Here is a 57,671-nt window from a genome sequence, read left to right as displayed (position 1 = left end):
GCTTTACGAAAAGACCGTCGTCAGGATCCGATGTTACTAGCAGATCGCGATCCAAGCTTTCTTCGGTGATCACAATCTGTCGGTACGTATATTGCCCGCAGCGGACCTCGCGCAATGTCCGCCTCTGCGCCGCTGTCGCGGGCTAAGCGCAAATCGCGTAATGAGTTCACGCCCTGGCTAGCTTGCCGCTAGAAAACGCTCAATCGCGTTTTCGAAGCTGCTTCCTCGGGGAGGGCTTGGTCCGCAAAAACCGGGCCGTGCAGCATGTGCTTTGATCGCGTTCAGCCATTCCGGCCCGTCGAGTGTATCGAGCAGAGACAAGCCCTTACTTGCCGATTCTTCGGTCGACAGTTCGGCAAAACTGGGGTTTCTGGCCGCAATAACGGGCAGGCCAGCGGAAAGCGCTTCCACCACAGGCAGTCCAAAGCCCTCCGAAATCGACGGCGCAAGCAGTGCGGCTGCGCCATCCATCAACCGCCTGAGCCCTGATGTCGTCAAGCCCGACACCTCGATCACATGCCTCGAAATCGCAGATGAACGCTCCAGCATGTCAATCGCCGCTTCCGCGTTCCATCCGCGCTTTCCCACGATGACGAGCGCGGGGACATCGTCGGAAGTCTCGGCCAGTTCGCACCAGAGCCGGAGTAGAAAGATGTGATTCTTGCGGGGCTCGATGGTACCGCAAACGACAAAATATGGCCTGCCGGCAAGGCGTGGATCCGTACGGCGCGGGGCCAGGAATGCATCCGATACCGGCAGGGGAGCGACGAGAATCGAGGCGGAATGGCCGTCCCGCTCATAGTATTGCCTGACCTGCCCGGCCACGAAGGATGACGCGACGATGATGCGGCCGCAGAGCTGCCTGATGCGCTTCAGCCGACGCGCATGCCGATCCGGTTCCGCGGGCCAGAAGTACTGGGGCGCGACGATTGGAAAGAGGTCATGAATGAAGAAGGCGGGCACGATGTCGCGCCGGCGCTGCAGCCATCGTAGGTGCGCATGATATTCGAGCGGAAAGTGGGTCGCGTTCAAATAGGCCGCTCCCAAGGGAGCGGCGCGCAGGGGCGACGTGCCGAGCCTCAGCCCGTACTTCCGAAGCGCTCCAATGAAGCGCCGCCGCGGGCGTGCCACAGCCTTTGTGATGGGACCACGACCGGAACCGGGGTTGGTCAGCCGATGAACGATCTCTTCGTATAATAGATCCTCAAAAGGCCCATCCCTGCCGGCCGCGCCTGGCTCCCGCCAATGCTCCTCGATGTCCAGAACGAGCTCCTGCGCGAGCGAGGCGGGAAACAGGCGGGGACCACCCGCGATCGTCCAGAGCAGGGCTTGTGTGTCCTGCGAGCGCTGAAAGGCGAAATGCCTGGCGAGTCTGAGATCGACACGGTCGATCCCGTTTGGCGTATCGTTCAGGAAGCGCGTCGCGAGCCGGGTGAAATCGTAGATCGTTGGCCGCGGGGATGTTGTATCCATGGTCGCCAGTAGAGATCCCAGTCCAGGGCGGCGCCTGGAGATTGTCTCGGCATCAATCGTGGTTGCCTGCTCTCGACAGCACCATGGCTACCATGGCACGGTCGAAGCCGATAAGGGCGTAATTGCGATCCATCACGACGTCAATGAAGCGAACTGATCCCGAGCTCGATCACCAACTGAGCGGCCTACTGGAGCTGCTTGGCCCGGATTCCCAGCCAAATTTGAACGCGTTGACCGGGCGGATGCGGGATCTCAACAATCTAGCGCTAACTGTGAAGTTCTTCGGCTATGAGCTCGCTCGCAAGCTTGCGTCGGATCTGCCAGCGCTCAAAGCGACGGAACCATTCCGCGTAGGCTTGAGCTCCAAGCCCTCGACGCAGGCCGACCTTGAAAGCGACTGGGCGGCGTATTGGCTTGCGCAACTCAAAATTCCGAGAATCTTTCACCGTAAGCTCTGGGAGTTTGCCTACCTTCTTCAGGGCTTGTGGGAGAAAGGCGTCCTAGCGCCGGGCAAGCGCGGCCTGGGATTTGGCTGCGGACAGGAGCCCATACCGAGCTACCTCGCAGCGCGCGGCCTTGATCTCACAGTTACCGATGTCGGGCCTCAGCAAGCCCAATCGAGCGGTTGGCTGGAGTCGGGCCAGCACAGCACCACGATCGATGCCCTATTCATGCCACACCTCGTCGACCGGGAAACCTTCGATCGCAATGTCCGGTTGCGTTACGTCGACATGAATGCCATCCCGAATGACTTGCAGGACTTCGACTTCTGCTGGTCGATCTGCGCGCTTGAGCATCTGGGGTCGATCGAGAAGGGCCTGGCGTTTATCCGCAACTCGCTTGGCCCGCTGCGTCCTGGAGGCGTTGCGATCCACACCACCGAGTTCAATTTTCTCGACGACAAGCGCACGATCGACAACTGGCCGACCGTCCTATTTCAGAGGCGGCATTTCAGCGATCTTGCCCGCGACCTTGTCGAAGCCGGTCATTCCGTCGCGCCGCTAGACTTCAGGGTTGGCGACAAGCCACTGGACAAGTTCATCGACGTTCCACCCTTCGCGCACGATTTTCCCGATCCGGTAAAGGCGGAGTGGGCTCCGTCGGCCGCGCATTTGAAGATCAGCATCGATGGATTTGCCTCGACCTGCTTCGGGCTGATCGCGGTGAAGGGCAATTAGCCTTGACCGTTGGCCTCGACGAAGGGGCCTTCAAGGATATGTTCCTAAGTGCCGAGTTTGGAGGCTTTCAAACTTTTCTCCGCAGTCCAGAAAATGCGCATCGCTTCGGTGACGTACTTTGTCTGATTGTGGGCGCGTTCTTCCGACATCAGATAGACGTTGCCGTGACGCGTGACCACGCCGGTCCTCGAGAACTCGTTGAGCTTGCGAATTACCGTCGAGCGCGGCAGGCCGACGTAATGCGAGATCTTCGTTGCATTCATAGGTCTGTTTTCTGCATGGCCCACCATGATTGCAGAGCCGATCAACAGCAATGAGTGCTCAGCAGGCTTCTTGCCGAACACAGAATCGACCATCACGCGGGTGAGCGCAATGTACGCCTTCGCCAATGCCAGCCGCTCCGAACGGTGCATAATCGGGTACGTCCCATGCATGGGCCCCTCCTTTTGATTGGCATCCGTAAGACTGACCGTGCCCGGCTTGGGCTTCAAGCGGCAGGCTGCGGTGTGCCTACGCAGCGCCTACGATGAGTGCTTTATCCGAGTTACTGCTCTGGTGCATCCAGCTATTTGATCGCCAGTTGTCCGGTCGTGATCTTCTTTTGATTTTTCGCCAACGCAAATCGAATAGTCAGCCAATAACCGGCGACGACAGCGCGACGAGATGAGTGTCCAAAATGGACGCTTTACTACAAGACCGTCGTCAGGATCCGATGTTACTAGCAGATCGCGATTCAAGCTTTCTTCAGGCGGTGATCACAATCGCAAGGCGGCAATCTCGGTATCGCATATTCAGCGGATCTTGCGCAATGTCCGCTTCTGCGCCGCTGTCGGGGGGCTACTCGACATCGCGGAATTTTGAGCACACGCCGTAGTTGGAGCTACTTTGGAAGCTTGGAGGGGGAATGCGAACTTGGCGACAGAATCGAAGCTACCTAGCGGTGGCTGAGCAATCCGCGATTAGTGCTATTCTACCGCTGATCCCGAGCAAGGTTTCACCCGATCATCTGACTTACCTTGGCTTCGCCGGCGCGATCGTGACCGGGTTCTCTCTCGCTGCGAGCTCGCTGTCGGCGGCCTTTCTCCCGCTGGCGGTTCTTGGCCTGCTCCTGAACTGGTTTGGCGATTCCTTTGACGGCTCGCTGGCAAGGTTTCGTTCGACCGAGCGCCCTCGCTACGGGTTCCTGCTGGATCATTCTATCGACCTAGTGGCGACGACCTTCATCCTGGTCGGGCTTGGCGTCTCGCCTTACATGCCGTTTGACTCCGCCTGCTTTGCCCTTCTGACCTACCTGCTTTTTTGTGGCTACGTGTATATCAAGGTCGCCGCCGACGGAGTTCATCGCCTGGACTTCTGCGGGTTTGGAGCAACCGAATTCCGCATCATGGTTGCCCTTTGGGTGCTCATGGTGCACGCCCTTGGTCTTGAGGCCTTTGTCAACCAGACGACCTCGCATCTCGGCCCGTATTTCACCGACGTCCCCGTCCTCGACATTGCAACAGGCCTGGCCTGCTGTGTCGCATGCCTCGGACTGTTTCGCGTCATCCTGCGCGACGCCGCGATGCTGCGGTCTGCCGAGCCGGTTCCGTTTGTGGCGGGCAAGGTGGTCGAACTGCTGAAAACTGAAAAGCGATCTGCCTAACGACACGATTGGCGCAGAACAAGCTCTAAACCGGTAATGGGACTGACGGAGCTTTGCCGCGGCAGGCCTTGGTGCTACCTGACTTTTGGCCTCGCAGCCTCTTGTGCCCGCTCCGCTCACTAGGCTTCGTAGGCGGGCCTTCCACGTCGTGGCGGAGAGTCGGAAGGCAGCCCACCCAATGAGGGTGGCAAGTCAGCAATCGGGTGCTGCCTTTGTTGCGCAACCACCAGCGGCCAGTGTGGAGACGATCTGGGACACGAGGGCGAGTCTAATTCCACGTTCACATTGCGCGGATGTGAACGTTCCGAACCCATCTTTCTAAAAACTGGGCTATGGGACTTTGCTCGATAATTCAGAATTCCAAGCTTGCAGAAGGTGAAACGTTGAGCAACCCTAGCGTGCTGATTGAGGCCTACAATCTTGGCCTGCATGGTGGAACCGGCATTGCGACGTACATCGCCAATTTATTGCGAGCGGTAAGAGCTAACGGGTATTCGGTCGACGGCCTACTTCACTCTTATGCTTCCTTGCAGCAAAAGGAAGCGATTGTGGACGAAGTCAGGTTTCACGACCTTCGCAATTCAAGGCCCTCAAAGTTCGTCACGCGCGTAGAGAGCAACTGGCGGCGCGGAATTGGGCTACCCCTCGGTATCCGCGCTCAGCAGTTGATGCGCTCTGGCATGATTGTCGATTCCGGCGCAGCCGGCCTGGCGGCGACTAGGATGTTCGATCACGCCTATGTCGGCCGCATGTTCATGGAGTTTTCCCGCTTCCACTTCAACAGGTACGGAGTGGCAGCCCGGTTAAGTATTCCCGGGCGCGTGCCGAATTTGTTCCATGCGACCCAGATGGTACCGTTGAGGGTGGTCGGCGCGGCGAACGTCTATACGATCCACGACCTCGTGCCGATTTTGCTGCCTTATACAACGCTCGATGACAAACGTTTCTTTCTTTCGGCTGTAAGGCATCTCTGCAAGAAGGCAGACCACATTGTAACCGTATCGGAAAAGTCGAAGGCCGACATCATCGCTCTGGCCGGCATCGAAGAGAAGAGAATTACCAACACCTTTCAGGCGATCTCTATCCCTGACAACCTTCTGGCGATAACTGACGATGAAGTTGCTCTGCGCGTACGAAATCTCTTCGGCCTGGAGTTCCAGGAGTATTTCCTGTTTTGTGGAGCTTTGGAGCCCAAGAAGAATGTATCTCGACTGATCAATGCGTATGCGGCTAGCGGCAGCAAGCATCCGCTAGTGATCGCTGGGCCGCTCGGCTGGGAGTATCAGGCCGATCTTGATAGAATCAACGATGATCGATTTACCAATTGGACAATGTCCAACAACACTATCTCGCGGCACAGAAAGGTAAGGCACCTGAATTATCTTCCGTATGCTCATCTGATCGTGTTGATGCGCGGAGCTCGTGCGCTGTTGTTCCCCTCCCTCTACGAAGGGTTTGGCCTGCCGGTGCTTGAAGCCATGACTCTGGGAACGCCGGTTATTACCTCGACTGCCGGTTCATTGCGCGAAGTGACGGGGGATGCCGGAATTCTTGTTGATCCACTGGATACGGATGCGCTTCAAAAAGCGATTGAGGATGTCGACGCCGATGAGGCGCTTAGAGCAGAACTGTCTCGTCGGGGACGAAATCAATCGAAGAAATTTTCTGCGGAAGCTTATCAACGGCGCGTGGCGGACCTCTACAAGAGTATCCTTGGCTAATCTATAGCTCTACTTCTTCAGTCCGAAGGAGAACATCTGATTCTTCTGGGGATCGATCATTAACCGGATCGTCGATTAGAGCCCGAAATCCCAGTTGGCTTTGAAGTAGCAATGGTCGTGCCACAGATTTGAGATAGCGCGACCGGTGAGATGGCGATGCTTGAGAGACGAAAGGCAACCGGTAGCGATTCACGTTGGCGAGTCTCCATTCAAAGGAGAGAGACGATGGTCAGCAAACCTATCGCGGCTAGTGCCCACGCCAAAGCATCCAGTGTCGATCACGTGTCATGGCGGTGCCTGCTTTGGATTTCTGATCATCCACAGCGGCCACGCCGGATAGCTTGGCCGAGTTGAGTTAGATCAATAGAAGATCAGCAGCAGGGCCGAGAAGGCCGCTACGGATAGCGCGCCGGCAGCAATTACCATCGACTGAAATAACCGGTCATTCCCCATGGGGGTACCGTGGCACACGTCGGGATCGGCCACCTATACAGTCGGCGCCAGAAAAAGATGAACGTCTGCGGCTGAAGGCCGCGTCATCTGGTACCGCAAGTGTACGGAAGCGAACAGATCAGCCAGCCCGAGTCGGCTTCGGTCAGTTGGTTTGGCTGACCCAAGGCCAAGCACCTCCAACGGCCCCGGCCCCACTCAGCCCCCTAACCCCTGGCCGGGGCCGTCTTCAAAGCCCCATAGTCGGGTTTAGGAGCCGAGGTCCCGCTCTTGTGCAGCTCGAGCCAGCCGCGCGCGACCGCTATCTTGATGCCAGCGCCGAACTCCTCGCTTGGAACCGTAGAATTCATGGCGGCATAGGACGACCTATCCAACTGAAGTGCGGCCGCACGTCGGTACCGCAAATGGTCAAGATGGTGCAAACAACGCGCGGCTCAAATATCAGACAACCGGACGCCATCGGACGGCGCTGAGGGTCACGGAATGGCTGCAATGGTGGTCTTTCCGCAAGAGACCAGGACGCCGCTAAGTTGGATGCGATAGACTAGGACGCCGTGCAGCCGGAGCTGCGCATGTCGCCGAACGTGGTTTTCTGGGGGCGCAGTAGCTTGCTGCGCAAAACCACGCGCAGTGTCACTGGTCGCTCCATGCGCTCTTCGGCGGCTGATAGCCGTTACTATTCCACCAACTCTGGGGCGGCTGGCGCCGTGCGGCGTCATTACTCCACCAGCTATTTGGCACTTGACTTGGACCGCTCTGCTGGATGGAAAGCCTCCGTTGCGCGGTAACTCCGGCCCTAGGTGGGCCACCGGCTCCGGCTCCCGGATTGATGCTGTCCGAGCCTCCGCCCATGCCGCCAACGCCTTGGGCATATGCGAAGCCCACCGGTGCGCCCGCCAACAAGGTGGCCGCCAGAAGTGAGAACATCATCCTCCGCATTTCAGCCTCCTCGTTTTGTGTCGCGCCAACCGAGCCTAGGTGTATCCCTAATTCACCCTCCGCGCCCTATCGGCGGAATTTACGAGTTAGCACTTGTAGCACATGCCTCCATTTCAGACGTCTATGGCGATCTAATACCGACAATCAACATTGAGTGTTGACAAATTACATAAATCCGAAATCTGTTTGACGCACGATTATTTCTAAGGTTCCGTACTCTCACGATCGATGGGGAAATGGGGCTTTGCATCACATGAAAGAGTAAGCGACTAGGTGTTTAGTCCCAAGAGAATGAAGGCAACTGGCTCCCCGCTCCGAACGGCCCGATCTACCTGGTCATGCGGTTGTACTGGAGTTATGTGCGTCAAGTTCAGCAAAATTAATCATAGGGTCCGGCCGAGCCATCCCCTCGGAGCCGCCGTCGCTCGCTCATCCCAGCGCGCAAGCGTTGGCGAGCGGCGGCGGCGGAGAGGGGTGGCGCCCATCCCACTGGTGGGCCTGAGCATCGGTCAGGCCGCCCGGCGTAGCGCCTCCTTGTGCTCTTTCAACATATCCATGTCGAGATAGCGGTGGTCCTCGAGCCAGGCCTTGTGGCGCTCGACCGTCAACGCACGGACGAGCCTTAAGCAGCTCTCAGCACTGGGGAATGCGCACCACATAGGTCGGCCGTCTGATCTCCTCATTGAGGCGCTCCAACATGTTGGTCGACTTCATGTGTTTGCGGTGCGCCAGCGGCAGGCGGAAGTAGGTCAGGTGAGCTTGGGGTACTTGCCGCGCCATTTGGCCAGATCGCGCCGCACCTCGCCAAGGTCGCGCCGGTCATTCATCCAGCGCGGCTCGAGCAGGCAATCGTCGTTAAAGGTGCCGCGAAAACGGGATCTCGGCAATGGTTCATCAATGATTGGGGAGCATCCTCAAACGGTCGCGGGAGGAGTCCTCAGCCTACCCCTTCTTACCCGTGGCCGGACATGAAAAGCCCGTCGGCGACAATGCCGGCGGGTTTTGCCTGTTAGCCAAGCGGGTTAACCTGGCTGCTTTATTTTGAGGACCCACCGAATGCCACCGACAATTGAATTGATCGTTTCCGCTTATGTTCGTTCGAAAACCGCGCTGGTAGAACACGGCGAGGGCGCCCGCATAGTCGGACCATTTCGGTCCCGCCCCATTTTGTTTCGACGCGCAGGTGGTACACATAGTCGTTGTGTTCGCCGGTCATCATTGTGGTGTCCCAGCTCTGCACGAAACTCGATGTTGCTGTTACGATCCTCCACCGCGCTACTGTCCGAGACCGCTCAGCTTACCCGTGCGGGACTCGCCGGGGTTATTTGCGAGAATTGGAGGTATGCGATTTTCCTGATTTTCCGTGCTCGCGGGAGATAGATTCCCTGTTCGCTAGCGAAAAAAGTCCCTGTTCCGATTTGGACGCGGCACGCCGCGACGCTAGGATTTCTAGGGATTCTCAGGTACTTCTCGCCAATCTTCTTTTGCGTAGGCGTCCTGCGACGGGGTGTTTTCCCTGTAAATTTCCCTGTTCGCAGGGAAATGCTTTAGTTGGCCCTTTTGATCAGGCCCTCACGGTGGGTTGGTTTTGGCTTTCCGAGTGGAGCGGGGGCGGCGCCCCAACGAGCTCACGGCCCTAATCGCGCGAAAGGCCGCGGTCATGGCGGGGGCTTACAGACGCCAGCGGCAACCTGACTTGGTAGGATCTGATCTGACTATGTTGGGCGCCGGAGCCCGGGAGAATTGATCCACTCATCGATGTGGGCGGCCGTGTCGGCTTGGCTAGCCTTCCTCTGAAGCTCTTCTCTCTCCTTGCCGGCAGGCATCGTCTTCGCCTGCTCACGGCTCTCTTGCGCGACTTTCGAGAGCTGATCCTGAAGAGAAACTGTCTGCCCAAAAGCGTATCGCATGACGCTGCTCCCGCGTTGGCGAAATCGCGATTTTCCAATTTACGGCTGACGTGATGCTGGTTGAGGAGAGTTTCTACCCTCTCGCTCTCGAACGCCAGTTCTTTTTTGACCGGCCTCAAAGAGATGGACTCAAGAATCAGTCAGAGGTGATGTCGCGATTTTCGATGTCCCGCTGAAGCCTGCCTTGAAATTGTTGGTCAATTGGCGCGGCCCGTCGCTTGGGTTCGTAGCGCTCCACCAACTTCAGAAGACGCCTTTTGATAAAGGGATCAGCTCGCTCGGCGAGATCTCGCAATATCTTCGCACGCTGCTTGTTAAATTCATCGTCCAACATCGTCGTCCCCGTACAAGAAAATGATATTGCAATCGGGGTAATATAGCGTGCCATCGCTCTTGAGGAAGTCCCCAAGCAGGAGTCTTGTTTGACGAGCTCGTGAAGGTGGGAATCAGTGGCCGGCTGCTCTGTCGAGAAACTCAAGCAGAGATGGCGCCACGTCGTCGAGTTCGACGAATCGCCGGCGAATCTCATCAGCGATGTCGGCAGTCACATCGCGCGACCATCCCTCCATCGGATTGAAGGCAACGATGCGGACGGGATGTTCGTATTGGCCCTCGACCAGGTGCCGCATCAGCGTGGTGCGATTTGCGTCCTCTTCGGCAGTCTCACACCAGGCACACCCGAGCCGGCCGCCGAAGTCTTCAAGCACAAGATAGACGTCATGGTTGACCGGCGCGTGCGGCACGATAGAGGGTGAGCGACTCATGGGGTCTCCGCCAGGAAATTTTGGCTTCGCTTGATGTCGAGAACTTTGAGCCTTTGGAGTGAGAAAGCGATGGATATAAAGGGTTAGTCGTGGCCGACGCCGCGCATTGCGCTGCAACAGATCGGATGTCGTTCGGGTGTCGAATGGCTTAGACGGACGACCGCAAAGTTGCGGCGCGGCCATCCAGACCTTTGGCGCGTGGCGACGACGGCTACTTCTTCAACAGTATTCCCACCGTCCGCGCCATCCGCCTCACCGAGCCGGCGTGACGGCCCAGTTCGGCGGCAATCTTCGATGCGCCAACTCCCTGCCGGGCGAGCCTGACCAATCGTCGGACTTCCTGCTCGGTCCATTGCTTTGGCTTCGGTGTTTTCATGGCGCTGCGCTCGACCGGCACCAGTTAACCAGTGAGCCCAGTGGCGAACACTTGGGAAATTTACGGGTAGCCTCCACGCGCGGACATCATCCTTCTGATGATGCAATCGAGGGAACGGCGCACGAGCCGGCCATTGCCAGGCGCAATGCCTGTTGCGCCCTAACCCTCGTATTGGTCCGGTCCCATCGTCCAGAGCGATTGATCGTGGCCGAACGCGTAGTTGCGGTTGGTCAGCGCCGGATTGCGATTGACCATCGGCCGCATGAACATCGGGTGGGTCGCGCTGCGCACCTCGTGCTCGACCGTGAAGAGATGCTTGCCGCTGTCGAGATCGACGATGTCGCAAAACCGATACTGGTATTGATTGTCCTCGCGGGAGATCAGATTGCGTGCCGATAGCCTACGGTAGGGGCCGGAGAAATCGGTGATGTACATCTGCACATGGTGGCCGTCATAGTCCGGCTGGGGCCGATCGGTCTCGCGGAACAATAGATGCTGGCCGCGGCCCGTCTTCACGGCGGCGACCTGGCCGTCGCCGTTCCTGAGCTCGGCGGGCATGCCCATGATCTCGGGATAGAAGGCGCAAATTCCAGGCCCAGATCCTGCCGGCACCTCGAATTCGACATAGGGAATGCCGAGTGCGATGCGCCCGAAGCGCGCGGCGTCCGGTTCATGGCAGCGCAGGCGATTGCCCCACGGACAGGTCGCCTCGACATAATCATTGTGCTCGGTGAACGCGAACGCCGTGCCCTCGAGCTTTTTGGCGACCGATGACAAGCGCTGTAGCAGCGCTTCACGGCCCGCGATGACCAGCCCGATATGACCGCGCAGTACCTGCGGCTTGCCGCTCGGCAGGTGAAACTGGCTCTGACCGGCATTGATCCACATGTTGGTGTCGGACACCATCAGATACGGATCGCGGGTGAGCCCGAGCCCCGCGACATAAAACAAGGTGGCGAGGCGCTGATCCGGGACCTGGACGTTGACGTGCTCGAGATGGATCGCGTTGCCGAGATCTTCAGTGGATCGATCAAATTGTTGAGGCATGGATGCGGCTCTGGGTACGATGACGGACTGACCATACTAGAACAGAATTTCCGTCAGCCGAAACCGTCAGCCGATCACATCTGCGGGCAAAGCACGACGCCCGTTGCCACCTTGCCGCGGCAGCCAGTCCCTGTAATCTGGCAAAAACATAGGGCAAAAGACGACACGGGAAGGCATCGATGGGGAGAGTTCTGGAGGGCGTGCGCGTTCTCGATTTCGGGCGCTATATCGCGGGGCCGTATTGCGCAACGCTGCTGGCCGAATTCGGCGCCGAGGTCATCCGTGTGGAAAAGCGCGACGGCAGCGAGGATCGCTTCGTGGCTCCGGTCGGCGAAGGCGGTGAAGGCGCGCTGTTTCTGCAGGTCAACCGCAACAAGAAATGCATCACGCTCGATCCGATGAAGCCGGAAGGGCAGGAGGTGATGCGCCGCCTGGTTGCGAGCGCGGACGTGGTCGTCGCCAACCTGCCTCCACAGACTCTGCGCGCGATGAAGCTCGACTATGACTCGTTGAAGGCGATCAAGCCCGACATCATCCTGACGACAGCAACTGCGTTCGGCGGGCCGGGACCCTGGTCCGACCGCGTCGGCTTCGACGGTGTCGGCCAGGTCATGTCGGGTTCGGTGTACATGACGGGCACCGGCGATCCGCCGTACCGGGCCGCGGTGAACTGGGTTGATTTCGGAACCGCGCTGCATTGCGCGTTCGGGACACTTGCCGCGCTGATCGAGCGCGGCAAATCCGGACGCGGGCAGATCGTCGAGGGCGCGTTGCTTGCAACCGCGCTGTCCTTCACCAATGCGACGCTGATCGAGCAGGCCGTGATATCAGTCAATCGCGTTCCGACCGGCAATCTCGGCCAGACCGCAGCTCCAGCCGACATCTACCGCACCAAGGACGGCTGGGTGCTGTGCCAGGTCACGGGTCATCCGCTATTCAAACGCTGGGCCAAGCTGATGGGTGAGGAGGAGCAATGGCTCGGCGATCCGCGCTTTGCCGATGATATCAGCCGCGGCAATAACGGCCCTGTCATCAGCGAGCGGATGGCGCGCTGGTGCGCCGAGCGCACCACGCAGGAGGCCGTCGACACGCTGGGACGTGCGATGATTCCGACCGGTCCCGTCCTGAGTCCGCAACAGGCGTTGGATCATCCGCACATCCGGGCCGCCGGATTCATGCAGGATGTCGACTATCCAGGCTTGCCGAAGCCCGCACCGGTGACACGCGCTGCGGTCCGGTTGTCGGAAACGCCGGGTGAAATTGCAGCGCGCCCGCCGACGCTCGGCGAGCATACCGATCTCGTGCTGGCCGAACTCGGCTACGATGAGGCTGCGATTGCAGCGCTTCGGCAAGGCGGCATCATTTAGCGGATACGGCCAGCGATCGATCGCTAATTCGAAGCCAGCGCCGTCTTGGCGACCTCGGCCATCCAGCTTGATGCCACCGGCAAGATCGCATCGTTGAAATCATAGCGCGGGCCGTGAAGCTCGGCGCCGTCGCGCAACGGCCCGTTGCCGATCCAGACGAAGGCGCCAGGGCAATGTTGCAGGTAGAAGGCGAAGTCCTCGCCGGCCATGCTGGGGGCGAGGTCGTGGCGCAGCGGCGCCCGCGCCTTCTCCGCGGCGATCCGCGCAAGACCAGCTTCCGCTGGCGTATTGACGACCGTGCCCACACCGAGGGTGATGTCGGGTGTGACCTTGACGCCAAAGCTCGTGGCAATGCCGGCGCAGGTCCGCTCGATGCCTTTGACGATGACATCGCGCACCGCGTCGCGATGATTGCGCAGCGTGCCGCGGATCACCACGCGTCCGGCGATCTGGTTCGCCGCCGTGCCGCCCTCGATCGTGCACAGCGACAACACGGCGGTGTCGAGCGGGTCGACATTGCGCGCGACGATCGATTGCAGCGCAACGATCAGGTGGCCGGCAGCAACAACTGGATCGCGCGTCAGATGCGGCATGCCGGCGTGGCCCGCGTGTCCCTCGATCGTGAGCGTGACGCGTCCGCCGGACGCCATGACAACGCCGTCGTGGACCGCGATGGTGCCGGCGTCCAGCCCCGGCCAGTTGTGGAAGCCGAAAATCCGCGTCATCGGAAAGCGCTCGAACAGACCGTCGGCGACCATCGCGCGCGAGCCGCCAAAACCCTCCTCGGCCGGCTGGAAGATGAAATCGACCGTGCCGCTCCAGCTTGTATCGGCCGCGAGCAGCGCCGCCGCGCCAAGCAGGGATGCGGTGTGGCCGTCATGTCCGCAGGCATGCATGACGCCTTGATGGCGCGAGGCGTAGGCAAGCCCCGTCTCCTCACGGATCGGCAGCGCATCCATGTCGGCGCGCAAGCCGACGCGGCCTCGCGCCGATCCGCGCGTCAGCGTCGCGACGATGCCGTGGCCGCCGATGCCGGCTTCGAAGGGAATGCCGAGCTCGGCAAGCCTGTCCTGCACGAAGGCCGACGTCGCCTTCTCCTGCAGGGACAGCTCGGGATGGGCATGCAGATGCTGGCGCCACGCGGTCAGTTTCTGGTGAAGCTCAGGTGTCAAGGCAGGTGTCTTTCGGATGGTGCCGGCACCGCCACCATAGCCGAATCTCTCATCTGCACATCCCCGCACGCCGGAATGCCTCGCGTGCAACAAAACGCTTTCCACTACGGCGAAAGCTGTGCCAGCCCCTTCCAGTCGAAGCCGATGCCGTGTCCGGGGCGCGCTGGCGCCAGCGCCATACCGCGGTCGAGCACCAGCGGGTGCTCGATATAGCGGTCGAGCCCGAAACCGTGCGCCTCGAGATAGGAGCGGTTCGGGCAGGCTGCGAGCAGGTGCACGGTGATGTCGTGCGCACCGTGGCTGGTGACGGGCAGGTTGAACGCCTCGGCGAGCCGCGCGATCTTCATGAAGGCGGTGACGCCGCCGCAATTGGTGACGTCGGGTTCGGGATAGGACACCGCGCCCGCGGCGATGTAGTTCTTGAACTCCCACAGCGAGCGCAGATTTTCGCCGGCCGCGATCGGCACGCCGCCGGACTTAAGGATGCGGGCATGGCCGGCGACGTCGTCGGGAATGATCGGCTCCTCCAGCCAGGTCAGATCGAACGGCTGCAATGCGCGGGCGGCGCGGATCGCCTCCTCGACGCTTCATTTCATGTTGGCATCTGCCATCAAGGGAAAGCCGTCGCCGAGATGTTCTCGCATCGCCGCGACGCGCGCGACGTCGGATTTGAGATCGGGCCGGCCGACCTTCATCTTGATGGCGCGATAGCCCTTGGCGAGATTATCGTCGGTCTGCTTGAGAAGCGCTTCGACGGAAAGATCAAGGTCGATGCCGCCGGCATAACAGGGCACGCTTGCATCGAAGCCGCCGAGCAGGCGGAACAGCGGCCGGTCCGCGCGGCGCGCCTTCAGGTCCCACAGCGCTATGTCGAGCGCGGAAAGCGCGAGCACCGCGGCGCCGCCGCGTCCGCCATAATGCAGGCCCCACCAGACGTGATGCCAGATCGCTTCGGTATCGTCGGCCTCAAAGCCTTCGATCAGCTCAGGGATTTCGCGTTTCAGGATATCGGTGATCGCGCCGCCATTGCGGCCGACCGTGTAGGTGTAGCCCGTTCCTTCCGCGCCATCGGCATCGCGCACGCGGCAGGTGATGAGCTCGAACGCCCTGATCTCGCCATGCGTGCTGTCGGAAAGGATGACGGGGAGGGGGATCCGGTAGAGTCCGGTCTCGGTCGTTGCGATGCGTGCCATGCTTCCATCCCGGCTTTTTCCTCGCAGGCTAGGCTGCCGGGCGCCGCCCGGCAATGCCGTCGTTGCAGGAATTCGCCGGAGCCCGAAAGGCAGCAGCGCGATGAGCTCGATGTTCCATCAGCTACGCAAGACGGGGGCGATCTCGCGCGCCGTAGGCTGCGGACGTCAGACCATCATTGGCGGGATCGATCGGACGCCGCGCGGGTCGATATTTGGGTTCGAGGCGACGTAGTCGATCTCCCCACGCGAAATGCCGATGTCGATCAACTCCCTGTCGCCCAGATCGGACAAGGCGGCCTGCAGTCGCGCGCGTTTGCGCCGCTCTTGAAACGCCTCCCAATATTTTTCGAGAAAGCGGACGACGCGCCGGGCAGAAGCGAGCCGCCTGTCCAACCGTGCTGCATTGTAGGTCGTGCTCATGGCGCAATCTCCGGATACCCAACTGCCGGCACGCGCATCATCGCCGCCGCATCGCTAGCGGGCCGTCTTCAAAATCGCCTGTGACCGCAACATGGTTGGCTTCAATTGAGAGCGCGCAGCCAACACTTCTATCTGGCGGAGGCAGGCGTAGCTGCTGCAACGGTCAGGTCGAAGGCAACCTCGATAGCTCCGATCCAGAACAGCTTCGTGATGGAAATCTCCTGCGCAGAAAATTTCGCAAGCCGACTTCCGTCAACGACTTTAGCTCGCTGCCGCGGGGTTCATTGTGAGCGAATTCACATGCAGCAGAGAATTTCGAACGCCCGCGACAATTCGTCTCGCCGAAAATATGCAAGCCCGCTTCGCAAGAGTTGTGCGTCAGATTTATTCAACCGACAGCGGCCGTTGCGACGCTTGACCGGAACGTAGTTTCGCCGCGCGCGCGTTGTTTCGATCGCGGGCCGCCGGGTGCGAAAGCCGCGGCGTTCCCATCAACTCATGCGCGGCGATGACGTGCTCGGCGACGTATAGGCCAGGAAAATCAGCGTGCCGATCAGCAGTGCCGCGGCCATGAACAGCAGCACCGCCGGCAGCCCCGCGAGCGCCGCCACTGCGCCGGTGGTCGACTGCATCAGGGCCGCGCCGAGGAAGAAGGCGAGGTTCACCGCGGCGAGTGCCTTGCCCGCAACTTGCGCGTCGACCAGTTGCCGTGACATGCCGAACAACAGCGGCTGCGCGGAGGTTGCAAGGCCGATGAGCACGAACAGCACGAGGTCGTATTGAGGCGGCATGACAGAAACGCCGAGCAGCTGAGAGACCGCGTAGTGCGGCGCGCCGAGCGCCATCAGCGCGAGCAGGAATGCCGCGACGAGATGCGCGCCGGCGACCAGCTCGCGGCGGCGACCGAGCCTGCGATCGACGATGCCGATGCAGAGCGGGCCGACGATCATCGCGATCGTGAACGCGCCGAGCTGGTTTCCCGCCTCGACCCGCGACAAGCCCTTGATCTCCATCAGCCACGGCCCACCCCACAGGCCCCGCAGCACCAGCGAGGTCGCAAGCGACACCAGCGCGAGTGCGATCAGGCCACGCAAGGGGCGTGAGAACCCGAGCCGCAGCACCTCGATCATCTGTGACAGGGGCGAGGAATCATCCTTGTGCTCGGCCGGCTGGTTCGGCACCAGCGCGAACACGGCGAGCGCCACCAGGATGCCGGCCAGCCCAGAGATCCAGAACCCGGCGCGCCAGCCGTAATGATCGACCACGAAGGCGAGCGGGCTCGACGACAGCAGCATGCCGATATTGCCGATCGAGAGGATCGCGCCCGACCACAGGCCGAACCGCGCCGCCGACAATTGCTTGGCAGCGAGCGTCATCGGGCACATCAGCATGCCGGAGGTGGCAACGCCCAGCAGCAATTGCCCGAACGCGAAACTTTCCGGCCCTGTCGCAAAGCCGGAAGCTGTCGCGCCGACCACGGTTCCAGCGAGCAGGCTGAGCGACACCGGGCGCACGCCAAAGCGATCCATCGCCGCGCCGACCGGGATTTGCGCTGCGGCAAAGGCGAAATGATAGACCGAGGTGAGACTGGCCAGCGCCTGCGGGTTGACGCGGAAATCCGCCGCCATCAGATCGAGGCTGACAGCCGGGATGGTGCGCAGCAAGGTCGAGAGCATGTGTCCGCAGGCGAGTGCGATCAGCGCAAAGATCAGCGCGCGGGTGCCAACTCCCGTTTCCTCCGTGGCCACCGCAGTCATGAGCGTCCCGTCCCGGCAAGGGTTTTCGGTGGCGTTACAAGATTGGGGAGCCCGTGCCAACTGCGGTAAAGACAGCCCCGCTATTCCGGATGGTGGCTTTCCGGGTCTTCAAAGAAGATCCGGAAGCGGGGTGGCCTAAGCAACGTCATGTCTGCTCTGGCCCAAAGCGGACATGGACGACGCCTAGGCTAAGGCCAGCTTCTGACCCTGGTGGTGTGAAAATGCGGTGCTGCTACGATTCTCCCGTGACTCGTTGGGGAATTGATGAGGCGCTTCGGAGGACGCGGATCGTGGGCGGCGGACACTATCAACGCTCAAGCCGCCGCCAGCGGCTTCTTCACCCGTCCGAGCGCGAATTGGCCGACTGGACTCTCGACGTGAAAGTCAAGCTTCGTCATTTTTGCAAACAGATCGATATTGGTGGTGCCAATGGCGCAGCCGCCAAGGCCCATATCAGTCGCGGCGAGATAGAAGGTTTGAATCAGGGCGCCGACGTCCTTCAGGATCAGCGAGTATGCGATTGAACTGTATTTCCAGGAGATTCGCCCAAAGCGCGCGGCAATGGTGATCAGGACCTGCGGCGGACCGGGCGCGTCCATGGCAAACTTGGCCGCCGCAGAGAGCGCCTGGAGCTTTTGGGGGGAGGCATCGATCGCTGCCAAGGCATGGCCGCCCGCGTCGTAGTGGTAAAATCCGCGTGCAAGCCCCTCACAGTTGGAAATCGCAAGGTACAATTCCAGCTCGTAGGCGCTGCCCGCTGCGGGATAGGGTCTTGTGCTGTAAGTAACTTCGGGACCGCCGTCCAAATTCGCGCCGCCCTTCCATTCCGACAGTACGCGGGCTGTGGTTTCGAGAAACTGCGCCAGCTCGGCGAGCGTGAGCGGATGCTCGTCATCGAAATCCCGCATCGAATGGCGTTCGCGCAACAGCTCCGCGAAGGGCGAGATCGGCTTCGGCGTGGAAAATTTGCGGAGGTCGATCTTCTTGCCGGGCCAAGGCGGACGCACTGCCGGCAGCGGTGGAACTACGCCCGCATAGGCGAACGTGCCGCCAACCGGATTGGCATGCCGGCCCTCCGTGCTCCGCGTGTGAAACACGAGATCGTGGAAATCCCAAAGAACAAGATCGCCGTCACCTTCACCCACGCGAAGGCCGTCGCCGTCTTTCCCACTGAGCTTGATCAGCAGCTGGCTGTCGAGCAGCAATCCGAGCAGATCGAGGTTTGGGAAGGCCACATGGCGGCGAAACTTGCTGATCTTTTGCGGCCGTGAAAGGGCAGCGATGGTGGCGGCAATGGCGGGATCGCAAATCCGAAACAGCGCGCCGGCGCGCGGCGATTCCAGGACCATCTCGTTGCCGTGCCGACGCAGATAAGCAAAGCGCGACAGCACGACGGTATCATCGTTCCCAAGCTTTGCGCGTTGCGGCCAGTACTCGGGGACCTGCGGCTCGATGATTACGAGGTCCTGCTCGTCACGCGGAGAGGATAGGCGGTATTCGAGAAGTCCGTGCCGCGCCAGTCGCTGCACCAGGGCATGAACCTGCCTCGCGACGACTCCTTTGCCGGCAAAGGAGGCCAGCGGCAGGCCGGTGGCGAGGTGTCCCGCACGGTCGATCGCAGCCGCGCTGAACTGTCCCAGATTGACCGAATAGCCGCTCAAGGCGGCGGCGATGCTTCCGTCTGCCTGCATGTGAAGGGAAAAACGACCGTTCACTCGGGCGGTGATGACTGGTGCGATCTTCCTGGCCGGCTTTTTCCGCAAGTTGCGCAACGATGCCAACCTTCAGGTGTGTGGAAGGTACGGAGTAAGTTCGCTTTCCAGTCGCGGGCGATCCAGCAATCGAAGCTTCACCGGAACGTCGTAAAGCCGGCCGGGCGCGAAGCGGCGATAGAAATGCCGCAAGCCCGGAACGAGCACCCTGACGACGGGGACCTCGACGTCGGGCCGCGTCTGGTCGAGCACGAGGAAATCGTATCCTGCGCCGGTCGCTATATCGATACAGGCATTGACCTGGTCGCTCGTATTGTCGTGAACCTTGAGGCTCGGTGCCGGCGGGACGATCGGATTGTCGCTGGGGATAAGAAACGGATAATCGTCCAGCCGCAGCGGCGTGACACCGTCAAGCGTCGGCTTCTCGCCACTTCCGCCGCCCATCATGCCAATTGACATGAACTGGGTCAGCTCGGTCAGGGAACGCAGCAGGGCTATGCGGCGATCGAAATGCGAGCCGGAGCCGAACTCGATATTTTCGTGTCCGTTCTGCATCCAGTGCATGATCGCCACGTAAGAAGGAATGCCGAGATCGCTGGTGATGTCGAGCACCCAAAGCCTGCGTCCCGCATCGGCAAACTGGGCTTGCAGATCCCGGACATAGGAATCGTCGAATTGAGTGAGGTCGACCTCGGCACGCTGCAGCCGGTTGTACCACCAGATAGCGTAGGCATCGCGCTCGACCAGTTCGAGGAAGCCCTGCACGATGGCTTCCTCGCGGGTGTTGCCGGCTGCGCATCCATTGGAATCCGTGTGGAAGCCGCCATAGAAGAAGTACAGCAAGCCGGTCGGAAGATATTTGAAACGCTTGTCGCGTAACGACCAGACCGGCGACCACTCGGTCCTGGTCGACGGATCGAGCGGCTCAGGAACGGGGTGTGAATCGTCCGGCTGCAGCGAATGCCTGTTTTGAAACTGCATGTCGCTGAAAAGCTGAACATCGTTGGGAAGAAGGGCCTGACCAGGAGCGAAATCGGTAAAGCGGCGCTTCGTCCTGATCTCGTCACCCTGGAAAATGCCTGAGTAGCGCTCGATCGCCTCCATCAGCGCGCTGGCTTCGCCCTGCTCGACTGTGGAGCCCTTGCCGAAGCTGCCGCCGCTCAGTCCCGACCTCAGCTCGTCGACGCTCAAGGCCGGCGCAGAGAAATTGTGGTGAGCGAAAAAATTGGTGTTCATCGGCAGATCGGCCTCGATCCGCTCGAGCCGCGAGACCACGCCGGTCAACGGACTTACATGTTTGCGGAAGCGCGCCACGGTGGCTCGAGACGTCACGGTGCGATATCCGCCGCTGGTCATGATGAGCTTTCGGCCCTCGGCAATCTCGATCGACGTCGCCGCCCGGCGCGGACTCTGCAGCCTCTTGCTGCCGCAGGTTGGACATTGCGGGCGACGCGAGACATAGTGCTTGGCGATGACCGCGCCAGTCAGGTCGAAGCTTGCAATGTGATCGCGCAGGTCGGTGCGAAAACCCGAGGCAATCGCTTTCGCGATCTCGACGGCAGCAAAGTGGACAGCGGTCTGTCCAACGGTGTCGTGGACCAGCGGCGATATGGCGACCGGCTCCGCCAGTCCGCGGTCGAGAAATCCCTTGATTTCCCGATTGCGTATCATGCGATCGAACAGGCAGGTCCAGCAGGCGCTCTCGCCCGGTTTGAAGAAGGGGCCTACCAGCGGAAATACGCCGGACGGTTGCACGAGGATCCAGGGCGTCCTGCCCGCTACGCGCTCGCGGTTCATCTCAGCCAACCGCCGGTCAAGATAGTCGTTCACCAGCGTGATCGTGAGCGCAGGCGAGCGCTTGGCCATTTGAACGCCGAGTTTGCTTAAGGCCGCGCTCAGATCCTTGGCGCCTTTGACGTCGATCGATTGTACCCGCACGGGGCAATCGCGCAGATTCTGTTCCGCGACCTCAGGAGGCAGGCCGAGGCTCGCCCAATAGCCGGCGACCGCGCCCGTGAATGCGGGCGATGCTGCCGTGGTGGCATAGCGGCGTTCGACCAGCCGCCCGATCGCTTCCTCGATCTTGTTCGTCGGAAAGCTTCTTGAAAGCTGGCGGATGATTTCCGAAACCGCTCTTCCGTTGCTTCCGATTGCAGCGGCCAGCGCACAATAGAGCTCGCCGTGCAGGAAGTACTTGCGATCCTCGGAATAGAGGCAGACCGCATCGGGAGGAAGTGCGTAGGCGGTGTAGTTCGGTGCGAACCGCAAGATGTCCTTGCGGGTCTGCCTCGCAACGCGGCTCTTGCGATTGGCTGTCATCGGGTCAGCACGCGGATCTTGTTGTCCATCATCTCAGATCGCCAGTGCGCAACGAGCCGTTTGCTCGCCCACAGGAAATCTTCGATTGATTTGGAACACACCCGCTCGTCCCCGGCAAGCCGCCCACCGCAATTACTGCGAGCGTTGCGACCAAAACGAGAAAGCGGCCGGGTCGCTTCCGAGCCCGGCCAACAAGAGGCTTGCCGATACACGATCGAACAGCGCGTCGCCTAGCACCAGCGGCAGCGGCCCCACGATGCACAGCAGCCCGCGCAGGATACTACGGCGCAACCTACCACGGCACATCCGGCACATCGACAACCGACGCCGCATCGGCAACCTCTGCAGCCGCAGCCTCTGCAACCACGGCAACCGCGACAACCGCCGCATCCGCGCCAAGCGACTTGTATGCGACTGCTAGCGTCTTCCTTGTCGAAGAGATGGAAGGTGGCGAGGCTGACGTCAGTCATTTCCTCTTCATCGAGGGTGATCGCATGCCCTGGTGAAAAGTGCGATCTCTGCTGAATGTCGCCTGTTGGTACGGCCGCTGCTGATGCGCTGCCGGCGAGCGAAAAAGTTAGTCCGGCGGCTCCCAACGCCGGCACGGCGGCCTTGGCTACGCGCTTCTTCTTCGACGCTTGCTTCACCCGCTGCATGGTCGCATCCTCCGAATGTTGCAGGAAGGATATCCACGGGATGAAAGTCTACGCCGAGCGGAGAGGGCAGGCAAGATTCACGAACATACCAAAATGCAGTAGCGCGCTCGTTCAGATTGTATTCATCTTCATGAACGGGGTCGCCTTTGATCCCTCGTCCCGCCTGCGCTGCGGGCTTCAGTGCGCGACTGATGCAGTGCCGCAATTGTCTCCTGCCTGAACGGAGAAACTGGCTTGGTCGATCAACCCGGACACTTCGCCTGGTACGAACTCATGACCACCGACGTCGCGGCAGCCCGCGCCTTCTATGGCAAGGTTGTCGGCTGGGACGTGAAGGACGCCTCGACGGCAGGATTCGCTTACACTGTGGTTGCCGCCGGCGATTCTCCGGTCGGCGGTCTCATGGAACTGCCGGAAGAGGGACGGCAATTGGGGGCGACACCGAGGTGGGTCGGCTACGTCTCCGTCGATGACATGGATACGAAGGCCGCGCAGATCCGCCGTCTTGGGGGCGCCATTCTGGTATCGCCGACCGACAGCAATATCGGCCGAATTGCAGTGGTCGCCGATCCGCAAGGAGCGACGTTTGCGCTGGTCACCGGACTGACATATGGCCAGCGGCAACCCGGCGGGTTGGACCAGCCTGGGCGCGTGGGCTGGCATGAGTTGCTGGCTGAAGACCGAAACAAGGTCTTTGACTTTTATGGCCAGCTCTTCGGCTGGCAGAAGGCCTACGGCGAAACCGATCCGGCAGACCTGTATGAATTGTTTTCGGCGGCCGGGCAGATGATCGGCGGGATGCTCACCAAGCTTCCGAGCGTATCGCAGCCGTGCTGGCTCTATTACTTCAATGTCGACGACATCGGCGCGGCGGCCCAGCGCGTCAATAGTGGTGGAGGCCGGATTCTCCAGGGTCCGATCGAATTGCCTGATGGTTGCTGGATAGCGCGATGTGCCGATCCTCAAGGCGCCCTGTTTGCCCTGCAGGGTGCTCGCGGTCAAAAAGGCGCCGAGCTGCCTTCCGCCTCGAAAGTCGGTTGGACCGCCAAATGGGGTGGCATTGCTTCACAGGGCAGGATCGTGCTGCCCAGGCCGAAGCGCTAGGGGCGCCTGCATGACGAAAGGGCCGATCGCTTGAAGCGATCGGCCAAGTCTAGGGACGAAACGCCCGTCGGGCGCGGCAAGGCGAGCGAATGCTCAACCGATCGCCTAATGTCATCCGCTCAACTGACACAGCCTATGATCTAGGTCACATAAGAAAGTTGAGCAGGGCGAACGAACTTTCTTCGCCCGGTGATCGCGCCCGCGTGCTGTCCGCCTGCTTGCGAGATTCCGTGCAGCGCCTCCGCGGCACCGTCGCCTGGCCTGCACACGGCGATATCGCCGAGCGCGATGATTCCGACCAGCCGCTTGTCGCGATTGAGCACGGGCAACCGCCGCACCTGGATGTCGGCCATGTTGCGGGTAACGGAGAGCAGATGGATTTCGTCGAGGCCATGGACCTCAATGACGAAGGCCTCATTCAACACCACTGCGTCTACTAGGGATGGTTCGGCTTCGGCGTTCTGCAGCGCGACGAGTATCACAGGGCGCCAGATGCGTGACGGCCGTGTGTGTGCTGAACGTCACCGTGGGCTCGGCCTTTGTTGCGACAAAATAGATCGCAATGACGATGGCCGCGGCTGCGACCAGCGCCGTGAACAGCATGCCATAGGGACGAGCCTGTCTGGCTTCCGTCGTCTCGGCGACGTCGGGCTGGGATGGTTCGGCTGGGCCTTCGCGTACCATGATCGCGTGTCCTTCACAGGGATGAACGACCGTGTGACGCCGGGCGCGCGCCTTCGTTCCTAACGAATTCGGAATACGGAACTTCGCGTCAGTCTTGTTGGGAAGACGGGTGTTGCCGATCGAGGAGACGACATATGCGTGTTCCCGCCAAGATAGCAGGCCCACGCGACGCGACGGCTACCATGCCTCATCGAGGCCGAGATGCTCGAACACTTCGCGACGAAGCTCAACGAAGTGCGGATCGCCCCGGTGGCGGGGATAGGGCTGGCTGTTGACTATTTCGGCTTTGATCCGTGCAGGTCGGTCGCTCAGCACGATGACGCGGCCGGCGAGCAAGAGCGCCTCCTCGACATCGTGCGTGACCAGCAGCGCCGTGAAGCTCGAGCGCTGCCAAAGTGATACAAGTTCCGCCTGCATCGCGATGCGGGTCAGCGAGTCGAGCTGGCCCAAAGGTTCGTCGAGAATGAGCAGCTTCGGGTCGTTGACAAGCGCACGCGCCAGAGCCGCGCGCTGCGCCATGCCGCCGGAAAGCTGGTGCGGGTAGGCATTGGCGAAGTTCGTGAGCCCCACCAGGCGCAAGGCGTTTTCGACACGTCCGCGATGGGTGCGCAGCAACCCACGGGCTTCCAGGCCGAGCGCAACGTTGCTCCACACCGTCCGCCATGGATAAAGCGTGGGGTCTTGAAAAACGACGACCCGCGACGGATCGGGTGCTTCGATCTCCCGTCCTTCCGCTAGCAGGGAGCCGGCCGTTGGAGTGTCGAGCCCCGCGACCAGCCGCAGCAAGGTCGATTTTCCGCACCCGCTCGGTCCCAGGAGAGCGACAAATTCGCCGCGGCCGACCTGCAGGCTGATGCGGTCCAATACCGGCAGGGGCTGGCCCTCGAGATCGAAGCGATGGCTCACCTCGCGGAGCGTCAGCGTCGATCCGCGGACCGCATGATCGCTTGCGGTCGCCGCTACCATCGCACCAGGCCCTTCTGCCAGGATAGCAGACGGTCCCGAAAGCGGAACAGCAGCGTAATCAGACCGGAGCACAAGAACGCCATGAGCAGCAGCGCGGCGTACATATTGGCATAGGCCGCCCAACCCTGCGCCCATTGCAGATACCAGCCGAGCCCTGCCTTCACGCCCAGCATTTCCGCTACGACAAGAACCGCAAACGAATTGCCAAGGCCCATGAACAGGCCAACGAAAACGTGCGGCATTGCCGCCGGAATGGCGACCTTGAGCACGAGGAAGCGCTGGGTTGCTCCCAATGTCCGCGCGATATCGTAATAGGAGCTCTTCACGCCGGCGACGCCCGACCAGGTGAGCACGGTAACCGGAAACCCGGTGGCGAGCGCAATCAGGAAAATGCTGGCGCTGAAGCTGGACGGGAAAACGAAAAATGCGAGCGGCAGCCAGGCCGTCGCGGGGAGCGGCCCGATGAACCGCAAGACTGGGTGGATCCAATAACCGGCGAGCCGCGACCAGCCGATCGCCACGCCGGTCACGAACCCCACTGCCGCACCGAGACAATAACCGGTCGCGAGCAGACGAGCTGAAGCGAAGATACCTTCAGCCAGCCGCCCCCAATCATCGATTGCGACTTCGACGATGGCCTGCGGCGGCGGAAAAAACGGCAGCGGCAGTAATCCGAGCTTTGCTGTGACGACCTCCCAAGCCGCCAAAAACAGCGCCAGCGCGAACAGCCACGGAAGAAGCCGCTGGAGACGCTGGAAAGCAACAAAACGAACGCCGGCAAGGGTCGCCAAGGCAAGGGCAAGCGCGAATGCGCCGCAGGCAATAGCGAACGCGCCCGTGTAGGCCCAATCGCTTTCGAGCTTGTCCGGCCAGAACGCAGTGAGCGCGGCGACCATGGACCATGCGGCGGCCACCGACAGTCCGCCAATCAACGACCGGGTTGTTGAACTTTCAAAAAAGCCGAAACCCGATTTCTCTGATGGCCTCGGCACTTCATTGATGACCGAGCTCACTGCGGATCTTCCCAATCGGCTCAGCTTAGAACGTCAAGGTAGATCCGGTCGGCGAACTTGGCCGGGTCGGTGCTTCGCTTGATGACGTTCACTGCCTTGAGTTCATCGGTGTAGAGCAGAAGTTGCTTCTTGAGCTCCGCCCCGACGGGATGATTGTGGTGAGTATGGCTGCGATACATCGCGGCGAGATCCTCTACGGACCCTCTCCCGCCGTAGCCTGAATAGATTGCCGCGGCATCGGCGGGATCGCTGGCAACTCGGTCTGCCGCCTCCAGTATCGATCGTGTCAGAGCAGCCGCCACCGGCATTTCGTTTCGGGTGAGGCTGCCACGTATCGCGAGAACGCAGCAGGTGCGATCGACGAATTCACCCGTCAGGTTCGTTGCGATCTCGTTGAGCTTGCCGTCCTTGAGCCACAGATAGGGTAGTGGATCGATCTCGGCCAGCGCCTGCACTTCGCCCTTGTCGACGGCAAGCGCGAGCAGATTGGCCGGGTACTGACGCCACTCTACCTCCTGGGCCGGATCGATGCCCTTCTTGGCGAGGTAGATCGAAAAGAAGTTCTTCGCAGGGCTCGCTTGATCGCTAATCGCGATAGCCTTGCCGCGCAGGGACTCCAGGCTGTCAATGTTGGCAGCCTTGGAGCCGAGGAGCCGGATGCAGCCGCCGTGCACACCAGCGGTGATCCGAACGTCGAAGCCTTGCTCCAGCGGCTTGAGCCAGCGCAGGGCCAATCCCAAACCGGCATCCGCCTTGCCAGTTGCAATCGACTCCAGCAACTGGTCGGTCGAACCGCCGAAATTGACGAAATCGACATCGAGGTTGTGTTTGGCGAAGATACCCCGTTCCTTTGCGACTGGCGCAGCGACCGTGCAGGCTGCGTTGGCGTTCCAGGCTAGCTTGAGTTGGCGGGGCGGGCCCTGCAGCTCTTCACCGTTCGCGGCGGCGCGACAAATAAAGGGCTCGCCAGGAATATAATTCAGCGACCCAGTCCCTGATACCGTCAGCGCGCGAGCCGCTCCGAACATCCCAAATGGCGCCGCGGCGCCAAGGGTACAAACCAACGTCAGCACCGAGCGGCGGGAGAAAGCGTCCCGCTTCGTTTCGGACAGACCTTTCGTCAAGCTGTTGCCAATTTCGCGCTTTTCCATGTGTCGCTCCCAAACTCGCGTGTGAATGGAAAAAACCCATCGGAACCGGGTGGCGCTTTGCGGGGCCTTAGCTCGCCTCTCTTTGGTTGGGCATCATCCGAGCCCGTCTGCTACACAGCTATGAAGAGGTTCACATTAACGCAAAAAAATGCAGGGAGATAGCTGCGCGGCGATTGAGGCTCTCGTCAATCGTGTTGACCTACTCGCGGCAGCGTCCGTCGCATTTGATAGCGATCGGCGCGCGATGCCTATCTAAAGCCGAGTCCAGCATGCTCTGGAAGGGTCGGCTCGTCGCAGCAGAACGGAAGTGACTGGTTAGGCTTTGCGCCTTTAACCAATGTCGGCTTCCCGCGTCGCTTGCTTGATCGCGGGAATGCCATCAATGTTGCGCCGGGGGCGTCCTTGCAAGGAGGTCGCATGATCACCGCCGTTGTACGATACAAACTGCCACCGCAGATCGACTACGCCGCGTGTCACGAGCACTTTCACAAGATCGCACCAAACTTCCGCGAAGTGACGGGGCTGATCAGCAAGCACTTCCTCTGGTCCGAAAGCGGCTGGGCCGGCGGCGTGTACCAGTGGGAGCGCATCGAGGACGCCAAGGCGTTCTACACCGGGCCCTGGCTCGAGGGCATCATCCAGCGCTACGGCATGAAGCCGCAGATCGATCTATACGAGGTCTTTGCGGTGACCGACAACGCGCGCGGCAAGATTGAGCTGTTCAAGGAGACCGTTGCCTCCAAATGACTCCGAGCAGATCTCGCAGCAAGTGCTGGCGGCTCAACATGTCGGCTAGTGAGGATAGACCGGCGCGAAACGCGACCGAGAATTATTTCCGCGAGCTGGGAGCGAAGCTACTCAGCGGCGCTTCTGATCCGCAGCGGCTCGTTGCGCTTTGCGCAAGCAACGCGCTTGATATGGACATAGCAGCATTCTCACCCTCATCCAACGATTCGGAGTTCGCTTTTCCGGGAACGCCGCTGCCGGAGCCGCATTGAACTTTGCTTGTTGTGAGGTCGCGTGACGACTTCCGGGATTGGCTCAGAGCCGAAGGACGCATAAGCCGTTGCCACGCCCGTTGTCCGCAGCGGACCGGACATCGGTCCTCGGAATTTGGGTCTCAACGTCTGAGCGTCGAAATATCAGCTATGAACCCTTGCGAGCTCTCCAAGGATTGATTAGCCTTCTGCTCGCGATGAGCCTTGAAGGCTCATTCGTCCCCCGCGCGACTGGCGAGCTTACGTGGAATTGACCACGGTGAAGCGCGAAGGGTTCTAACGCCGTTCGCCTGGGCACCTTTCAGCTGACCATTCAGCGTCTTAAGGAGCCCGGACCATGCCCTCATTCCGCAACGAACTCCACCTCTATGATTCTGAAGTTGCCCTTGCTCTCGAAGGCGAGGAGCGCCGTCAACAAGACGGCGTTGAGCTGATTCCTTCCGAGAACTACACCTATCCGGAGGTTCTCGAGCTGCTTGGATCAGTCTTCACCAACAAATATTCCGAGGGATATCCGGGGCGCCGGTATTATGGAGGGCAAGAATTTACTGATCAGATAGAGAACCTTGCTCGACAGCGAGCCTGCGCGCTTTTCCGCGCCGAGCATGCCAACGTCCAGCCTCTGTCGGGGTCGCCAATGAACCAGGCCGTGTATCTGGGCCTGTTGAAGCCTGGAGATACGATATTGGCAATGGACCTCTCACACGGCGGTCATCTCACGCATGGCGCGCCCGTGTCCCACATGGGGCGGCTGTTCAACTTCGCTCGCTACAAGACGCACCCTTCAAAGGGCGGCGCCATTGACTTCGATGAGCTCCGCGCAACAGCCCGGCGCGCCCGCCCGAAGTTGGTGCTGTGCGGCTACAGCTCCTATCCGCGCGACCTGGATTACGCCTCCTTCAAGAGCATCGCCGATGAAGTGGGTGCACTTACCATGGCCGACGTGAGCCATTACGGCGGCTTGATCGCCGGCAACGTTCTGCGTAATCCGCTCGATGCGGGTTTCGACATCATGACGACGACCTCACACAAGACACTTCGCGGGCCGCGCGGGGGAATCATTCTTTGTCGTCGGGAGTTTGCCGGAAAGATCGACGCGTCTGTGTTCCCCGGACTGCAAGGAGGTCCGCACATGAACGTCGTGGCCGCAACCGCCGTAACGCTGAAGAAGGCAACAACGTCCGACTATCAGACCTACGCACGGCTGGTCATGCGCAATGCGAAGGTTCTTGCCGAAGCGCTGATGGAGCGCGGTATGAAGTTGATTACAGGCGGGACTGACAATCACATGATGGTCGTGGATACGGTGACGAGCGCCGGGTTGGACGGCGGTGCGGCCGAAGACATTCTCGACGCTGTCGGAGTGACCGCAAACAAGCAGATCATTCCCGATGATCCGCGTCCGCCGCTCAAACCCAGCGGCATTCGCCTCGGTACGCCGGCAGCGACCACGCGTGGCATGGGTGAGCCCGAAATGCGGCTTATCGCCGAACTCATCGCAGAGTCTCTCAGGTCGAAGGGCGATGCGGCAGTGGTAAGACGGCTCAGAGCGAAGAGCGTCGAGATGTGCCGCGCGTTCCCTGTCCCGGGGATCGCGCTGCCGTCCAAGGTGGGTGGACCGATGAATTAAACCGTCGCTCCCGCAAAGGGCCGCGACGTCAAGGGCCCATGCACGACGAAAGGGCCGATCGCTTGAAGCGATCGGCCAGTCTAGGGAGGAAACGCCCGTCGGGCGCGGCAAAACGAGCTAACGCTCAACCCTAATGTAGTCTGCTCAACGGAGACGGCCTATGAACTAGGTCACACAAGAAAGAGTGATCGACTTGACGCGAGGCAGCCCGAGTTGAAGGAGGCGGCATCACGTGAGTTCCCTGAGCAGTCTCCGCGCCTCATCCAACAAGTCCCGAACTTGCTTTTTCCCGGCGATGCCCTTCTTCGTGAACAGCCCATGCTTCCGCGCATTCCTGTTTCCCCTCGGCGCGCCCGATCCCGCCGCGCCGCCGTGCATGCGGCAACGCAGCTTGCCGTGCACCGCCGGCGCACGGCAGGACCGGTCGCTGCGCGTTCTGGCGCCGCAACGCGGGCTCGCCAGCATCGCGCTCGTACTGCGGGCGTGACCGCCGCTCATGCAGTCGCGTCTTGCCTTGCGGCGACGTGCTCCCGTTCGCCGACAATTGGCATCGGGACCGTCCGCGCCTCCGCCAGCGCGGCAACGGCGCCCGACCGCGACACGATCATGTGCGCGTGCTGGGTGACGTTGCCGACGATGGCCTTGCCGCCGTCCTGCACCGACAGGTTTTGCACGGTGATGGCCGGCTCGCCGTTGTGCCGGTAACGGTTGAGCGCCTCGATCTGGGCCGGAAAAATGCGCACGAGCTTGCCGAGCGCACGGGCGGCGCTATCCTGGTTCTGGATGTCGCCGGCGCGGGCGAGATGATGGGCACTTCGCATCGCGGTGACGTGCACGGCGACCATCTGCGCCGCCAGCATGGCCTCGATGGAGTCCCTGGGCTTGATGGCCTGCATCATCGAGATCATGAAGGCGAGATTGGCGTGGTCGAGCTTGTTGCCGTTCACGCTCGCCTTCACCAATTGCTTGAGGATGCCGTACATGGCGTCGCTGTCGGCGACCCCGAACGTTTCAGCCATCAGCCGTTCGCCTGCCTCCGGATCCGGATGGTCGATCGAAATGCCACGCTTGGAGATCTTGATGCGCGGGAATGCTGCGGTTTGGGGGTGGTCGGGCGCGGCGAGCGCTGCCGCCGTGTCGTGGTCTGAAGATGCCGTCATGTCGATGCTTCCTTTGGGTCCGCGCAGGCGCGTTGAGCGGATGCGCGCAGGGCCGATCGTCGCCCGCGGCCCGCCGGACCCGTTGCTGATGTCGATGAGGATGAGTAGCGCGCAAGGTATCGCGACGCGCCGTTGCCGCGCACCGCGTGGATCACTTCAGGGATTTGGCAATGATGGCATTATGCCGGTGATTTGCCCGACGTGTCAAATTATTTCGGAAAATCGTAAGTCGTCCAACCGGCTGCCTGCGCGTCTCCGCTGGCCTACAGCCACAGGATCTGCTTGCGGTAGCTGAGGTCAGTCAGCAGCGGCTTGGCCGGGCCCCGGTGGAACACCGTGCCGCGCTCCAGCGCGAAGACGCGGTCGGCGAGGGCGAGCACGAGGTCGAGATTGTGCTCGACGATCACGATCGACATGTGCCGCCGGAGCTGGTCGAACACTTTGAACAGCTCGAGCGTCACCGCCGGCGCAAGTCCCTCGAAGGGTTCGTCGAGCAGCAGCAGGCGGACATTGCCGGACATCGCACGGGCCACCGCCACCATCTGCTGCTCGCCGCCCGAGAGATAGTCGGCCGCGACGTTCATGCGCTCCTTCAGCCGCGGGAAGGTGTGCAGGATCTGTGCCTCGTCCCACACCACGCCGTCGCTGCCGTCGGTCTTGCGGGCGAGGCGGCCGAGCGCGAGGTTCTCGCGCACGGTCATGCCGGCGAACAGGCCGCGGCCCTGCGGCACATAGCCGATGCCGCGGCGCGCGATGTCGGGCGCCGCCAGGTGCGCGATGTCCTCGCCACGATAGTCGATGCTGCCTGATGCCGCTGGGACCAAGCCGGCCAGCGTCTTCAGCAGCGTCGACTTGCCCGCGCCGTTGCGGCCCAGGAGCGCGACGATCTCGCCTTCGCGGACGTCGAGCGAGGCGTCGCTCAGGATGTGGCTCTTGCCGTAGAACGTGTTGACGCGCTCGAAGCGCAGGATCGGCTTTGCTTCGCTTGCGGTGTCGTCGTTGCGCTGATGCGCGACGGCGGGAATGCCGGTGCCGGTGTAGATCTCCTGCACCCTGAGGTCTGCGCGCACCGCCTCGGGGCAGTCCGACATCAAGACTTCGCCCTGGTTCATCACCGTGACGACGGCTGAGAAGCCGAGCACGCGATCGATGTCGTGCTCGACGATCAGCACCGGGATGTTGGCGGCGATGTTCGTGACGAGGCTGGAGACGCGCTCGCGCTCGGCGGCGGCAAGCCCCGCGAGAGGCTCGTCGAGCAGCAGCACCTGCGGCTTCGAGCCGAGCGCGATGCCCAGATCAACAAGCCGCTGCCCGCCATAGGAGAGTTCGCCGCCCTCGATCTCCTCGATGCCTTCAAGCCCGAGGAATTTGATCAGCTCCGCCGTCTCGGCGTGGATGTCGTCGTACGCGTCGATGTCGTTCCAGATGTTGAAGCGCATCGGCCGGCGCGCCTGAAGCGAGAGCCTTAAATTCTCGTAGATGGTCAGGCCGCGGAACAGGTTGGTGATCTGGAACGAGCGCGCCAGCCCCTGATGGCAGATCAGGTTCGACGGCACGCCCGCGACGTCGCGGCCGTTGAGACGGATGCTGCCCTGATCCGGCGCGTAGAGGCCGGAGACCAGGTTGAACAGCGTGGTCTTGCCGGCGCCGTTCGGCCCGATCAGTGCGTGAATTTCGCCGGCTCCGACGGTGATGCTCGCATCGTGCACGGCGCGGATCCCGCCGAACTTCTTCGAGACGCCGCTCACCTCCAGCACCGTCCCGGTCAGCGCTTGCGGCCGCAGGAAGGCCGGCAGCGGCAGGCCGTCATAGATCTTGCGCCGGCTCATCGCGGCCGACTCTTCGCCGGGAGGGTGGACGCGACGCATGATCAAGGTGCCGATGCCGACGAGGCCGCCAGGCGAATACATCACGAAGGCGACGAAAGTGATGCCGAACCAGAACAGCCAGTCCGACGTCCAGATCGAGAACAGCTCGCGGAACAGGATGAAGAACAGCGCGCCTAACGCCGGGCCCAGCATGCTGCGCATTCCGCCGATCACGACCATCGCAAGCAGCTCGCCGGCGAACGGCACCGAGACGGCCTCGGCCGAGACGAGATAGTTCAGGAACGCGATCAGCGCGCCGGCAATGCCCGTGACGACTGCCGAGACCACGAAGACCGCGAGCTTGTAGCGTTCGACCGGGTAGCCCTGGAACGTCGCGCGCAGCTGGTTCTCGCGGATCGCGACCAGCACATGGCCGAAGGGCGAGCGCACCAGGCGCAACAGGACGTAGAGCACGACAAGGCCGATGACGGCGACGACGGCGTAATAGGCGAGCGAATTGTCGAGATCGAGCGGGCCGATGTGGCCGCGCTTCAGTCCGCCGAGGCCGTCTTCGCCGCCGGTGAGGCTCGTCCAGCGGAACGCGGTCGTATAGACTAGCGCTGCGAGCGCCAGCGTCAAAAGTGAGAAATAGACGCCGCGCCGGCGCAGGATCAACGCGCCGACTACCACTGAAGCCGCGGCGACGACGAGCGTCGAGAGCAGCAACGGCAGCCAGATCTCGCCGGGGAAGAAGCGAAGCTGGATCAACCCGGCCGCGTACGCACCGACGCCGAACCAGGTGCTGTGGCCGAAGGAGACGAGGCCGGTATAGCCGATGCAGAGGTTGAGCCCCATGGTGGCGATCGCAAGGGCGATCACCCAGGTGCCGGTGTTGAGCGACAGGCCGAGGGCCCTGAGCACGAACGGCAGTGCGATGACGGCTGCGGCGGCGACCAGCAGCGGCTTCAGCTTGTCGAAGGTGGATGTCATTCGAACTTCTCGATGCGTTCGCCGAGCAGGCCGCGCGGGCGCACCAGCAGCACCAGGAACATCAGGATGTAGATCGAGGCTTCGCCCGCGGCCGGCTGGAAATGAATCGCGATGCCGCGCACGACGCCGACGAGGAGGGCGGCGATGACGACGCCCCAAAAGCTGCCGAGGCCGCCGATCACGACGACGACGAAGGCGACCGTCATGATCTCGGCGCCCATCGCCGGATGCACGGTGGTGATCGGCGCGAAGAAGGCGCCGCCGAGCGCAGCCATGCCGACGCCGAGCATGACGATTGTGGTCATGTAGGGCTGAAGGCGGATGCCGAGGCTAGCGACCATGTCCGGCCGCTGGATGCCGGCGCGCACCACGCGTCCGAACGAGGTCTTGTGCAGGAGCAGCCAGATGCCGACGAGCACCACTGCCACCACCGCCAATATCAGCAGGCGATAGCGCGAGAACAGGAAATCACCGAGGATGACCGAGCCGCGAAAGCTTTGCGGAATCTCGGCCGACACTGGCGCCGCGCCCCAGATCATGCGGATCGCCTGCTCGGCGACCATCGCAAGGCCGAAGGTCACGAGAAGACTGAGGATCGGGTCGGACGCATAGAACCGGCGCAGGATGAAGCGCTCGAAGACGATGCCGAGCAGCGCGACGGCGAGCGGCGAGATCACCACCGACGCGCCGAAGCCGAGATGGTGCGTCAGCTCGACGAAGACATAGGCGCCGAGCGCATAGAAAGCGCCATGCGCGAGATTGACGATGCCGCCGACGGAGAAGATCAGCGATAGTCCGAGCGCGATGAGGAGGTAATAGCCGCCGAGCACGAGGCCATTCACCACCTGTTCCAGCAAGAACTCGAACTGCATGTTGCATCCATCGCCTTGGCAAAAGCGGCGCCGGCTCTCCGCCGTCGCCGCTGGTGCCAACTGACCATTTTGCGCTAGAGCGCGCGTCAGGCCTTCATTTCGCAGGGGTTCTGTTCCCTGGTCGGATAGATCTGTTCCAGCGGATCGTTCGCTGCCGGCACGGCATCGCCCAGCACAAGCATGTCCCACTGGTCCTTCATCTGTTCCTTCGGCTTCACCGTGAACGGATAGGCCTCCTGCACGAGCTGATGGTCCCAGGAGCGGAAATAGGCCTTGCGCGCCTTGCCGATGTCGAACTGCGACTGTTTCTCGAAATAGGAGATCAGCTCGCCGCTGTCGGTCGATTTGGTCGTGTTGATCGCCTCCGCGAGCAGCTTCAGCGTGACGTAGTCGATCCAGGCGTGGTTCTCCGGCGGCTTGCCGTATTTCTTGCCGAAGGCGGCGACGAACGCCTTCGACGTCGGGTTGTCGAGCGTGTGATACCAGACCGTCGGCCAGGTGCCGCTGAGATTGCCGGCGCCCGCCGCCCAGGCATCGCCGGTGTTGAGATTGAAGCCGACCAGCGGATAGGGCAGGCCGAACTCGGCATATTGCTTGACGAGATTGGTGACCTGGTTGCCGGCGAGGTTGCAGCACACCACATCGGGCTTGGCCTGCCGCACCTTTAGAAGATACGGGCTGAAATCGGTGACGTCGGTCGCGATCAGCTCGTCGCCGATCAGGTTGGCCTCGTGCGTGCCGAAGAACGCCTTCGCGGCCTTCAGGAGGTCGTGGCCGAAGATGTAGTCGGCGGTGAGCGTGAAGAACTTTTTGCCCTTCACCATGCCTTTCTGCGAGAGCGCCGTGCCGACCGCATTGACCATCACGGTGTTGGGGATGTCGCAGTGGAATGAGTATTTGTTGCAGTTCTTGCCGCGCAGCGCGTCGGAGCGCGCACCGGTCGAGAAGAACACCTTCTTGTTGCGCTCAGCGACCTGCATGATGGTGAGCGAGGAGGCTGACGAGATTTCGCCGAGCAGCACCACGGCGCCGTCCTGCTCCAGCATGCGCTGCGCCTTGGTCGCGGCGGTCGCGGGGTTGATGGAGTCTTCCGAGAGCAGATCGATCTGCTTGCCCAGAATGCCGCCGGACTGGTTGATCTCCTCAGCGGCGAGCTTCACCCCGAGCTGGGCGTAGCCGCCGATCACGCCGAGAAAGCCCGTCAGCGGCGTCAGGTGGCCGATCCTGATCTTCTCCGCCTGGGCGCGCGCGATCGCGGGGAATCCGAGCGCGGATGCGCCGGCCAACGCCGCGCTCGCCTTCAACAATGTCCGTCGGCTGGTGCGGATCATTTCAAAGCCTCCTCCCCAGTGCATCGCGGTGTCCCCCTTCAGCATCGACATTGCGATATTGTGAGAGACGTTTTTTTAATGCGGAAGGATAATCCCGAACGGCATCGCCGGTGTCAACCGGCAAAATCACCGCTTGCGCGCGCCTTAGACTTTTTTCGCAGCCGGCTTGGACGCAGTTGTTTTGGCACCGAACTCCGCGGAGAGCCGGTTGGCCGCGACTTGTACGACCTGTGCGCTTGCATGCAGTGCCTGGTTCGACAATCGCCAGATCGGTCCGGAAATGCCGAGCGCCCCGATCACCTGTCCGGTGAAATCCAAAACCGGCACCGCAACGCAGCGCACTTCCGGATTGAACTCGCCGTCGTCGAAGGCAACGCCGGTACGCTGCACCTCGGCGATCTCGCGCATCAGCACGCCGGCATCGGTGATGGATTTGGGCGTCGACGGCTTCAGCTCGGCACGATCGAGGAAGCGCTTGAGCTGCTCGGGGCGGAGCGAAGCGAGAATGATCTTGCCGAGCGCAGTGCAGTGCGCAGGCCGGACCACGCCGACGCGGTCCGTGAGTTGGAACGCGCCGGGCCCGCTGGTCCGCGCGATGACGATCACGGCATCGCCCATGCGCACGGCAAAATGGCTACTTTCGCTGGTCTCGCGGGATAGAGCCTCCAGCACAGGCGTTGCGACATTGACCATCTCGATCTCGTCGAGCGCGGATGCGGCAAGCGCGAACAGCGGACGGCCGATGCGGTAGCGCTTGTTGTCCTTCTCCTGGCGGAGATAGCCGAGCGAGACCAGCGTTTTGGCGAGATGAAAGGTGGTCGAGTTGTGCAGGCCGACGAGCTTGCTCAATTCCGCAAGGCCGATCCCTTCGCGGTGGCGCGCAACCTCTTCCAGAATCGAGAAGGCGCGGCCGAGCGACTGCACGCCGCCGGCGCGCTGCTTGTCGTCGGCGTCGTCGCCATCCGCCTGTGTCGGCGGGACCAGTTTTGCAACGGCCGCCTTGCGCGGGCTTGCGGGCTTTTCGCTGGTGCTGGGCTTGGTGCGCGATCTCAAGGAAAAGGCCCCCCTTCGATGAATCCATCATGGCTCCAGTCCTGACACTAGCACGCGGCAGGCGCGGGGCACCGCGGGTTTCCCCAGAAGATAGACTATCACAATATAAATTGACGTACAGCATTATGAGAAATAGGGTGCCGGCGGCTCAACGATGGCCGCCGCGTCGAAGAAGAAGCCGTCGGGCCACAGGGAGACGAGTTGAATGTCGCGAAACATGCTCAACGGCGCCCAGGTCATTGTCGACTACCTGATCCAGGAGAAGGTGCCGCAGGTGTTCGGGCTCTGCGGCCACGGCAATATCCAGTTCATCGACGCGCTGTATGAGCGTTCGTCCGAGATCAAGACGATCTCGGTTCATCATGAGAGCGTCGCCGGCTTCATGGCCGACGTTTATTACCGCGTCTCCGGACGGCCGACCGCGACCTTCACCTCATGCGGGCCCGGCTCGGCCAATTTGCCGATCTCGCTTGCGAATGCCTTTCTCGATTCCGTGCCGTTCATGGCGATCACCGGCAACGTGCCGACCAGCCAGTTCAATCGCGGCGCGTTCCAGGAAATGTACCGGCACCATCAGGCCGACTTTCCCTCCACCGTGCGTTCGATCTGCAAGAAGGTGTTTCAGCCGACGCGCGGCGAGATGGTGCCGCTCGCGGTGCGGCAGGCCTGGAAGACCATGATCACGGGACGGCCGGGGCCGGTGGTGGTCGATGTTCCCTTCGACGTCTTCATGGAATCGGCCGCAGAAGAGGCGCCGAAGGCGATCGAGTGGAACGCCAACATCTCCAGCCGTTGCGGCGCCGATCCCGACGGTGTGGTCGAGGCCGTCGACATGCTGCTCTCGGCCGAGCGGCCGGTGATGCTGGTCGGGCAGGGCGTGCGTTACGGCGGTGCTGCGGACGAACTGCGTTGGCTCGCCGAGCGCTTGCAGATCCCCGTCGCAGCGTCGGCCTCAGGTCTCGGCGCGCTCGACGTCAACCATCCGCTGGCGCTCGGGCTCGTCGCCCGCGCGGGACATTACCAGGCCAATCATGCGACGCGTCAGGCTGATGTGCTGCTCGCGCTCGGTGTCCGCTTCGACGACCGCACCTCGAGCTCGTGGATTCCCGGTTATTCCTTCACCATCCCGCCGACGCGGCTCATCCACGTCGACATCGATCCCGAGGAGATCGGCCGCAATTATCCCGTCGCACTAGGGCTGATGGCCGACGTCCGCACCTTCCTGCGGCAGGTGCATGCCGAGCTCGATCGTCGCGATAACCTCTTCAGGAAATCCGATGCGCGCAAGAAATGGCTGGCGCAGATCGATGGCTACCGCAAGGAGTGGGACAGGTTCGTCGCGCCGGGATTCTCCGACGACACCACGCCGATCAACCCGCAGCGCGCCGCGGCCGAGATCGACAAGGCACTGCCGGAGGATGCGATCCTCGTCAGTGACATCGGCGTGCACCACAATTGGCTCTTGGGCTTCTGCAAGCCGAAGCGGCCGGATTCGCTGATCGGCTCGATGGGCTTTGGCCCGATGGGCTTTGGCGTCGCCGGCGTGATGGGCGCGAAGTTCGCCGCGCCCGATCGTCCCTGCGTCTCGGTGTGCGGCGACGGCGCCTTCTTCATGCACGCAAACGTGCTGGGTACCGCCGTCGAATATAATCTGCCCGTGGTGTGGGTGGTCTGGAACAACTACGCCTATGCCTCGATCCGCGGCTTGCAGCGCGGCTATCTCGGCGGCCGCGAGCTCGCGACCGACTTCAAGGACCCCGTCACGGGCGAGCGCTACAATCCCGATTTCGCGGCGATGGCGCGTTCCTGCGGCGTCGAAGGCGTGCGGGTGGATCGCGCCGCAGATATTGGCGAGGCCATCCGCAAGGGCATCGCCGCCAACAAGCCCTATCTCATCGACGTCGATATCGCCGCAGACGTCAACCCGGCCGGCGCCGGCGTGTGGGAGCTGCCGGGGCTTGGCCAAAGCAAGGCGGGCATCGGCACGCGCTATCAGCCGGACTGATCGCGCGGCTCGACTTTCAAGACAACAACAGGGGACACGGGAATGACGCTCGCAGGCAAGAAGGTCGTAGTGGTCGGCGGCTCCTCCGGCATTGGGCTCGCCACGGCCGAGCTCGCCAAGAAGCAGGGCGCCGACGTCATCATCGCCTCGCGCAACGCCGCAAAGCTCGACGCGGTCGCCGAGCGGTTGAATGTGATCGCGATTCCGGCCGACGTGACCAGCGACGAGAGCATCGCCGATCTGTTCCGCCGCACCGGCCCGGTCGATCACGTCGTGCTGACCGCGGCACAGCTCAAGACGGGTCCGTTCAAGACGGTCGCCATGGATGACGTGCGCAGCACGATGGAAGGAAAATTCTGGGGCGCATGGCGCGTGGCGCGCGAGGCAGAGATCAGGCCTGGCGGCTCGCTGACGTTGGTCACAGGCTTTCTCAGCCTGCGGCCGCGTCCGAATTCGGCGATCATTAGTGCAGCGAACGGCGCGCTGGAATCGCTCGCGCGTGCGCTGGCGCTCGAGCTCGCGCCGGTTCGCGTCAATGCGGTGTCGCCCGGTGTGATCGACACGCCGATCCGCGCTGCGATGCCCGAAGCGGTGCGGCGCGAAATGTTGGCAAAGACGGCCGCCGCGCTGCCGGTCGGCCGCGTCGGTGCAGCAGAAGACATCGCGCAGCAGATCCTGAGCTTCATGGCCAACGGTTTTGCCACGGGCTCGATCGTGTATGTCGACGGCGGCGCGCTCGTGAGCTGATCCGGAAGGAGTTCGACCATGGCAGACGAAACCAACGGCGCCTTCATCCGCCACATCGCCGAAGTGCCCTGGCGCGAATTCCCCAACCATTTCGGCGGCGCGCTGTCGAAGCCGCTGGTGATGCCGGAGAATGCAGGCTCGCGCCACATCGACTACCGGATCTCGATGTACCAGCCGATGGCCTATGTCGCCCGCCACCATCACAAGGTGCAGGAGCAGGTCTACCACGTGCTCGAAGGCGAGGGGCTGATGGAGATCGCCGGCAAGAACCATGTCGTGCGCAAGCACGACGTGATTTTTCTGCCGCCCGGTGTCGAGCACGCGATCTCGAACTCGGGCCTGGTCGATCTCGTGTTCCTCGTGGTCACCTCGCCGGTGACGGATGACGAGAAACCGGTCTGAGCGGGCAGCGTCGGAAGGGGAGGCGGTTTGCCACTGATTTGCCCGACGTGTCAAATGATTTCGTAAAAGGCGAAGTCAACCGGCCTCCGGCTACTTTGCATGGGGTCGTTTTCGAAGATTTTGTTTTGGGGGCAGGCGCGCCAGCGCGAGCTATCCCGAGCCGCCGCCAACGCGCTGCGCCAGCCGATCGAGCAGCGGACGCTGGCCGGCATTGATCTTCTCGCGTGCCGCATCGAGCGCGAACCATTCGGCGCGGTCGACCTCGGGAAAGCTCTGCCGCTTGCCGCTACGCGGCGGCCATTCGATCTCGAAGGTGTTGCTGCGAATGTTGTGCGGATCGATGTCGAACTCGGCGGCGAAGGCCGTGACGATCTTGCCGCCGCGCTGCTTGACCTGACCGAGCTCGATCAGCGGTGCCGTCAGCTCCGTTCCGAGCTCTTCAGCGAACTCCCGTCGTGCGGCTGCGTCGGCCTCCTGTCCATCGGCGTATTCGCCCTTTGGAATGGACCAGGCGCCGAAATCCTTGTTGCGCCAGAACGGGCCGCCGGGATGAACGAGGAGAACCTCTATACCCGGCGGCCGCATTCGGTAGGCGATGATCCCGGCACTCTTGGATGGCATCGCGGGTTCCGCGTTCGCGTTCTTGAGTTCCGTCCGGAATGATGGACGCCGCATTCAACGCAGAATCCGCGGGCACATCAACCGGTCGACGCGCGGGTCTGCGCGCTAGCTCGACGACCGCTCGCGCGATGCGATGCGAACGCGAGCCTTCGCGCCTCTGGCTGCACGCGCGGCGATCGTGCTGCGTGCCTTGCTGAGCCGCGCGGCACCCGCCGATGGCCTGCTTTTCCGGATCAGCAAGGCGAGCCGCTTGCGCCCCCCGTGAACCGCAAGCTGTGCGGCGGTCTCCGCAGCTTGCGCCTTCTGCAGCAGCGCGGTGACACCAGCCGTAGGCAATGCCGAGACGAATGCGACCTCTCTGGTCTTGGACAGCCCGCCGATGCCTTCGCACGGCGCTTCGCTGGGCAGATCAATGCGGATCGCGAGCATGTCGGCGTCCTCGATCCAGTCTTCCGCCTTGGTGCCGGTGATGATGCGGACGTAATCGCGTGTCTCGCGCGGAAGGGCGCTCTGCTTCGCCAGCCATTTCTGTATGCGGCCGCTTCCGGCGTTGTAGGCCGCTGCTGCGAGGCCAAGGTTGCCGAAATCATCCCGCAGCTTGCGCAGCAGCCTTGCGGACGCGGGCAGCGCCTTGAATGGATCGAAGGGATCGTCGAGCCCGACTTCGGCTGCGGTTTCCGGCATGAATTGCGCGACGCCTCGCGCCCCGGCGTGACTGACCTCGTTCGAGCGGAAGCGGCTCTCCTGCCAGATCAGGCGTGCAAAGAACGGGACCGGGATTTCGCTATTCTCGGCGGCCTCGCGCAGCGCGTGGCAGAATGCATCGTGCGGCGACTCCTCCACCTTGCGTTCGGTGGTGGTATCCGCTGGCGTGTCCGACGGGGGAGAACTCTCTTGTGCGCGTATCGTGTTCGACTGTTCGTCGGCCTTGGCACTTTCAAACAGCGCTGCCAAGGCTGAGGAGATTTGTTCGGATGGACTGGTTGCGAGGAGGAGATTGTTGGCGCGCGATGGCGGAGTGGCCGGTCCATCGAGGTCGAGCATCAGGACGAGGAACGCGGCGAGCGCCGCGAAAACAAATCGCATTGCTTGTGTGAACCTCAATTGTGGTGAGTTGGCTGCAAGTGCGCTGCCGATAGGGACTTTTTAAGGAGTCGATTGCGGCGAAGCTGCGATCTTTGCTGTTCCCCGCAGGAACACCGTATTTTCCTCGCTGAGGAACTTCATCGCGTCCCGTGACTTTACGGAGAATGTTAGGCTGAGGATGCAGCATGTTGCGATCCCTTGTCGCTGCGGTGCTCTCGTTCCTTGCGATGACGCCTGTCATCGCAGGTGGGCTCGATCCCGCTGCCATCAATGATGCAGCCATGCCGGCGAAGCCGACGGGCTCAGACAAGCCGAGCAGCTCCATCGTCAAGCTTCAGATCCTGCTCGATCGCGCGCACTTCTCTCCGGGCGAGATCGACGGCAAGCTTGGCGAGAACGCGCAGAAGGCCCTGTCCGCGTTTGCCGAAGCAAATGAGCTCAATCTCGACAAGACGATCACGCCGGATCTCTGGGACAAGCTCACGGCGACGAGCGACGGTCCGGCCATCGTCGATTACAAAATCACCGAAGCGGACGTGAAGGGACCGTTCCTCATGAAGCTGCCGGCGAAGATGGAGGACATGAAGAGCCTGGAGGCGCTGAGCTACACCAGCCCGCGCGAGGCGCTCGCCGAGAAATTCCACATGAGCGAGGCGTTGCTCAACGCGATCAACCCTGGGAAAAAGTTCGACATGGCAGGCGAGACGATCGCCGTTGCAAACGTCATCGGTCAGCAGAATGCGATGCCGGTCGCGCGCGTCGAAATCGACAAGGCGCGGCAGACGCTGAAGGCATTTGACGCAAGCGGAAAGCTGCTCGCGTTTTATCCTGCGACGGTCGGCAGTTCAGAGAAGCCGACGCCGAGCGGCACGCTGAAAGTGACGGCCATCAATCGAAATCCGACCTATCGCTACAATCCGGATTACAGGTTCAAGGGTGTGAAATCGAAAAGACCTTTCACGATCAAGCCCGGTCCGAACAACCCTGTCGGCTCGACCTGGATCAACCTGTCCGCCGAAGGCTACGGCATTCACGGCACCCCCGATCCCGGCAAGGTGAGCAAGTCGGCCTCGCACGGTTGCATCCGACTGACCAACTGGGATGCGCTGACACTCGGTGCGAACATCAAGCGTGGAACGCCGGTGGTCTTTCTGGATCGGCCGGGAGAAGCGATAGCCCCTGCGCAGAGCCGGCCGCTGGCAAGGAGCTCGCGGACGTAACGTGCTTGCCGGCTGATCGTCGACCTCAGCAGACGGGTGGCTAGCCCTTCGGAAAGTCCTTGCGCATCGCGATCTCGGCGGCGTCGCCCGGCGACAGAACAGTCTGGTCGAAGGCCGGCTGCGGCCTCGTCATGATGTCGTAGAGCGAGATGCCCTTGATGGGTTTTGCCAGCAACTCGCGCACGCATTCGGCGAGCGTGCCGTTGTAGACGAGATAGGGCGGACCCCTGTCTTTGAGGCGCTGGCCCTTCAGCGACGGCCACTTCTTCAGTTCGGCCGGCGCATCATAGGCGATACGCGCGCCTTCTCGAAATGAGCCTTCTCTAAACATGCGCATTGAGCCCCCGGCGGCTTGATCCGCTGGAAATCTAGGGCCGCGGGGTAAAACGCTTGTTAAAGAATTAGCTCAAATCAGCCGGCAACGAAGGCGAGCAGGGTGCCGTTGGCCGCGGCCGGCGCCACGCAGATCGCGGCGCCGCTGCGCGTGGCGGCTGCACCGAGCGCCTTCTCGGTCGCCAAGAGATCGCCGCTCGCCAGCACGAGTGCGGCACCGCCTCGTTCGGCAAGACCTGCGAGCGACACGCCGGGATAGCGCTTGCCAAGCTGGTCGAGCGTCAGGAATACGAAATCGGCGCGGTCGCCGCCGGAGGGCACGGTCACCGCGCCGTCGGCTTCGGCTTTTGCCTCGCGGTCGATCAGGCGCGACAGATGCGCGGCGTCCTTCGCAGGCTCGGGGCTCGCGATCAGGACCTGCTTCAGCCGCTTCGCTCCGTTGGCGTGCGTCATCAGTTCGGGAATCCACACCGTCTCGCGCGTCTTGTGCTGGCAGGCGAAGATGCGCACGCCGCCCGGCGCTTCCGCCACCGGCCAGTGGAAGACGCGAAATTTCGCCGCCGACACGGTGCCGTTTGGCAGCGTCACCGGCCGCTCGAAATCGACCGGGCCGACCGGAGGAAATCCGTGCGCGCGGATCTCCTCCGCTCCGGCCGTGGAGTCGACCGCGGTAAAGGCGATGCGCTCGATGCCCTCGCCGTGCTTTTCGAGAAAGGCGCGCGCCGGAGCATTTTGTTCCGTCGGTGCGAGCACTCCGAGCAATTCCATATAGTCGGGGTCGAACATGATGGTGTAATTGCCCGATCCCATATGCGCGCTGTGGGTGCCGCGCGGCGAGACGGTGAAGCCGAGCCGCTTGTAGTTTTCTGCGGCCTTGTCGAGATCCTTCACCATGACCACGGCGTGGTCGATTCCGATGACGTTTATGAGGGCCACTTGATTTCCCCGGCATGAATGGGTGGATTAGGCTGGCGAGCACGACAACGCACCCGCAAGCGGCTGTCAACTGCGACAGCCGCAGATGCGGTATCTCGTGACGCTTGGACAATTTGGAAAGATTGATGATGAGTGGTTCAACCGTCACCTGGCCGCATTCGCTGTGGGCCGCGGTCACGCCGAACGGGCCCGAATTGCCGGAGCTGATTGGAGCTGAGAAGGCGGATGTGGTCGTGGTCGGCGGCGGCTTCACGGGGCTGTCGACGGCGTTGCACTTGCGCGAAGCCGGCGTCGATGTCGCGATCGTAGAGGCGGCTGAGCCGGGCTGGGGCGCCTCCGGCCGCAACAACGGCCAGGTGATCCCGACTTTGTCGCGTCCCGATCCCGAGGACATCATCGCGCGGCACGGCGCGGTGGGCGAGCGCTTCGTGCATCTGTTGCGCGACAGCGCATCGACGCTGTTCGAGGTGGCGCGGCGTTATGGCATCGAGGCCGAACAGGAGCAGGCGGGCTGGGTGCAGCCGGTGCATTCGCCCGGCCGCATCAAGATCGCCGAGCGGCGGGTACGGCAATGGTCGAAATTCGGCGCGCCCGTCGAACTGCTCTCGCGCGAGCAGGTGAGGGACATGCTGGGCTCGGAGGCCTGGTATGGCGGCTTCTGGAACAGGACAGGCGGCCACATCAATCCGCTGGCGCTGGCGCGCGGACTGGCGCGCAGCGTGCTCGGCCTCGGCGCGCGCATCTACGCACGCTCCCCGGCTACGAGTTTTGAGCGGCGCAACGATAAATGGGTGGTGAAGACGGAAAAGGGCGAGATCTCCGGCCGTGCACTGGTGATGGCGACCAATGCCTATAGCGGCGAATTCTCGAAACAGCTCGTGCCCGACATCGCGCATGAGGTGATGCCGGTGCTGTCCTGGCAGATGGCGACGCAGCCGCTGTCGGACAACGTCAGGAAGACCATCATTCCGGCGCGGCAGGCGATGTCGGATACCCATGGCGAGCTCTATTTCGCCCGTTACGACGCGCGCAACCGGCTCATCACCGGCGGTGCCGTGATCGGGCCCGGCAACAAGGCGGAGCGGCTGAAGGCGCGCGTCGCCGAGCGCTTGCAGCGGCTCTGGCCGCAGATCGGCGAGGTCAACTTCGACTATGTCTGGAACGGCTATGTCGGCATGACCTCGGATTTCCTGCCACGGATCCACAAGCTCGGGCCGGACGCCTATGGCTGGACCGGCTGCAACGGCCGCGCGGTGGCGCTGACGATCCCGCTTGGCGATCAGCTTGCGAAAGCCGTGCGCGGCGTGCCGGACGGCGAGCTCGCGCTGCCGTTCACCAATCCGGTGCCGATCCCGGCGCATGGCCTGATGCGCAAGCTCGCGCCGCTGATGCTGCTGGTCTACCGGCGCCGCGACGCGCGCGAGATCTAAAGGCGCGATCCGGAAAAGTGTGCAGCGGTTTTCCGGAAAGATCATGCGCGAATAAAGCGCTAGAGCGCGATGATGACTCATCGCGCTCGCGCGCGGCGCGATCGCCGCGGCTACTATCCGCGGATCGCCGCATTCGCGCGTTCGGCGGCGACGGGCATCACCGCCTTCGCCGTCTTGTTGCCCGAGACCACTTCATTGACGCCGATCATGAAGGCGTCCAGGAGGCGCCGCTGTTGCGGATGGAACAGGATCGCCTTGGCGCGCTCGACATCGGCGTTCTGCAAGTTCGCCAGCGCTGCTTCGGCTGCCTGCGCGCCAAAGGCGTCCTTGAAGCCCTTGCTCGACCAGGCGGAGACGCGTGTCGTCGCAAGACCCGCAGCGGCAGTTTGCAGCGAGGTCGGCCTGCTCGTCGCCCAGAGCAGGAACAGGAACGCGGCCCGCTTGTTCTGCGACTTTGAATTCACGCAGGCCTGCCAGTGCGACATGAAGGGGACGGGCGTCTTGCCGGGAAGGTGCGGGAAGGGTGCAAACCCCGCCTGCTTGGCGACGCGGCTCTTCCCCGGATTGGAGATGTCAGTGGCGAAGTTGCTGCTGTCGATCGCCATTGCGGCTCTCGCCTGGAGGAAATCGTCGAGCACCTGATACCATTCATAGGTGCCAACATTTGCAGGTCCTGCCTGGCTGAGCAGCCGCGCGTACATGTCGATGGCCTCGATCGCCTCGGGACTGCCGAAGGCGGCCGTGCCGTCCTTGTTGACCATGGACCCGCCGTAAGAGAACACGAAGCCCATCGCCGGCGGGGTCGAATTGCCGCCGGCCTGTGCCCGCATCGCAATTCCCGCCATGTCGCTGCTCTTGACCGCCTTGGCGGTTGCGAGCAACTCGTCGAAGGTCTGCGGCACCGGCAGGTTCTTGGCCGCCAATGCATCGGTGTTGATGAACAGCGTCATCGCCTCGGAGGTGATGGGGACGGCGTAGCGCTCGCCGTCGGACCAAACCGGAAAAGCGCGTGCGGTCTTCAGGAGATCACTCTCGTCATACCAGGCGGGATCGGCCAGCGACTTGTTGGCGTAATGGGCGTTGAGCGGCTCGAGCCATCCGCCCGAGATGCCTTGGCCATAGGTCGTGAACATGAATACGTCAGGCGTATTGCCGCCGCGCGCGAGCAGAACCGGGATCGCGCTCAAATAGGTGGTCTCAAGCTGGAAGTCGGTGACGACCTTGATGCCGGTGAGCTTGGTGAATTCCGGCAGCAGTGGCGTGATCGCGCTCGACCACGGATGGATCGCGCCCATCAGCGTGATCGTCTGCCCCGCAAATTGCTTCCAGTCGATCTTGGCATTGGCATAGTCCGCGCTGGCCTCCTCGGCGAGACTGCTCCGCGGCCACGTCGTGAGGGCCGGCACGATGATTCCTGCCATGCCCAATGTCTTGATGAAGCTGCGCCGGCTGGTCGGTGCTCGGCCGTTACGCGAGTTTTCATTTGGCGCCATCTTGATGCTCCTCGTTGCGGTCAGTCGTTCACAACTCGCAACCTGTGACGCGCCCCGGCTTCGTCAAAGCCGAATGATCAACTCCGAAGCCGGAGTAACATGCGGAGAATATTGAGTTTCCGGTTCCCCAATGCGGGGCGGTTCATGCTATTATTCTAGCCATGCTCTGGCCTTGGCACCAGAAAATGCGCCTGCGAGCATGGAAGACTTAGCGCCAATGTCAATCCTTGCTTCGGGCCATATCTTGCGGTGGTTTGCACGGCCGCTGATCCCAGTGGTCGCGGGGCTCGTCATTCTGCTCGCAGTGACCGGGATTCTCGGCCTGCGCTACTGGCGCGATCGGGAGGCGCTCAATGTTTCGCTCACGCACAGCCGCAACGTGTTCGAGACGTTCGATCGTCTCAAAGCGATCATCGCCGACCTGGAAGCCGAAAGGCACGGGTATCTGCTCACTCTCGACCCGGCCTATCTGAAGGCTTACGGCGTCTCTGACGAAAGCGTGCGACGGCAGGCCGAGGCGCTGCAGGCGCTCGTCGCGAAGGATCCGTTGCAGAGCCTTCGCGCCGAGCATCTTGCCTTGACCCTTTCGGCGAAGCTCAAGGAGATCGACGACATCGTCAAGACGGCGGCGCGCGAATCCGGGCTGGCGGCGCTGGCGATGATTCGCGGCATGGAAGACATCCGATCGCAAATCGATTTGATGGTCGATCAGGAACGGCTCCGCCAGGTCGATCTCGACAAAGCCGCCGACGAGCTCGAGCAGCGCAGGACCCGGCTCACCATCGCGACTGTCGTTTTCGTCGTCGCTTTGGCCGGTGCGGCGCTGGCGCTGGCGCGCATCGAGGCGAGACGGCGGCGGATGGCGACCGAGGAGAACGTCCAGCTCCAGAGCGACCTCCTCGCGCGCGACACGAAGATCCGGCGCCTGTTCGATTCCAACATCATCGGGATCATCATCTGGGATCTGGAGGGACGCATTTTCGAAGCCAACGATGCGTTCTTGAGGATCGTCGGATATGACCGCGAGGACCTTGCCGCGGGCCGTCTGCATCGCGCCACGCTCACACCGACCGAATGGCATGGCCACGACGCGCAGCACGTCGCCGAGCTCGAGCGGATCGGGACCGTCCAGCCGTTCGAGAAGGAGTATTTTCGCAAGGACGGCAGCCGCGTGCCGGTCCTGATCGGTGGAGCAATGTTCGAGGACAACAGAAGCCAGGGCGTCGGCTTCGTTCTCGATCTGAGCGAGCTCAAGCGGGTGGAGGCCGAGGCGCGCGAGAACGAGCGGCGCTATCGCGAGGCCCTGATGGAGCTCGCGCACACCAACCGCGTCACGACCATGGGCGAGCTGACCGCATCGATCGCTCACGAAATCAGCCAGCCGATCGCTGCCACTGTGGCGAACGCGCGAGCCGGGTTGAACTGGCTCGGCGCGCGGCCGCCCAATCTGGACGAAGTCGGACAGACGCTGGGCTGGATCATCAGCGACGGCATGCGGGCCAGCGATATCATCAGCCGAATCCGTGCCCTCATCAAGAACGCGCCGCCGCAGATGGAGGACCTGGAGATCAATCAGCTGGTGCGCGAGGTCATGACCTTGACGCACAGCGAAGTGCTGAAGCACGACGTCACGGTGCGGATGCAGTTCGCCGAAGGCTTGCCACCCGTCCAGGCGGACCGGGTTCAGCTCCAGCAGGTGGTTCTCAACCTGATCATCAATGCCGTCGAGGCGATGAGTCACGTCCGCGGAGGCGCGCGCGAGCTGTTCATCTCCACCGGCAGGAACGATACGAACGGCGTCGTCATCAGCGTACGGGATTCCGGCCCTGGGCTCGATCCGAAGAGCGTGGGCCGCGTGTTCGAGCCGTTCTACACCACCAAGTCTGAAGGCATGGGGATGGGGCTCGCCATCTGCCATTCGATCATCGAGGCACATGGCGGGAAGATGTGGGCCGGGGCGAACGAACCGCGAGGGGCGGCGTTCCAGTTCACCCTGCCTCTGGCCCAGGAGACCGCGCGCATGGGTAAGGCCGCTCCGGCGCCGGCATTGGGCTAAAGCGCCGCGGCCAAATGGCGCAAGTCCGCTCCGTTACACGGCCGCCTGATGCTCCCGTGCGAACGCGCCGCCCGGGACCGAGGCGAGCAGCGCCTGGGTGTAGGTATGTTGCGGCCGACCGAACACGTCAGCCACCAGCCCGTGCTCGACGATCTCGCCGTCCTTCATGACCGCGACGAGGTCGCAGACCTGCGCCGCAACGCGCAGGTCGTGGGTGATGAAGACGATCGAGAGCCCGAGCCGTTCGCGCAATTCGCCGAGCAGTTTCAGGACCTGTGCCTGCACCGACACGTCGAGCGCGGATACCGGCTCGTCCGCGATCAGGACGTCCGGCTTGAGTGCAAGCGCGCGTGCGAGCCCGATGCGCTGGCGCTGGCCGCCGGAGAATTCGTGCGGGAAGCGGTCGCCGGCAGATGGGTCGAGCCCGACCAGCGCGAACAGCTCCCTGGCTTCAGTCATGGCGATCGCGCGCGGCGTGCCGTGGACGATCGGACCCTGTGCGACCAGCTCCGCAGCCTTGCGCCGTGGATTGAGCGAGGCGAAGGGGTCCTGGAACACCATCTGGATGTGACGGGTTTCGCGGCGGATCTCGTCGCGCGGCAGCTTCGCCCAATCCTTGCCGTCGAGCAGGATCGCGCCGTGGTCGGGATCGATCAGACGCACGATGCAGCGCGCCAGCGTCGACTTGCCCGAGCCGGACTCGCCGACGATGCCGAGCGTCGCGCCCTTGGGCAGCGTCAACGACGCGTCCTTCACCGCCGCGGTAACACGCGCACCGCGGCCGAGAAAGCCGCCGGTGCGATAGGTCTTGGCAACGTTGGTGATGGTGAGGATGCTGTCCGATGACAGCGGCCGCGGCGGCGGCGCCGTCAGCGGCGGGACGGCGGCGATGAGCTGCTTCGTGTAGGCGTGGGCCGGGCGGTTCAGCACGTCATCGGCCGTGCCTTGTTCCACGATCTTGCCGTGCTGCATCACCACGACCCGGTCGGCGATCTCGGCGACGACACCGAAATCGTGAGTGATGAACAGCACCGCCGTCTTCTTGCGCTGCTGGAGATCGCGGATCAGCTTCAGGATCTGCGCCTGCGTGGTGACGTCGAGCGCGGTGGTCGGCTCGTCCGCGATCAGCAGCTTTGGGTCGAGCGCCAGCGCCATCGCGATCATCGCACGCTGGCGCTGGCCGCCGGAAAGTTCGTGCGGATAGGCCTTGGCCGCAGCCCTCGGATTGGGGATGCGGACGTCTTCGAGCAGCGACAGCACCCGCGCGCCGATCTGCGCCTTGGAGAGATCGGTGTGGATCCGGAACATCTCTGCGATCTGGTCGCCGACGGTGCGCAGTGGATTGAGCGCGGTCATCGGCTCCTGGAAGATCATGGCAATACCGGCGCCGCGCACCTCGCGCATCGCGGCCGGCTCGGTCGTGCAGAGATCGCGGCCGTCGAACATCATTCGGCCGGCCTCGATTCCGACCTCGCCCGGCAACAGCCGCATGATGGCGTTGGCCATCATCGACTTGCCGGAACCGGATTCGCCGACGACGCAGAGGATCTCGTTCGAGGCGATCGACAGCGACACGTCGTTCAGCGCATGCGAGCGATCGGCGCCCCTCGGCAGGAGGACGCTGAGGCCTTCCAGCGAGAGGACCGGTGCGTCGCTCATCGGCTCTTCAGCCTCGGATTGAGCGCATCGTTCAGGCCCTGGCCGACCAGCGAGACCGCGAGCACGGTGACGAGGATGGCGATGCCGGGAATAGCCGAGACGTACCACTGCACGCGCAGAACGTCGCGCCCGAGACCGATCAGGTTGCCCCATGATGCGACGTTGGGATCAGAGAGCCGCAGGAAAGCGAGCGCGCTCTCGAGCAGGATCGAGAGTGCCATCACCACGCTGGCATAGACGATCACCGGCGGCAGCGCGTTGGGCAGGATCTCGCCGAGGATGAGCTGGAGGTCCCTCATGCCGAGCGTGCGCCCCGCCTGCACGAATTCGCGGTTGCGCAGCGACAGGAACTCGGCGCGGGTCAGCCGTGCCGGCGCCGGCCAGGACACGATGCCGATCGCGATCGTCACCGTCGTCAGCGTGGAACCGAACACGGCGACCAGCACCAGCAGCAGCACGAAATTCGGCAGTGTCTGGAAGGCTTCCGTGATCCGCATCAGGATATTGTCGACCCAGCCGCCATAGTAGCCGGCAAATGCCCCGATCAGCGTGCCGATGGCAACGGCGATCACGGTGGCGACGCCCCCGATCAGCAGCGAGATCCGCGCGCCGTAGAAGATCTGCGCCGCGATATCGCGTCCCGAATTGTCGGTGCCGAGCGGGAAGCGTGGATTGGTGAACGGCCACACCAAGGGACGACCGGCGAGCGCCAGCGGATCGCGCGGATAGAGCACGCCGGCCGAGATCGCCATCGCGATCACGGCGAGCAGGAGCACGAGGCCGATCACGGCCGCCGGGCTGCGGAAATAGCGCTTTGCGGCGTCCATCTCAGCCCTCCGCCGAGATGCGCGGGTCGAGCCGCGCGTAGAGGAGGTCAACGACGAAGTTGACGACGATGACCAAGAGCGCCGAGACGAAGACGATGCCGAGCAGCGTGTTGAGATCGCGCTGGATCACGGATTCATAGGCGAGCCGCCCAAGGCCCGGCAGCGAGAACACGCTCTCCACCACCACCGAGCCGCCGAGCATGGTGCCCGCCTGCAGGCCGATCAGCGTCACCATCGGCAGCAGCGCGTTGCGCAGCACGTGTTGCGTGACGACGCGGGTCTCGTCGAGGCCCTTGGCGCGCGCGGTGCGGACATAGTCGAGGTTCAAGACCTCGAGCATCGAAGCGCGCATGATGCGCAGGTAGATCGCAAGGAAGATCAGCCCGAGCGTCAGCGTCGGTAGGATGAGGTGGCGCGCGATGTCGATGATGCGGAAGATGCCGGTCCGCACCTCGCCGATGTCCTCGAAGCCACCGGCGGGAAGCCATTGCAGATAGATCGAGAACGCGACGATGGCCATCAGGCCGAACCAGAATGAGGGCGTGGCGTAAAAGATCAGGCCGAGCGTCGAGATCAGCGTATCGGGCCATTTGTTGACGGCGCGCGAGGCGATCACGCCGAACACCAGGCCAAAGAAGAACGCGAAGGACAGCGAGGCCGTCATCAAGAGGATGGTCGGCGGCAGCCGTTCCATGATCACGGTCGCGACCGGCTTGCCGTAGATCGATGAGAAGCCGAGATCGAGGCGCACCAGGTGCCAGAGATAGTTGGCGAGCTGTGCCGGGACCGAGAGGTCGAGGCCGTAGAACTTACGCAGCTCGTGCGCGGTCGCGGCATCGCCGCCACCCATCTGCGCCATCAGCGCGTCGACGGTGTCTCCCGGCGCGAGTTGCAGCAGCAGGAAGACGCCGATCAGGATCAGGAACAGGGTCGGGATCGAGGCGGCGAGCCGCCGCCCCGCAAGGCCTATGATGCGCATAGCATCATCTTGACGAAAAACGGATCACGCGGAAAGCCAAAGATCGTGCCAGCTCGACGAGCCCCAGCGCGGTGTGTTGGAGTGGTTGCGCACCTTGGCCGTGATCACGGTGACGAAGATCTGCTCGATCGGCATCCAGACCGGCAGCTCCGTGTTCACCTCCTTGACGAACTCGGCATAGAGCGCCTTGCGCTTGGCGGGATCAAGTTCGGTCAGGGCATTGTCGATAGTCTGGTCGACCTGTTTGTCCTCCCAGCCCCACTGGTTGGTCCACGGCGCGCCACTAGGCTGGCCGGAGCGGTACCACACCGTGGTCGAGACGGCGGGGTCGTTACGATATTGATGCCAGCCGGTGGCAAGATCGAAGGCGTGCTCGTCGTAGACCTGCTTGAGGAAGCCGCCACCGTCATTGCGCACGATGTCGACGGTGATGCCGACATCCTTCAGCGACTGCTGGATGAAGGTCGACCACAGCGAGATGTCCTCGCCCCAGGGCGCAGGCAGGAGCTTCAGCGAGAAGCGTGCGCCGCCGGCGCCCGCCTTGTAGCCGGCCTCATCAAGAAGCGCGGCCGCCTTGGCCTTGTCGAACGGATATTGCGGCGTGCCCGTGCCGGGATAGAAGTCGGTCGAGGTCGACGGAATCGGACCGGTACCGAGCTTGGCGAAATCGCCCAGGAAGTTGTCGATGAAGAAGGGTACGTCGATCGCATGTGCAATCGCGCGGCGCACGCGGATATCGGACAATTCCTTGCGACGGAAGTTGAACTCGATGGTGTTGGTACGCGCGTTGCCTTCGTTGCCCTTGGTGGTGACGATGAAGCGCTTGTCCTTCCCCAATCGCGCCATGTCGGAGATCGTCAGGCTCGAGAACGGGCAATATTGCAGTTCGCCGGCTTCGAGCTGGGCTGCGGCAGCTGAACGATCGGTGATCACCTTCCAGACAATGCGGTCGAGATAGGGCGCATTGGGCCGCCAGTAGTCGGGGTTGCGGTCGGCGATGATGTATTGGCCGCGCTCATATTTCACGAACTTGAACGGGCCGGTGCCGACCGGCGCGAGATTGACTGGGTTCTGCCTGATGTCGCCGTTCTCATAGAGATGCTTCGCGGAGATATAGCCGAGATCGGGCAGCGCCCGGAGCAACAGGTTCAGCGGCATCGGCCGCTCGTAGCGGAATACGGCCGTCTGCGGATCCGGCGTATCGACGGCGGTGAGGAAGAGCTGCAGCGTCGAGCCGTAGTTCAAAATCTTCTTCCACATGTTCATCGCGGTGAACGCGACGTCTTCGGACGTGAAAGGCTTGCCATCGTGCCAGGTGATGCCCTTGCGCAGCTTGAACGTGATGGTTTTGCCATCGGGCGAGGACTCCCAGCTCTCGGCGAGCACGCCGACCGGCTTGCCGTCGGCGTCGAGATCGACGAGGCTCTCCTGGATCTTGCCGCTGATGATGTAGACGCCGGTGGAAGCCTGGATGCTCGGATTGAGCTGGCGCTGCTCGGCGCCGTAGTGGACGTTGAACACGCCGCCCTTCTTCGGGGTCTCCTGCGCAAACGCCCGCATCGGGTTGATGACGTTGGCGGCGATTGCCGCCGAGGTCAGGAGCGCCGTGCGGCGGTTGATTTCGAGGCGGGACAAATCCATACGACGTCTCCAAAAACGACTTGAGGGCCGGAGCTGGCGGCCGCACGGTCCCTATCTACGCCGGAGCGGCGTTCAAGTCATTTTGAAATGGTCTGCGATTGCGGAATATCCTTCCGCAAAAGGTTGCATGGATACGTTGGCGCAAACGCGTCAGCGATCGGTTTGCATGATATAGGCGGCCAGCACCGCACGCTCCTCGCCGGTCATCTCGGTGATGTTGCCCGGCGGCATCGCGCTGGACCATGCAGCGACGCGTCCGATCAACCTGATGTTGCGCTGGATGTGCTGGGGTGCATCGAGCAGGATGCCCTTTGGCGCGGTGACGATGCCGGACCACACGGGTTCTGCGGCATGGCACATGCTGCAGCGGGACATCACGATCTCCTCGACATTGGCGAGCGTCGGCTGCGCGGCAAGCGCGCCTGTCTTCACCTCGCGCGGGCCGGCGGCGGAGAGAAAGCCGATCGCGATCACGCCGACCGCTGCGACGCCCCACACCCACCAAGGCGATTTGCGTCCCGCATGGCGCTCGTTGAAGAAGTGCCGGATCACCGGCCCCAGCGCCAGCACGATCGCGACGATGATCCAGTTGAAGCGCGTTGCGTAGAGCAGGGGATAGTGGTTGCTGATCATCAGCACGACGACGGGGAGCGTCAGATAGTTGTTGTGGACCGAGCGCTCCTTGCTGGTCTTGCCGAGTCTGGGATCGGGCGATTGTCCCGCGATCAGAGCGGCGACGATTTTCTTCTGATTGGGGATGATCACCGCGAAAACGTTGGCCACCATAATTGTGCCGATGATCGCGCCGATCTGGTTGAACGCGCCGCGGCCGCTCAGCACATGCGTGAAGGCATAGGTCAGCGCGACCAGGAACAGATAGCCGCCGATCGCAAAGCCGAGCTCGCGCTGGGCAAGGCCCGTGCGGCAGGCGATCTCGTAGAGCAGCCATGCCAGTGCAAGGCTGCAGAAGCTGAACAGGCCTGCCTGGATTGGCGTTAGGTCGAGGATCGACTTGTCGACCAGGAAGAGATCGGCGTCGAGATAATAGACCACCACCATCAGCGCGAAGCCGGAGAGCCAGGTGGTGTAGGCTTCCCATTTGAACCAGGTCAGCTCCTCCGGCATCTGGCTTGGGGCCACCAGATATTTCATGATCCGGTAGAAGCCTCCGCCATGCACCTGCCAGGCTTCGCCCTGCACGCCGTCAGGCAGGTCGCGCTTCGGCTTCAGGCTGAGGTCGAGATGGATGAAGTAGAAGGAGCTGCCGATCCATGCGATCGCTGCCACCACATGCAGCCAGCGCAGGAGCAGGCTCGCCCATTCCGAGATGATGGATCCCCACATGCTTACCCCATACGTCGCGACGTCGATGCCGCAGCTTTGATGACCGCAACCGGCGGCCGCGCCCTTACAATGTGTCGCACCGATCGATGGGATTTTCCAGCAGGACGGTATTACGCATTGCACATCCTGCGGGCATGAGCTGATGTGCGATTCGGCACTCGAAGGCTGCGGAGGAACTCGTGACGAAGCATCTTGGACGGCCGGCCAAGCCCGCATTGACGTCCGCATTGTTCGTGGCTGTCATCGGCACGGTTGCGTCGGCTGAGCCCGTGCTGAAAGGCAAGGAGGCTTTCGGCAGTTGGCGATCCGACAAGCCGGGCACCGTCAGGCTGATCCGGCCGCAGGATCTTCCGGCACCGGGCGCATCGCGATCGGCCGCCAATGCTTCGTCCGTGGTAGCGCGGCCCGCCGAAGCGACGCCCCTCGTGCCAGAGGGGTTCAAGATCGAGCTGCTTGCCGAAGGGCTTTCAGGTCCGCGCATCCTGCGGGTCGCGCCGAACGGCGACATCTTCCTTGCAGAGACGAGGGCAGGGCGCATCCGCGTGCTGCGCGCGGAAGGCGCGAAGATCGTGGCGAATGAGATCTTTGCCAGCGGGCTGAACCGCCCGTTCGGCATCGCCTTCTTTCCGAACGGCGACAATCCGCAATGGGTCTATGTCGCCAACACCGACGGTGTCGTCCGTTTCGCCTATCGTAGCGGCGACCTCAAGTCATCCGGCAAGCCGGAGACGGTCGTCGCGAACCTCGCGCATGGCACCGGCCATTCCACCCGCGACATCGTCTTCACGCCTGATAACAAGCGCATGTTCGTCTCGGTCGGCTCGGCCGGCAATGCCGGCGAAGGCATGGGCAATCCGCCTGGCGGGCTCGAGGCGTGGTCACGTGCGCAGCCGCTCGGTGCGCCCTGGGGCTATGAGGCGGATCGCGCAGCGGTGCTGGCCTTCGATGCGGACGGCAAGAACAGAAAGTTCTACGCCACCGGCATACGTAACTGCGTCGGCCTAGCCATCGAGCCGCAGAGCGGCCTGCCCTGGTGCTCGACCAACGAACGGGACGGCCTGGGCGACGATCTCGTGCCGGATTACGTGACGAGCGTGCGGGAGGGCGCGTTCTATGGCTGGCCGTGGTTCTATATCGGCGCCAACCAAGACCCGCGCCATGCCGGCGCGCGGCCCGACCTGAAGGACAAGGTCACGATTCCCGACGTGCTGCTCCAGCCGCATTCCGCGTCGCTCGGCATGACGTTCTATCAGGGCAGCAATTTCCCGGCCGACTATCAGGGCGACGCCTTCGCCGCCGAGCACGGCTCATGGAACAGGTCCAAGCGCACCGGCTACAAGGTCATCCGGATCAAGATGAAGGACGGCAAGCCGACAGGCGAGTACGAGGATTTCGTCACCGGCTTCGTCGTCAACGACAGCGACGTGTGGGGCCGTCCGGTGGGTGTCGCGGTGGCCAAAGACGGTGCGCTGCTCATCTCGGAAGACGGCAACGGCACGATCTGGCGCGTGACGCGCGCGCCGCAATGACGCTGGACCCTCCCCGACAAGGGGAGAGCTTGAAGCACACACGCCAAGTGCGCGATGCGCGTTGCTGCGCCCTCTCCCCTTGTGGGAGAGGGCAATTCGACTGGTAGACGCGATCGCAATGGGGTGAGGGTTCTGTCTCCGCGAGCGATTCATTTTTGCAGTTCAGCCAGCGGATAGACACCCCTCATCCGGCGCTTCGCGCCACCTTCTCCCACAAGGGGCCTGTTGCGTTACTGGCTTTTGAGGCCAAGACAGGTCAGGGAAGAAGCTAGTTGTCGGAGTAGCGGGCCGACGATGGAGCGGCTCATGCTCCTCGGCGGGCGGTTCACGCAGCGATTGCGGCCCACCGCCTCATGTTGAACGCGATGGAGGCGAGCAGAACCTGCCCGTTTGCCTTGATGAGGCCGACGTATCGGATGCAAGTCAATCGCATGCGGCGTTTGAGGGTGGCGAAGGTCGTCTCCACCTGCGCTCGCCGTCGTGCGATGAGAAGGTTGTAGCGTTTGA

At 62.5% G+C, this 57,671-nt stretch carries 47 protein-coding genes, 2 pseudogenes and 1 riboswitch; of the genes and pseudogenes, 14 read left to right on the top strand and 35 right to left on the bottom strand.

The window, feature by feature from the left end; translation table 11 throughout:
• Positions 1–177: 177 nt before the first annotated feature.
• Positions 178–963, bottom strand: coding sequence for a glycosyltransferase (locus YUU_RS60520; protein WP_198031893.1), 786 nt, complete (start codon positions 961–963; stop codon positions 178–180).
• A 653-nt stretch (positions 964–1,616) separates the two neighbouring features.
• On the opposite strand from YUU_RS60520, the gene YUU_RS0137040 reads away from it, so the two are divergent.
• Entirely contained in the window at positions 1,617–2,651 is a 1,035-nt protein-coding gene (locus YUU_RS0137040; RefSeq protein ID WP_027526849.1) for a hypothetical protein, read from the top strand.
• Positions 2,652–2,695: 44 nt separating this feature from the next.
• Here YUU_RS0137040 and YUU_RS0137035 read toward each other — a convergent pair whose 3' ends face one another.
• Positions 2,696–3,085 (bottom strand): helix-turn-helix domain-containing protein, encoded by a 390-nt coding sequence (locus YUU_RS0137035; RefSeq protein ID WP_156944716.1) that lies wholly within the window; start codon positions 3,083–3,085, stop codon positions 2,696–2,698.
• Positions 3,086–3,591: 506 nt separating this feature from the next.
• Here YUU_RS0137035 and YUU_RS52960 point away from each other — a divergent pair.
• Together YUU_RS52960 and YUU_RS0137025 are read left to right on the top strand one after the other, a co-directional pair.
• Positions 3,592–4,293, top strand: coding sequence for a CDP-alcohol phosphatidyltransferase family protein (locus YUU_RS52960; protein ID WP_051390086.1), 702 nt, complete (start codon positions 3,592–3,594; stop codon positions 4,291–4,293).
• A gap of 383 nt (positions 4,294–4,676) precedes the next feature.
• Positions 4,677–6,014 (top strand): glycosyltransferase family 1 protein, encoded by a 1,338-nt coding sequence (locus YUU_RS0137025; protein WP_198031892.1) that lies wholly within the window; start codon positions 4,677–4,679, stop codon positions 6,012–6,014.
• Positions 6,015–7,912: 1,898 nt separating this feature from the next.
• Here YUU_RS0137025 and YUU_RS57165 read toward each other — a convergent pair.
• From YUU_RS57165 to YUU_RS0136980, 5 genes and pseudogenes are all read right to left on the bottom strand, one after another.
• Positions 7,913–8,257, bottom strand: a pseudogene (locus YUU_RS57165) (transposase); the annotation flags it as partial.
• 1,192 nt (positions 8,258–9,449) lie between these two features.
• Positions 9,450–9,647, bottom strand: coding sequence for a hypothetical protein (locus YUU_RS52955; protein WP_035664398.1), 198 nt, complete (start codon positions 9,645–9,647; stop codon positions 9,450–9,452).
• 112 nt (positions 9,648–9,759) lie between these two features.
• Complete coding sequence (locus tag YUU_RS0136990; RefSeq protein WP_027526845.1) at positions 9,760–10,077, bottom strand: hypothetical protein; 318 nt, start codon at positions 10,075–10,077, stop codon at positions 9,760–9,762.
• A 211-nt stretch (positions 10,078–10,288) separates the two neighbouring features.
• The gene (locus YUU_RS60515; protein ID WP_198031891.1) at positions 10,289–10,453 is read right to left on the bottom strand and encodes a helix-turn-helix domain-containing protein; all 165 of its coding nucleotides are present in this window, start codon (positions 10,451–10,453) and stop codon (positions 10,289–10,291) included.
• A gap of 159 nt (positions 10,454–10,612) precedes the next feature.
• Entirely contained in the window at positions 10,613–11,500 is an 888-nt protein-coding gene (locus tag YUU_RS0136980; protein WP_027526843.1) for a VOC family protein, read from the bottom strand.
• A 179-nt stretch (positions 11,501–11,679) separates the two neighbouring features.
• On the opposite strand from YUU_RS0136980, the gene YUU_RS0136975 reads away from it, so the two are divergent.
• The gene (locus YUU_RS0136975; protein WP_027526842.1) at positions 11,680–12,867 is read left to right on the top strand and encodes a CaiB/BaiF CoA-transferase family protein; all 1,188 of its coding nucleotides are present in this window, start codon (positions 11,680–11,682) and stop codon (positions 12,865–12,867) included.
• Between the two features lie 23 nt (positions 12,868–12,890).
• Here YUU_RS0136975 and YUU_RS0136970 read toward each other — a convergent pair whose 3' ends face one another.
• From YUU_RS0136970 to YUU_RS0136945, 6 genes and pseudogenes are all read right to left on the bottom strand, one after another.
• A complete protein-coding gene (locus YUU_RS0136970) occupies positions 12,891–14,039 on the bottom strand; it encodes an amidohydrolase (protein WP_027526841.1) in 1,149 nt (382 codons plus the stop codon).
• Between the two features lie 104 nt (positions 14,040–14,143).
• Positions 14,144–15,232 (bottom strand): annotated as a pseudogene (locus YUU_RS52950) (mandelate racemase/muconate lactonizing enzyme family protein).
• A 165-nt stretch (positions 15,233–15,397) separates the two neighbouring features.
• Positions 15,398–15,652, bottom strand: a complete 255-nt coding sequence (locus YUU_RS0136960; protein ID WP_027526840.1) for a DUF1127 domain-containing protein — start codon at positions 15,650–15,652, stop codon at positions 15,398–15,400.
• A gap of 491 nt (positions 15,653–16,143) precedes the next feature.
• Positions 16,144–17,409, bottom strand: a complete 1,266-nt coding sequence (locus YUU_RS0136955; RefSeq protein WP_027526839.1) for an MFS transporter — start codon at positions 17,407–17,409, stop codon at positions 16,144–16,146.
• A gap of 314 nt (positions 17,410–17,723) precedes the next feature.
• Positions 17,724–19,100 carry a SagB family peptide dehydrogenase gene (locus tag YUU_RS0136950; RefSeq protein ID WP_027526838.1) on the bottom strand — a complete coding sequence of 459 codons (1,377 nt, stop codon included), beginning with the start codon at positions 19,098–19,100 and terminating at the stop codon, positions 17,724–17,726.
• A 93-nt stretch (positions 19,101–19,193) separates the two neighbouring features.
• Positions 19,194–21,440: a TOMM precursor leader peptide-binding protein gene (locus tag YUU_RS0136945; RefSeq protein ID WP_027526837.1), complete on the bottom strand. Its 2,247-nt coding sequence runs from the start codon at positions 21,438–21,440 to the stop codon at positions 19,194–19,196.
• Positions 21,441–22,330: 890 nt separating this feature from the next.
• On the opposite strand from YUU_RS0136945, the gene YUU_RS0136930 reads away from it, so the two are divergent.
• Positions 22,331–23,200 carry a VOC family protein gene (locus YUU_RS0136930; RefSeq protein WP_245288212.1) on the top strand — a complete coding sequence of 290 codons (870 nt, stop codon included), beginning with the start codon at positions 22,331–22,333 and terminating at the stop codon, positions 23,198–23,200.
• A gap of 140 nt (positions 23,201–23,340) precedes the next feature.
• On the opposite strand, the gene YUU_RS52945 is transcribed toward YUU_RS0136930, so the two are convergent.
• The 5 genes from YUU_RS52945 to YUU_RS0136910 all read right to left on the bottom strand — a co-directional run bounded on the left by YUU_RS52945 (position 23,341) and on the right by YUU_RS0136910 (position 27,014).
• Complete coding sequence (locus YUU_RS52945; RefSeq protein ID WP_371260545.1) at positions 23,341–23,625, bottom strand: hypothetical protein; 285 nt, start codon at positions 23,623–23,625, stop codon at positions 23,341–23,343.
• A complete protein-coding gene (locus YUU_RS59245; protein WP_156944713.1) occupies positions 23,615–23,884 on the bottom strand; it encodes a hypothetical protein in 270 nt (89 codons plus the stop codon). The genes YUU_RS52945 and YUU_RS59245 overlap by 11 nt, the downstream gene beginning before the upstream one ends.
• A 177-nt stretch (positions 23,885–24,061) precedes the next feature.
• Entirely contained in the window at positions 24,062–24,850 is a 789-nt protein-coding gene (locus YUU_RS0136920; RefSeq protein ID WP_027526833.1) for an ABC transporter ATP-binding protein, read from the bottom strand.
• A complete protein-coding gene (locus YUU_RS52940; protein ID WP_371260546.1) occupies positions 24,844–25,782 on the bottom strand; it encodes an ABC transporter permease in 939 nt (312 codons plus the stop codon). Before YUU_RS52940 ends, YUU_RS0136920 begins: the two co-directional genes overlap by 7 nt.
• A gap of 101 nt (positions 25,783–25,883) precedes the next feature.
• Positions 25,884–27,014, bottom strand: a complete 1,131-nt coding sequence (locus YUU_RS0136910; RefSeq protein ID WP_084801717.1) for an ABC transporter substrate-binding protein — start codon at positions 27,012–27,014, stop codon at positions 25,884–25,886.
• Between the two features lie 417 nt (positions 27,015–27,431).
• Here YUU_RS0136910 and YUU_RS0136905 point away from each other — a divergent pair, with 417 nt between their 5' ends.
• Together YUU_RS0136905 and glyA are read left to right on the top strand one after the other, a co-directional pair.
• Entirely contained in the window at positions 27,432–27,761 is a 330-nt protein-coding gene (locus tag YUU_RS0136905) for a hypothetical protein (protein WP_027526831.1), read from the top strand.
• Between the two features lie 468 nt (positions 27,762–28,229).
• A riboswitch (ZMP/ZTP riboswitch) is annotated at positions 28,230–28,315 on the top strand.
• Between the two features lie 34 nt (positions 28,316–28,349).
• The gene (glyA, locus tag YUU_RS0136900; RefSeq protein ID WP_027526830.1) at positions 28,350–29,642 is read left to right on the top strand and encodes a serine hydroxymethyltransferase; all 1,293 of its coding nucleotides are present in this window, start codon (positions 28,350–28,352) and stop codon (positions 29,640–29,642) included.
• Between the two features lie 228 nt (positions 29,643–29,870).
• On the opposite strand, the gene YUU_RS62585 is transcribed toward glyA, so the two are convergent.
• The 6 genes from YUU_RS62585 to YUU_RS0136870 all read right to left on the bottom strand — a co-directional run bounded on the left by YUU_RS62585 (position 29,871) and on the right by YUU_RS0136870 (position 36,856).
• A complete protein-coding gene (locus tag YUU_RS62585) occupies positions 29,871–30,107 on the bottom strand; it encodes an HGGxSTG domain-containing protein (RefSeq protein WP_305728044.1) in 237 nt (78 codons plus the stop codon).
• Positions 30,108–30,136: 29 nt separating this feature from the next.
• Positions 30,137–30,802: a hypothetical protein gene (locus YUU_RS52935; RefSeq protein ID WP_063621793.1), complete on the bottom strand. Its 666-nt coding sequence runs from the start codon at positions 30,800–30,802 to the stop codon at positions 30,137–30,139.
• A 263-nt stretch (positions 30,803–31,065) separates the two neighbouring features.
• Positions 31,066–33,600, bottom strand: a complete 2,535-nt coding sequence (locus tag YUU_RS0136885; protein ID WP_027526828.1) for a branched-chain amino acid ABC transporter ATP-binding protein/permease — start codon at positions 33,598–33,600, stop codon at positions 31,066–31,068.
• On the bottom strand, positions 33,597–34,472 hold the full coding sequence (locus tag YUU_RS0136880) for a branched-chain amino acid ABC transporter permease (RefSeq protein ID WP_027526827.1): 876 nt from the start codon (positions 34,470–34,472) through the stop codon (positions 33,597–33,599). The genes YUU_RS0136885 and YUU_RS0136880 overlap by 4 nt, the downstream gene beginning before the upstream one ends.
• Positions 34,473–34,558: 86 nt before the next feature.
• Positions 34,559–35,803: an ABC transporter substrate-binding protein gene (locus YUU_RS0136875; protein ID WP_084801721.1), complete on the bottom strand. Its 1,245-nt coding sequence runs from the start codon at positions 35,801–35,803 to the stop codon at positions 34,559–34,561.
• A gap of 144 nt (positions 35,804–35,947) precedes the next feature.
• Complete coding sequence (locus tag YUU_RS0136870) at positions 35,948–36,856, bottom strand: IclR family transcriptional regulator (protein ID WP_027526825.1); 909 nt, start codon at positions 36,854–36,856, stop codon at positions 35,948–35,950.
• Between the two features lie 205 nt (positions 36,857–37,061).
• Between YUU_RS0136870 and YUU_RS0136860 the strand changes: the two genes are divergently transcribed.
• The 3 genes from YUU_RS0136860 to YUU_RS0136850 are packed head-to-tail and all read left to right on the top strand — an operon-like array spanning position 37,062 to position 40,010.
• Positions 37,062–38,861 carry a thiamine pyrophosphate-binding protein gene (locus YUU_RS0136860; protein WP_051390085.1) on the top strand — a complete coding sequence of 600 codons (1,800 nt, stop codon included), beginning with the start codon at positions 37,062–37,064 and terminating at the stop codon, positions 38,859–38,861.
• A gap of 42 nt (positions 38,862–38,903) precedes the next feature.
• Positions 38,904–39,608 (top strand): SDR family oxidoreductase, encoded by a 705-nt coding sequence (locus tag YUU_RS0136855; RefSeq protein ID WP_027526823.1) that lies wholly within the window; start codon positions 38,904–38,906, stop codon positions 39,606–39,608.
• Between the two features lie 18 nt (positions 39,609–39,626).
• Positions 39,627–40,010: a cupin domain-containing protein gene (locus tag YUU_RS0136850; RefSeq protein WP_027526822.1), complete on the top strand. Its 384-nt coding sequence runs from the start codon at positions 39,627–39,629 to the stop codon at positions 40,008–40,010.
• Positions 40,011–40,160: 150 nt separating this feature from the next.
• Here the strand turns inward: YUU_RS0136850 and YUU_RS0136845 are convergent, their stop codons facing one another.
• On the bottom strand, positions 40,161–40,631 hold the full coding sequence (locus YUU_RS0136845) for an NUDIX domain-containing protein (RefSeq protein ID WP_027526821.1): 471 nt from the start codon (positions 40,629–40,631) through the stop codon (positions 40,161–40,163).
• 105 nt (positions 40,632–40,736) lie between these two features.
• The gene (locus tag YUU_RS0136840; RefSeq protein WP_027526820.1) at positions 40,737–41,717 is read right to left on the bottom strand and encodes a lytic transglycosylase domain-containing protein; all 981 of its coding nucleotides are present in this window, start codon (positions 41,715–41,717) and stop codon (positions 40,737–40,739) included.
• A 185-nt stretch (positions 41,718–41,902) separates the two neighbouring features.
• Between YUU_RS0136840 and YUU_RS0136835 the strand changes: the two genes are divergently transcribed.
• The gene (locus YUU_RS0136835; protein ID WP_027526819.1) at positions 41,903–42,937 is read left to right on the top strand and encodes a L,D-transpeptidase; all 1,035 of its coding nucleotides are present in this window, start codon (positions 41,903–41,905) and stop codon (positions 42,935–42,937) included.
• 40 nt (positions 42,938–42,977) lie between these two features.
• Here YUU_RS0136835 and YUU_RS0136830 read toward each other — a convergent pair whose 3' ends face one another.
• Both YUU_RS0136830 and YUU_RS0136825 read right to left on the bottom strand, forming a co-directional pair.
• Complete coding sequence (locus tag YUU_RS0136830; protein WP_245288211.1) at positions 42,978–43,274, bottom strand: hypothetical protein; 297 nt, start codon at positions 43,272–43,274, stop codon at positions 42,978–42,980.
• A 74-nt stretch (positions 43,275–43,348) separates the two neighbouring features.
• Positions 43,349–44,206, bottom strand: a complete 858-nt coding sequence (locus tag YUU_RS0136825; protein WP_027526817.1) for a VOC family protein — start codon at positions 44,204–44,206, stop codon at positions 43,349–43,351.
• Positions 44,207–44,334: 128 nt separating this feature from the next.
• Here YUU_RS0136825 and YUU_RS0136820 point away from each other — a divergent pair, with 128 nt between their 5' ends.
• Positions 44,335–45,636: an FAD-binding oxidoreductase gene (locus tag YUU_RS0136820; RefSeq protein WP_027526816.1), complete on the top strand. Its 1,302-nt coding sequence runs from the start codon at positions 44,335–44,337 to the stop codon at positions 45,634–45,636.
• Between the two features lie 113 nt (positions 45,637–45,749).
• On the opposite strand, the gene YUU_RS0136815 is transcribed toward YUU_RS0136820, so the two are convergent.
• Complete coding sequence (locus tag YUU_RS0136815) at positions 45,750–47,129, bottom strand: ABC transporter substrate-binding protein (protein ID WP_027526815.1); 1,380 nt, start codon at positions 47,127–47,129, stop codon at positions 45,750–45,752.
• A gap of 217 nt (positions 47,130–47,346) precedes the next feature.
• Between YUU_RS0136815 and YUU_RS52930 the strand changes: the two genes are divergently transcribed.
• On the top strand, positions 47,347–49,185 hold the full coding sequence (locus YUU_RS52930; protein ID WP_035664396.1) for an ATP-binding protein: 1,839 nt from the start codon (positions 47,347–47,349) through the stop codon (positions 49,183–49,185).
• A 33-nt stretch (positions 49,186–49,218) separates the two neighbouring features.
• Here the strand turns inward: YUU_RS52930 and YUU_RS0136805 are convergent, their stop codons facing one another.
• The 5 genes from YUU_RS0136805 to YUU_RS0136785 form a co-directional block, all read right to left on the bottom strand.
• Positions 49,219–50,844 (bottom strand): ABC transporter ATP-binding protein, encoded by a 1,626-nt coding sequence (locus YUU_RS0136805; protein ID WP_027526814.1) that lies wholly within the window; start codon positions 50,842–50,844, stop codon positions 49,219–49,221.
• Entirely contained in the window at positions 50,841–51,671 is an 831-nt protein-coding gene (locus YUU_RS0136800; protein ID WP_027526813.1) for an ABC transporter permease, read from the bottom strand. Before YUU_RS0136800 ends, YUU_RS0136805 begins: the two co-directional genes overlap by 4 nt.
• 1 nt (position 51,672) lies before the next feature.
• The gene (locus tag YUU_RS0136795; protein ID WP_027526812.1) at positions 51,673–52,650 is read right to left on the bottom strand and encodes an ABC transporter permease; all 978 of its coding nucleotides are present in this window, start codon (positions 52,648–52,650) and stop codon (positions 51,673–51,675) included.
• A gap of 24 nt (positions 52,651–52,674) precedes the next feature.
• Positions 52,675–54,291 (bottom strand): ABC transporter substrate-binding protein, encoded by a 1,617-nt coding sequence (locus YUU_RS0136790; protein ID WP_027526811.1) that lies wholly within the window; start codon positions 54,289–54,291, stop codon positions 52,675–52,677.
• 150 nt (positions 54,292–54,441) lie between these two features.
• On the bottom strand, positions 54,442–55,635 hold the full coding sequence (locus tag YUU_RS0136785) for a urate hydroxylase PuuD (RefSeq protein ID WP_027526810.1): 1,194 nt from the start codon (positions 55,633–55,635) through the stop codon (positions 54,442–54,444).
• A gap of 215 nt (positions 55,636–55,850) precedes the next feature.
• Between YUU_RS0136785 and YUU_RS0136780 the strand changes: the two genes are divergently transcribed.
• A complete protein-coding gene (locus YUU_RS0136780; protein WP_027526809.1) occupies positions 55,851–57,164 on the top strand; it encodes a sorbosone dehydrogenase family protein in 1,314 nt (437 codons plus the stop codon).
• 325 nt (positions 57,165–57,489) lie between these two features.
• Here YUU_RS0136780 and YUU_RS0136775 read toward each other — a convergent pair.
• Positions 57,490–57,671: transposase (locus tag YUU_RS0136775; protein WP_027521659.1), on the bottom strand; the 182-nt coding region annotated here is incomplete at its 5' end.

It is taken from the genome of Bradyrhizobium sp. Ec3.3 (genome assembly GCF_000472925.1).
In the GTDB taxonomy this organism is placed as follows: Bacteria; Pseudomonadota; Alphaproteobacteria; order Rhizobiales; family Xanthobacteraceae; genus Bradyrhizobium.
Note: the sequence above shows the minus strand (reverse complement) of the source record. Positions and strands in the feature narration are given on the sequence as shown.

Excerpts from the sequence above, each read along its gene's own strand:
- YUU_RS0136855 (WP_027526823.1), top strand. The coding sequence starts at position 38,904 with ATGACGCTCGCAGGCAAGAAGGTCGTAGTGGTCGGCGGCTCCTCCGGC.
- YUU_RS0136795 (WP_027526812.1), bottom strand. The coding sequence starts at position 52,650 with ATGCGCATCATAGGCCTTGCGGGGCGGCGGCTCGCCGCCTCGATCCCG.
- glyA (WP_027526830.1), top strand. The coding sequence starts at position 28,350 with ATGCCCTCATTCCGCAACGAACTCCACCTCTATGATTCTGAAGTTGCC.
- YUU_RS0137040 (WP_027526849.1), top strand. The coding sequence starts at position 1,617 with ATGAAGCGAACTGATCCCGAGCTCGATCACCAACTGAGCGGCCTACTG.
- YUU_RS0136905 (WP_027526831.1), top strand. The coding sequence starts at position 27,432 with ATGATCACCGCCGTTGTACGATACAAACTGCCACCGCAGATCGACTAC.
- YUU_RS0136885 (WP_027526828.1), bottom strand. The coding sequence starts at position 33,600 with ATGACATCCACCTTCGACAAGCTGAAGCCGCTGCTGGTCGCCGCCGCA.
- YUU_RS52935 (WP_063621793.1), bottom strand. The coding sequence starts at position 30,802 with ATGACGGCATCTTCAGACCACGACACGGCGGCAGCGCTCGCCGCGCCC.
- YUU_RS0136800 (WP_027526813.1), bottom strand. The coding sequence starts at position 51,671 with ATGGACGCCGCAAAGCGCTATTTCCGCAGCCCGGCGGCCGTGATCGGC.
- YUU_RS0136790 (WP_027526811.1), bottom strand. The coding sequence starts at position 54,291 with ATGGATTTGTCCCGCCTCGAAATCAACCGCCGCACGGCGCTCCTGACC.
- YUU_RS0136975 (WP_027526842.1), top strand. The coding sequence starts at position 11,680 with ATGGGGAGAGTTCTGGAGGGCGTGCGCGTTCTCGATTTCGGGCGCTAT.
- YUU_RS0136850 (WP_027526822.1), top strand. The coding sequence starts at position 39,627 with ATGGCAGACGAAACCAACGGCGCCTTCATCCGCCACATCGCCGAAGTG.
- YUU_RS0136880 (WP_027526827.1), bottom strand. The coding sequence starts at position 34,472 with ATGCAGTTCGAGTTCTTGCTGGAACAGGTGGTGAATGGCCTCGTGCTC.
- YUU_RS0136820 (WP_027526816.1), top strand. The coding sequence starts at position 44,335 with ATGAGTGGTTCAACCGTCACCTGGCCGCATTCGCTGTGGGCCGCGGTC.
- YUU_RS0136955 (WP_027526839.1), bottom strand. The coding sequence starts at position 17,409 with ATGACTGCGGTGGCCACGGAGGAAACGGGAGTTGGCACCCGCGCGCTG.
- YUU_RS60515 (WP_198031891.1), bottom strand. The coding sequence starts at position 10,453 with ATGAAAACACCGAAGCCAAAGCAATGGACCGAGCAGGAAGTCCGACGA.
- YUU_RS0136845 (WP_027526821.1), bottom strand. The coding sequence starts at position 40,631 with ATGCCATCCAAGAGTGCCGGGATCATCGCCTACCGAATGCGGCCGCCG.
- YUU_RS0136920 (WP_027526833.1), bottom strand. The coding sequence starts at position 24,850 with ATGGTAGCGGCGACCGCAAGCGATCATGCGGTCCGCGGATCGACGCTG.
- YUU_RS0136785 (WP_027526810.1), bottom strand. The coding sequence starts at position 55,635 with ATGTGGGGATCCATCATCTCGGAATGGGCGAGCCTGCTCCTGCGCTGG.
- YUU_RS0136980 (WP_027526843.1), bottom strand. The coding sequence starts at position 11,500 with ATGCCTCAACAATTTGATCGATCCACTGAAGATCTCGGCAACGCGATC.
- YUU_RS0136830 (WP_245288211.1), bottom strand. The coding sequence starts at position 43,274 with ATGCGCATGTTTAGAGAAGGCTCATTTCGAGAAGGCGCGCGTATCGCC.
- YUU_RS0136910 (WP_084801717.1), bottom strand. The coding sequence starts at position 27,014 with ATGGAAAAGCGCGAAATTGGCAACAGCTTGACGAAAGGTCTGTCCGAA.
- YUU_RS0136835 (WP_027526819.1), top strand. The coding sequence starts at position 41,903 with ATGTTGCGATCCCTTGTCGCTGCGGTGCTCTCGTTCCTTGCGATGACG.
- YUU_RS52955 (WP_035664398.1), bottom strand. The coding sequence starts at position 9,647 with ATGTTGGACGATGAATTTAACAAGCAGCGTGCGAAGATATTGCGAGAT.
- YUU_RS0136815 (WP_027526815.1), bottom strand. The coding sequence starts at position 47,129 with ATGGCGCCAAATGAAAACTCGCGTAACGGCCGAGCACCGACCAGCCGG.
- YUU_RS0136960 (WP_027526840.1), bottom strand. The coding sequence starts at position 15,652 with ATGAGCACGACCTACAATGCAGCACGGTTGGACAGGCGGCTCGCTTCT.
- YUU_RS59245 (WP_156944713.1), bottom strand. The coding sequence starts at position 23,884 with ATGGTACGCGAAGGCCCAGCCGAACCATCCCAGCCCGACGTCGCCGAG.
- YUU_RS0136840 (WP_027526820.1), bottom strand. The coding sequence starts at position 41,717 with ATGCGATTTGTTTTCGCGGCGCTCGCCGCGTTCCTCGTCCTGATGCTC.
- YUU_RS62585 (WP_305728044.1), bottom strand. The coding sequence starts at position 30,107 with ATGCTGGCGAGCCCGCGTTGCGGCGCCAGAACGCGCAGCGACCGGTCC.
- YUU_RS0136990 (WP_027526845.1), bottom strand. The coding sequence starts at position 10,077 with ATGAGTCGCTCACCCTCTATCGTGCCGCACGCGCCGGTCAACCATGAC.
- YUU_RS0136805 (WP_027526814.1), bottom strand. The coding sequence starts at position 50,844 with ATGAGCGACGCACCGGTCCTCTCGCTGGAAGGCCTCAGCGTCCTCCTG.
- YUU_RS0136875 (WP_084801721.1), bottom strand. The coding sequence starts at position 35,803 with ATGATCCGCACCAGCCGACGGACATTGTTGAAGGCGAGCGCGGCGTTG.
- YUU_RS0137035 (WP_156944716.1), bottom strand. The coding sequence starts at position 3,085 with ATGCATGGGACGTACCCGATTATGCACCGTTCGGAGCGGCTGGCATTG.
- YUU_RS0136860 (WP_051390085.1), top strand. The coding sequence starts at position 37,062 with ATGTCGCGAAACATGCTCAACGGCGCCCAGGTCATTGTCGACTACCTG.
- YUU_RS0136950 (WP_027526838.1), bottom strand. The coding sequence starts at position 19,100 with ATGCAGGCAGACGGAAGCATCGCCGCCGCCTTGAGCGGCTATTCGGTC.
- YUU_RS0136945 (WP_027526837.1), bottom strand. The coding sequence starts at position 21,440 with ATGACAGCCAATCGCAAGAGCCGCGTTGCGAGGCAGACCCGCAAGGAC.
- YUU_RS52930 (WP_035664396.1), top strand. The coding sequence starts at position 47,347 with ATGTCAATCCTTGCTTCGGGCCATATCTTGCGGTGGTTTGCACGGCCG.